This window comes from Nocardioides agariphilus (assembly GCF_015352445.1).
Taxonomy (GTDB): Bacteria; Actinomycetota; Actinomycetes; order Propionibacteriales; family Nocardioidaceae; genus Nocardioides; species Nocardioides agariphilus.
On the sequence record NZ_JADKPO010000009.1, the window covers coordinates 111,609 to 157,324 of the forward strand.

Sequence of the window (45,716 nt, forward strand, 5' to 3'; positions counted from 1 at the left end):
GAGGTCGGAGACGGTCTGAGGCTCGCTCCAGGTGCCGCCGGCCGGACGGTGGGCCGCTTCCAGCAGCCCGACACCGCTCGCGGAGCGCAGCCAGACGGCCGTGGCGTTGCCGAAGCGGTCGACAACCACCTTGGCCCCGAGTGTCGCCATGAAGTCGGGGCCAGACACGGTCTTGGCAGCAAGCCAGGTCGGCGAAGCCTGTGCCGGAGCCGAGGCCATCGAGCAGCTGATCGCAGCCGTCGCGACAACCAAGCCGAGCAGGGACTGGAACCGCGAACGTCTGGCCATCGGGACCCCCTCATGGGTGCCACGAACGGCTGGTCGGCACCCGGGGTCAGCAAACCCCGGCTTCCGGGCCGCCGCCACAACCCCGGGCGGCGGTCTAGTCGGGTCAGCGGAAGTCGATGAGCAGCATGTCGGTGTCGGTGCCGTCGGAGGGTCCGGACCCGTTGGCCTCCTGATCGGAGACATCGGAGTCACCCGTGGGCTCGTCCCGGGGGGCGACAGGGACGCGGAAGCAGCGGGTGACATAGGGCAGCTGCATGCCGTCCATGCCGCGCCCGAAGTCGTCGTAGAACGCAAGTACCTCGGCGAGCTTGGCGGCGCGCCCCTCCTCGTCGAGGACAGCCACGTTGGAGCGTGACAAGACGAGGTCCTGGATGCTCTTGCGATCGATCTGCTGCCAGTGGCTGAAGGTGGCCTGATCGACATCCCCGAACAGCGCGCTGTCGGCCAGCACGGCGGCCGGCTCGTCGAGCTGCTCCTGGGTACCGATGATCCGGCCGAGGCGCCGCACCCACGGGATCGACTCGTCGCGCGTGTTCCACACCAGGGCCAGATGACCGCCGGGCTTCAGCACGCGCGCGATCTCGGGAAGTGCGCGGTCGAGGTCGAACCAGTGGAAGGCCTGTGCCGCCACCACGACGTCGTAGGCCTGCGCTCCCACGGGCAGGTCCTCGGCAGACGCGACGATCGTCCGGACCTCCGGCAGGTTGCGGGTCAGCCGCTCCAACATCGTCTGGTCGGGGTCGGTGGCCAGGACGTCGTGGCCGAGCTCGGCCAGCAGTGCGGTGAGCTTGCCGGTGCCGGCACCGAGCTCGAGTACGGTCGCTGCCTGCTGCCCGACCAGCCACTCGACGGCCTCACGCGGGTACGTCGGGCGGGCCCGGTCGTAGGCATCGACCACGCCTCCGAAGGAGTGCGCCCAATCCGGCTGCTCCCCGGTACCCACCTCGGGACTCACCTCGTGACTCACCTCGTGACTCATCAGGGGCGACCTTACCGGCGGGCGCCCGGAGAACCGGGTCCTGAGGCACACGACCCAACAGGGAGACTGTGCGCGTGACGGATCCGCTGGCGCCGCTGATGCGGCTCGAGGGCGTGCCATCGGCGTTCACGGCTGCGCGCGACGGGATCGACGCGCTGCTGCGCGACCGGGGACTTCGGCGTACCTCCTCGGAGCAGACCGCCGAGTCGCTGCTGGTGGGTGCCCATGCCTCCGCGGTGCTGGAGGGGTCGACGTCGTCCCTGGACGACGTACGCATCGGTGCCGGTGACGAGGTCGCGGCCGACGCCGTGCGGGTGTCGGTGCACCTGCTCTCGTTGGTGCCCACGCTGCGTACGTCGCCCCTGCAGGCGCTGGCCCGGTTGCACGCCCTCGCGTCGGGGTCCGAGGACTCCGGGCGGCCACGCGATGCGGACTCGCTCGGGCGTGTGCAAGCCCTCGGGCGCCTGCTGTCCGGCGAGACCTCAGCTCCGGCTCTCCTCGTGGCCGCCGTCGTGCACGCGGACCTCGCCACCGTCGCGCCCTTCCCCTCCCACAACGGGATCGTGGCCCGGGCTGCCGAGCGCCTGGTCTGGGTCTCTCGCGGTGTCGACGAGCGTTCGGTGCTGGTGCCAGAGGCTGGGCACCTCGCACTTCGGGCGGCGTACGAGTCGAACCTGCGGGCCTACCGCGACGGGGGCCCCGCCGGCGTACACGCCTGGCTGAGGTACGCAGCCGAGGCCGCGGTCAAGGGCGCCGAGGCGAGCCCCTTGGTCGCGCGGTAGGCGCTGGCGCGCGTCCCTGCTCCTGCGCGACGAACGGAGCGAGCTCTGCGAGCGCAGTGAGGAGGAAGGAGCAGGGTCATAGCGCACCAGCAGGCGAGCTCCGCTCGCCCATCAGAAATGCAGCGGCACTCGTCCTCATCGAAGGCGAATGCCGCTGCTGACACGCGAAACCGATGGCTACCAGGCGTGCAACACCTCAACTGCTGCCTCGGGAGGATCCCGGTGGCTCGCGCCCTGTAGGAAGGGTAGTTCGCCGCGTGGGTACCCGGTTCGCGTGCGGGTCTATGGAGTTGGTGACTCCGTTCTACGCCGGTCCCACAGGGGCTTCAAGCCTTGACTTTCCCGGTGTTTGGTGGGGCACGGGGAACCCGCAGGTCACACGCTCGTCGGGCGGGGCAAGTCCGGGTCAGGCAGTGAGACGACGCCGCCGGAGGCTGGACCACAGCACCCAGCCCATGGCGCCGACACTTCCCAGGGCGAGCGCTGCCAGAGCCGAGCGCGCCGGTGGCAGACGGCTGCGGAGGGCTACCGGGCGGGTGAACACGAGGATCGGCCAGCCGCGGTCGGCAGCGATGCGGCGCAGCTCCTTGTCGGGGTTGACCGCATGCGGGTGGCCAACGGCCTCCAGCATCGGCACATCGGTGACCGAGTCGCTGTAGGCGAAGCTGCGCTCGAGGTCGTAGCCGCGCTCGTCGGCAAGGGCGCGGATCGCGCGGGCCTTCTCCTCGGCGTAGGCGTAGTACTCGATGGTTCCGGTGTACTTCCCGTCGACGATCTCGAGCTGGGTCGCGATGACGTCGTCGGCGCCGAGCATGGCCCCGATCGGGCCGACGACCTCCGCGCCGCTGGCCGAGACCACGATCACGTCGCGACCCAGCGCACGGTGCTCCTCCATCAGGGACACGGCCTCGTCGTACACGATCGGGTCGACGATGTGGTGCAGGGTCTCCGCCACGATCTCGCGGACGTTGGCCACGTCCCACCCGGCCACGAGCTGCGACATGAACTGACGCATCTTCTCCATCTGGTCGTGGTCGGCACCGCCGACGAGATAGACGAACTGCGAGTACGCCGATCGCAGCATCGCGCGCCGGGAGATGAGTCCCCCCGCTTGGAACGGCTTGCTGAACGCGTGCGAGCTCGACCTGGCGATGATGGTCTTGTCGAGGTCGAAGAAGGCTGCGGTAGGGCGGCCTCCTCCTCGCTCGGGCATGCCGTCATGGTAGGTCGCCGCCATCCTCGCCCCGGGGACCTCGGGGGCCCGCTTGTCGTCCACAGCTTCCATCCGGGACTGCGCTGTCCACAGCTGCGAGGTCGCGCGGGTGAACGGCCCCGTATCGCGCGGAAGTCTTCTGGTCATGGATGCCCCGCTCTTCGTGACCGACGACCCGACCCTGCTCGACGAGCTCCAGCGGCTGGCGGCCGCTGCGGGAGTGACGCCGGCCCTGGCGCGCGATGAGGCGTCGGCGCTCAGCGCCTGGGGGCTGGCCCCGCTCGTCTTCGTCGGCACCGACCTGGCCAAGCCCCTGAGCCGGGTCCGGCCACCTCGGCGCGGGGGTGTCCACGTCGTGGGCTGCGGGGGCGTGCCCGGCGACGTCTTCCGCACGGCGCTCGCCATCGGCGCCGAGAACGTCGCCGAGCTCCCGCAGTCCTCCGGCTGGGTGGCCGAGCTGATGGCCGACGTCAGCGACGGCGCGCCGCAGGGTTCGGTGACGGTCGGCGTGATCGGGGGTTCGGGCGGGTCAGGCGCCTCGACGTTCGCCGCGGCGCTGGGTCAGATGGCCGCCCGCTCGGGCAGTGCTGTCGTGATCGACGCCGACCCGCTCGGACCGGGGGCCGACCGGGTGCTGGGGCTCGATGACCACGAGGGCATCCGCTGGGACGCGCTGTGCCAGACAACGGGGCGGTTCAGCGGCCGGTCCCTGCGTGAAGCGCTGCCGAGTCGCGACGGACTCGGGGTCCTGACCTGGGTGCCGGGACCCCAAGGCACCCTCCAAGCCTTCGCCGTGCGCAACGCGGTCGCGGCGGCCCAGCGCGGCCACGACACCGTGGTGATCGACCTCCCGCGAACCGTCGACGCCGTGGTGGAGGAGCTGGTCGCGCGCTGCGACCGCGTGTTCGTGCTGACGGTGCCCACCGTGGCCGGCCTCGCTTCGGCCGCCCGGCTGTGCGCGCGCTTCCGCGACCCACGGCCCTTGCGGCTGGTGCTGCGGGGCGACGACGTCGACGCGCATGCGGTCACTCGGCTGACGGGCATCCCCGTGGCGGCGCGGATGCCCGACCAGCGTGGACTGGGGGAGGTGCTCGACCTCGGTCTGGGTCCCGTCCGTTCGGCTCGGGGACCGTTGGGGCGCACGGCTCTCGGGTTGCTGGCCGGGCTGGCGCCGGTCCGCCGGGCGGCATGAGCGAGCTCGGCGACGATGAGTCCGGCCTGGCCACCGCGGTCGCCGAAGTACGCGACCGACTGGCCGACCATCCCGGCGAGCTATCGGCACACCGGGTCGCCGAGGCGCTGCGCGCCTCCGGCCGACCCATCGGCGGCGAGATGGTGCTGGCTGTCCACGAGGAGCTGCGCCGCGATGTCCTCGGTGCCGGACCGCTCGAGCCGCTGCTCCGCCTGCCTGGTGTCACCGACGTCGTGGTCAACGGCGCCGACGGAGTCTTCGTCGACACCGGTGAGGGGCTCCGCCCAGCAGGTGTGGGTTTCCCCGACGAAGCCTCCGTACGCCGTCTCGCGCAGCGCCTGGCAGCCGTGGGTGGCAGGCGACTCGACGACGCCAGCCCGTTCGTCGATGTCCGCCTGGCAGACGGCACGCGTTGTCACGCGCTGCTGGCTCCGATCGCGCGCCCCGGGACCTTGATCTCGCTCCGGGTGCCGCGCGCGCGTGGCTTCTCGGTGTCCGAGCTCGTCCGAGCCGGGATGCTCACCCCTGCGGCCGAGCGTCTGGTGCGCGCACTCGTCGCACGACGTGCGGCGTTCGTGGTGAGCGGTGGCACCGGCTCTGGCAAGACCACTCTGCTGGGGGCGCTGCTGTCCCTGGCAGACCCCGCTGAGCGCATCGTGCTCGTCGAGGACTCCCACGAGCTGCGGCCCGACCACGCGCACTGTGTCTGGCTGGAGGCACGTCCGCCCAACCTCGAGGGTGCCGGCGAGATCACCGTTCGCACACTGGTACGGCAAGCGTTGCGGATGCGGCCCGACCGCCTGGTGGTCGGCGAGGTCCGCGGCGCCGAGGTCGTCGATCTGCTCGCCGCCCTCAACACCGGACACGAGGGCGGCTGCGGCACGATCCACGCCAACTCCGCGCTCGACGTCCCGGCTCGCATCGAGGCCCTGGCCCTGGCAGCGGGACTGGGCCGGGAGGCCGCACACAGCCAGTTCGCGGCGGCCGTCGACGTGGTGGTGCATCTCGGCATCGACCGCGGTGGTCGACGCCGCCTGCGCGAGGTCGCAGTCCCGGTCCGCGGCGGCGATGGTCTGGTGGCCATGTCACCCGCGGTGAGCTTCGACGAGGCCGGGGCCACCCGACAGGGTCCGGGCGCGGAGCGCCTCGCGCAGCTGCTGGACGACGGATGATCGCTCCCGTTCTCGCGGCCGCTGCTATGTGGGCAGCGATGCGGCCTCGCCCCGGGCCCCGGGCAGCCCCTCGAGGTCGGCGTTTCGCCGGGCTTGGCGCCTTGGCCGCATTGGTGGTGACGGTCGTCGTCCTCGCCGCGGGCGCACCGGTCCCGTCCGCCCTCGCTGTGGTGCTGGCCGCCACCTCGTGGGCCGGTCACCGGCTCTGGCAGATGCGGGCCCGCGCCCGGGAGGCGGCCCGATCGCGCGGCCGCGTGCTCGAGTGCTGTGAGCTGCTCGCCTCCGAGCTGGCAGCCGGCCAACCGCCGGTGTCGGCACTGGCAGCGGCAGCCGCCGACTGGACCGCTCTGGCTCCGGTAGCGCAGGTGGCCGCCTACGGAGGCGACGTACCCGCTGCCTTTCAGCGAGCCGCCGCCATGCCGGGCGCCTCGGACCTGCGGCTGGTGGCTGCCGCATGGCGGGTCTCGCACCGCACCGGGCTCGGTCTGGCCGATGCACTCGCGCGAGTGGCGGCCACCCTTCGTGACACTCTCGCCACCGAGCGGGTGGTGCGCGGCGAGCTGGCGTCGGCCCGCGCCACGGCACGGCTGGTCGCCGGCCTTCCGGTGGCGGCCTGGATGATCGGCTCGGGGTCGGGCGGCGACCCCGTCGGCTTCCTTCTGACCACCCTGCCCGGCGTCGCGTGCCTGGCTGCCGGGCTCGGCCTGGTCGTGGTGGGGCTGGCTTGGATCGAGCGGATCGCCGCTGGAGTGCACCAGTGACGTCCCTCGTCATCGCTGTAGCTGCGGGCATGGCGGCTTGGCTGGTGCTGCCCGTCGGGCCACGCCCCCTCCGGACCTCGCCCGCGTCTGCGCCCGCCGCCCGTACTCACGCTGGACGGCTCCATTGGCTCTGGGCGGCAATGGCAGGTGTCGGGGGCTGGGCATTCGTCGGCGGATGGGCTGGCCCACTGGCCGGCCTCGTCGCCGCCGGCGCGGTCTGGACGATCCTGCGCCGGGCCGAGCCGCCCGCGATGCGGCGGCGCAGGCTCCGGGTGCGCGCAGAGCTGCCACACCTGGTCGGGCTGCTCGCCTCCGCCGTACGCGGAGGGCTGCCACCTGCCACCGCTCTCCACCTGGTGTGCGTCGCGCTGCCCGGTCCGGCAGCCGATGCACTGGGCTCGCTCCCTGCCCGCATCGCCATCGGCGTCGACCCCGTGGAGGTCTGGCGAACCCTCGAGGCCGATCCCGCTCTTGCCCCCTTGGGCCGCACGCTTGCGCGTTCGGTCCGCACCGGCGAGCCGGTGGCCGAGGCCCTCGAGCGCCTGGGCCTCGAGCTGGCAGCACTTGCGCGGGCCGAGGTCGAGGACGCGGCGCGGCGAGTCGGTGTCCAGGCCGCGGTACCGCTGGGAGTGTGCCTGCTCCCGGCCTTCCTGCTGCTGGGCATCGTTCCTGTGGTCGCCGGCCTGGTGGGAGATCTCGTCCGGTGACCGGCTCGCGCCAGGTGACCGGGTGGGTTCGCGAGCCCGCTCGGCGTCCACATTCATCCGTCCCGACGCCTGCGTCCACAGCGCCGAACCATCTGCGTCGAGTCGTCCTCGGGCCGACCCATCCTTGACGGAGTCGAGGCGCATCGGGCGTCTCGAAGAGAGGAGTCATCCGCATGACGTTCAGCCGACGTGAGGTTCGCGGTGCCGCCCGCATCATCGGATCTGCCGACGAGCGCGGCATCACCACCGCCGAATACGCCGTGGGCACCGCGGCCGGCGCAGGCCTCGCCGGTGTGCTCTACAAGTTGCTGACGAGCGGCTTCGGCGAGAAGCTGCTCAAGATGTTCTTCGAGTTCGTCCTGTCGCTGCTGGGCATCGGATGACCGACTCCCTTCGGCGGCAGCGCGGGGCAGTGACTGCCGAGCTGGCGATGGCCCTGCCGTTGTTGCTCGTCATCACTCTCGGCCTGGTCTGGCTCCTGAGCCTGGGAGCCGCTCAGGTGCGCATGGTCGATGCCACCCGCGAGGTGGCCCGAGCCGTGGCGCGAGGTGACGATGCGGCTGCTGCAACGGCCCGCGGACAACAGATCGCGCCCCACGGGGCCGAGCTCGAGCTGACCACCGAAGGGCGGCACATCACCGTGGTGGGCACGGTTGAGGTTGATGGCGTGGGCGGTGTGTTGGAGGTGCTGCCGTCGGTTCGTCTGACTGCCTCGGCCGTGGCGGCCCAGGAGGACCCACCGTGAGCCGGAGAACAAGCGAGGAGCGCGGCGCTGCCGCGCTCCTCGCCCTGGTCATGACGGGCGTCTTGATGCTGGTGACCGGTGCCCTCGCGGTGATGGCAGGCATGTTCGTGGCCCACCGGCAGGCCCAGGCGGCGGCCGACCTCGCGGCTCTCGCCGGAGCCGCCGCCAGCGAGCGGGGCGAGGACGCCTGCCACCGGGCCGGGGCGGTGGCCGCGGCCAACGGCGCCACGCTGGACGAGTGCGCCGTCGAGGAGGCCACGGTGACGGTCACCGCCTCGGTCGAGGGGCCGTCGTGGCTAGGTCAGCGCGGCCGTCTCGTCGGCACTGCCCGTGCGGGTCCGGTCAGATCCGGTCGTCGTCGACCTCGCGCCGCTTGTCCTCGTCGACCTTGTCGAGCTTCTCCGAGAGCTCCTGCAGCTGCTTGCTCTCGCGACGGTGCTGGATCCCGCGCCGCACCCCGAACTTGGCGATGGAGTAGCCCCAGAGGATCGCCACGCCGCTGGCCAGGCCGACGATGAAGATCCAGAAGGCACTGAGGTCCATGCCGAGGAGCTCCGCGCTCCCGTCGCTGCCGAAGAGCGCGCCCAAGATGCCGAGAGCGCCCAAGAGAACCAGGAGGAGACCGGCGACGAACATGTCAGGACAGTACTGCGGATGGGCCAGGTTGCTGTAGCAGCGCGTCGAGCAGGGCGACCGCGCCGACCTTGTCGAGGGGGTGGTTCTGGTTGCCGCACTTGGGCGACTGGATGCACGAGGGGCAGCCTTGCTCGCACGAGCAGGACGCGATGCTGTCGCGAGTGGCGGTGAGCCACTCGCGGGCGGCGTGGTAGCCGCGCTCGGCGAACCCTGCACCGCCCGGATGACCGTCGTAGACGAAGACGGTCAGGCGGCCGGTGTCGGCGTGCATCACGGTCGAGACGCCGCCGATGTCCCATCGGTCGCAGGTCGCGAAGAGGGGGAGCAGCCCGATCGAGCAGTGCTCGGCCGCGTGGGCAGCACCAGCCAGGTCGGTGCCAGCGAGCCCTGCTTCGAGCAGCACGTGGTCGGGCACCGACCACCACACCGCGGTGGTGCGCAACGTGCGGACGGGAAGGTCGAGGGGCTCCTCGCCGATGACCTCTCCTCCGGGCTGGCGCCGCTTGAGGAAGGCGACCACCTGGCGGGAGACCTCGACGGTGCCGAGGCTGAGCCGGCACCCGCCCCAGTCATGTCCCTCGCGCTCGCCGACCAGTCGGATGTCGGTGAGCTCGCGAGCGGTCGTGGACCACTCGGGTGCGGGACGGCTGATGACGGCGACGTGGTCGTCGAGGTCGAGCGACTCGACCAGCCAGGTATCACCGCGGTGCATGTAGACAGCACCCGGATGTGCCGATGCGTGGGCGCTCGACCGGTCGACGTGGCCGATCACACGTCCGGTCTCGGCCTCCACCAGGGCCACGGCCTGGCCGCCCGAGGACCGGATGTCGGTGAGGTCGGCTGCTCGGTGGCGGTCGGTCCAGAACCACCCGAGCGGGCGGCGTCGGAGTCTGCCCTCCGTCACGAGCCTGCCGAGGAGATCGTGGGCGGTTGGTCCGAACAGCTCGAGGTCAGCCTCGGTCAGCGGGATCTCCTGGGCAGCGGCGCACAGGTGCGGAGCCAGCACGTGCTCGTTGGCCGGGTCGATCACGGTGGCCTCGACCGGCTTGCCGAACAGCGATTCCGGGTGCGTGACCAGGTAGGTGTCGAGGGGGTCGTCGCGCGCGACCAAGAGACCGAGCGCATCGCCGTGGCCGCGCCCGGCCCGGCCGATCTGCTGCCACATCGCCGCCCTCGTGCCGGGGAAGCCGGCCATCACCACGGCGTCGAGACCGCTGATGTCGATGCCGAGCTCGAGGGCGTTGGTCGCGGCGAGGCCGGTGAGCCGACCGGACCTGAGCGCTCGCTCGATGGCGCGCCGCTCCTCGGGGAGGTACCCGCCGCGGTAGGCCGCCACCTGCTCGGCGAGCAGCGGATCGACCTCGGCGAGCAGCTCGGCGGCGGTGATGGCGACCTGCTCGGCGCCACGGCGCGATCTGACGAAGGCGAGGGTGCGGACCCCCTCGGCGACGAGGTCGGCCAGCAGGTCGGCCGCCTCCGATGAGGCGGCGCGGCGCACGGGGGCGCCGTTCTCGCCGGACGCCGAGGTGAAGGGAGGCTCCCAGAGCGCGACGGCCACCTGGCCACGAGGGGACGCGTCATCGACGACCGACTCCACCTCGAGACCGGTCAGACGGTGGGCGTGGACCTCCGGCTCGGCAACGGTCGCGGAGGCGAGCACGAACGTCGGGTGCGCTCCGTAGGCCGCGCACACCCGTCGCAGCCGTCGCAGCACGTGGGCCACATGGGCGCCGAAGACCCCGCGGTAGTGGTGGCACTCGTCGACCACGACGTAGCTCAGCGACCCGAGGTACCTCGCCCAACGATGGTGGGCAGGCAGCAGGGAGCGGTGCAGCATGTCGGGGTTGGTCAGCACGTATTCGGCGTGCTCGCGGGTCCACTCGCGCTGGTCGCGGGGGCTGTCGCCGTCGTGGGTCGAGAAGCGTATGTCGAGCCCCAGCGACTCCAGTCCGGCGAGCTGGTCTTGGGCCAGCGCCTTGGTGGGACTGAGGTAGAGCGTCGTGGCTCCGCGTTGCTGGCGGGGGCCGCGGGTGGTCCGGATCGCGGAGAGGGTGGGGAGCTGGTAGCCGAGCGACTTGCCGGACGCGGTGCCGGTGGCCATCACCACATGCCGCCCTGAGTGAGCCGCCTCGGCGGCCTCGACCTGGTGCCGCCACGGGACCAGCAGCCCGCGGGCGACGAAGGCCTCGCGGACGTCGTCGGGCACCCAGATCGGCCACTGTGCGGTGACGGCCTCGCGAGCGGGCAGCACCTCGAGGTGGGTCAGCCGCTCCTCGCGTCCGGGTGCGGCGGCGAGTCGCTCGAGAACCTCGCGCATGGAGGCGGCGGAGAGGGTCTCGGTGGGCACGGTCCGATTGTCCCAACTGCCACGGACACCGACGAGGGGACGGCTCGCGGCTCCTGCCTACTATTGCCACGAAGAACGCTGTTGCATGGTTTGATGGAGACACGGGCGTGCTCAGGCGTGCCTGACCTGCTGGACCTGCAACCGTAGGGCACACACGAGGGCAGTGGAGACGACGTGGACCTGACTCTTTCGACCCGCGAGGCCGACGGCACCACCGTCGTCGCCGTCGGCGGTGAGATCGACGTCTACACAGCGCCCCGACTGCGCGACAAGTTCACCGAGCTCGTGGCCGCCGGCTCCTACGACATCATCGTCGACATGCAGAACGTCGAGTTCCTCGACTCCACCGGCCTCGGCGTCCTGGTCGGGGGGCTGAAGAAGGTTCGCGCCCACGAGGGCTCCCTCGACCTGGTGTGCAACCAGGACCGCCTGCTCAAGATCTTCCGCATCACCGGCCTGGCCAAGGTCTTCGTGATCCACGAGACCGCCGAGGCAGCGCTCGCGTCACGTTGAGCGCCCCATGAACGCCCGGGTGCCTCCTGAGCGCAGTGGCACTCGCCACACCTGAGTGCCAAGAAACGGTGCCAGCACCGTAGACTCCCGCGAGTTCAAGTCTTGAAACTCCCAGGAGGACATACATGACCGGGATTGCTCCGGCCGTCGTAGAGCTCTCCGGTGGCAATCTCACCCTGGTCGTCGTCGTCGCCCTGATCGCGCTTGCCGCGCTCGGGATGGCCGTGATGTTCAGGCGTGAGGTGCTGTCCGCCGGCGAGGGCACCGACAACATGAAGAACATCGCCCACGCGATCCAGGAGGGCGCCAACGCCTACCTCCAGCGGCAGTTCCGCACGCTGGCGGTCTTCGCCGCCATCGCCTTCTTCGTCCTGCTGGCGCTGCCGGCCGACGACTGGGGGGTCCGGATCGGCCGTTCCATCTTCTTCCTGGTGGGTGCCGGCTTCTCGGCCGCCGTCGGGTACTTCGGCATGTCGCTGGCGGTGAAGGCCAACCTCCGCGTCGCAGCGGCCGCCAACACCGAGGGCCGCGACCCCGCGATGAACGTCGGCTTCCGCACCGGCGCCACCGTCGGCATGCTCACCGTCGGCCTCGGCCTCCTGGGGGCCAGCGTCGTGGTGCTGCTGTTCAAGGACCAGGCGCCCCACGTGCTCGAGGGCTTCGGCTTCGGCGCGGCGCTGCTCGCGATGTTCATGCGAGTCGGCGGCGGCATCTTCACCAAGGCTGCCGACGTCGGCGCCGACCTGGTCGGCAAGGTCGAGCAAGGCATCCCCGAGGACGACCCGCGCAACGCCGCCACGATCGCCGACAACGTCGGCGACAACGTGGGCGACTGCGCCGGCATGGCCGCCGACCTCTTCGAGTCCTACGCCGTCACGCTGGTCGCCGCGCTGATCCTCGGCTCGCAGGCCTTCGGCGACAAGGGCCTGGTCTACCCCCTGCTGATCCCGGCGATCGGTGCGCTGACCGCCGTCGCGGGTGTCTACCTGATGCGACCGCGCGCCGGCGAGAACGGCCTGACCACGATCAACCGCGCGTTCTACCTCTCCGCGGCCATCGCCGCGGTGGCGAGCACGATCCTGTCGTTCATCTACCTGCCGTCGAGCTTCGCCGACTTCGTCAACGTCCAGGGCCTCGACATGGGTGGCGCAGATGGCGACCCCCGGGTGATCGCATCCGCTGCCGTGGTCATCGGCATCGTGATGGCGGCCGGCATCCTGGCGCTCACCGGCTACTACACCGGCACCGAGTTCAAGCCCGTCAAGGACGTCGGCAAGACCTCGCTGACCGGTCCCGCGACCGTCATCTTGTCCGGTCTCGCCGTCGGCTTCGAGTCGGCCGTCTACACGACTCTGGTCATCGGCGGCGCGGTCTTCATCGCCTTCCTGCTCGGCGGCGCGACCGTCACCGTGTCGCTGTTCGCGGTGGCGCTGGCCGGCTGTGGCCTGCTGACCACGGTCGGCGTGATCGTGGCCATGGACACCTTCGGCCCGGTCTCCGACAACGCCCAGGGCGTCGCGGAGATGTCCGGAGACGTGAGCCCCGAGGGTGCCCAGATCCTCACCGAGCTCGACGCCGTCGGCAACACCACCAAGGCCATCACCAAGGGCATCGCCATCGCGACCGCCGTGCTGGCAGCCACCGCGCTGTTCGGCTCCTACTCGACGTCGGTGGCCGAGGCCCTGGCTGACGCGCGGCCCTCGGACGAGGAGCTGTCCTCGCTCAGCTTCCTGGTGTTCAACCCGGGCGTCCTGGTCGGCATCCTGCTGGGTGCCTCGGTCGTGTTCCTGTTCTCAGGCCTGGCGATCAACGCAGTCGGCCGCGCGGCCGGAGCGGTGGTCTTCGAGGTGCGCCGCCAGTTCCGCGAGATCCCCGGGATCATGGAGGGCACCGGCCGTCCGGAGTACGGCAAGGTCGTCGACATCGTGACCAAGGACTCCCTTCGTGAGCTCGTCACGCCGGGCATCCTCGCGGTGCTCGCACCGGTGGCCGTCGGCTTCGGTCTCGGCGTCGCATCGCTGGCCGGCTTCTTGGCCGGTGCCATCGGCGCCGGCACGCTGATGGCGGTCTTCCTGGCCAACTCGGGCGGCGCGTGGGACAACGCCAAGAAGCTCGTCGAGGACGGCAACCACGGCGGCAAGGGCTCGCTGGCCCACGAGGCGACCATCATCGGCGACACGGTGGGCGACCCCTTCAAGGACACCGCCGGCCCGGCCATCAACCCGCTGATCAAGGTGATGAACCTGGTCTCGCTGCTGATCGCCAGCGCCGTGGTCTCCATGAGCGTCGGCCAGGACCAGAACGACGCCCTACGGATCGTCATCGCGCTTGCGGCCGTCGCCGTCATCGCGGCAGCGATCTACATCAGCAAGCAGCGCTCCACGGTGCTGACCGACGGCGGGAGCACTCCTGCCCCGCCGGCACCGGTGAGCGACCCGACGCCGACCGAGACGTTGCCGACGGCCTGATCGGCAACAGATCCGTGCGAGGGGGCAGGTCCGAGATGTCGGACCTGCCCCTTCGGCTTCGCGCGGCCCTGCAGGGGGCGGGCTTCACCCACGACGCCGTCGCCGGCCTCCTGGGCACCCACGCCCACGAGGCACTCGGCCGCAACGAGACGACGCCGGGCCTGCGCCGGACTCTCGACGGCTCGCCGCTGGCCACGCTGACCCGGCTGTTCCTCCTCCAGACCGCCGTCCCCGTCGAGCACGCCGACCGGGCGCTGCCCGGGCTCCGGGCCGAGCTGGAGCACGGCCACTTCCTGCGTACGTCGGGGGGCGAGGTCCGTGCACTGCTCGACGTCCGTCCCTACTCCGCCAGCGACCACCAGGGCGACCAGGACCTCTGGGTGGTCAGCGACCTGACGCCGGGGCTCGACGGGCCGATGACCCGCGTCGCCGACTACCACGTGCTCGGCATCAGCCCGGCCGCGACGTCGCTGGCGCAGCTGACCATCCGCGATCCGGTGGGCCGCAGCCTCGACCTCGGCACCGGGTGCGGGGTCCAGGCGCTGCACCTGGCCCGTCACAGCGACCACGTGGTCGCCACCGACATCAACGAGCGGGCCGTCTGGATGGCCGGCTTCAACGCCGCTCTCAACGAGCTGAGCACCATCGAGCCGCGCACCGGCTACTTCTTCGCGCCGGTGCGCGAGGAGACCTTCGACCTGATCGCGACGAATCCGCCGTTCGTCATCTCGCCCGCGAGCGGCCGGCGCCTGGTCTACCGCGACTCCGGTCTCCCCGGCGATGACGTCGTCTCCCACATCGTGCGCAACGGCCCGGGCCACCTCACCGACGGCGGCTGGCTGCAGGTACTCGCCAACTGGGCCATCCATCGCGACCTGCCGTGGGACGAGCGGATCGCGGCGTGGGTGCCCGATGGCTGCTCGGCGTTCGTCGTCCAGCGCGAGGTCGTCGACCCGGCGGCCTACGTCGAGCTGTGGCTCAAGGACGAAGGGCTGCACGGCGCACCCGACTACCTGGAGCGGTACGACGCGTGGCTCGGCTGGTTCGAGGACCAAGGCGTCCAGGGCATCGGCTTCGGCTGGATCAACGTCCACAAGGCCGTCCACGCCAGCGACTACCTGGACTGGCCCTACGCCGTCGAGCAACCCGTGGCTCCTGCCGTCCGTGACTGGGCGCATGCTGTCACCCGACTGGTCGGCGAGGGCGATCGCCTCCGGGTCCGCGTCGACGTGGTCCAGGAGACGACCGGCGAGCCCGGGTCCGAGGACCCCGAGACGATCGTGCTGCGGCAGCAGCGCGGCCTGTGCCGCGCCCGGCAGGTCGACACCGTCGAGGCGGCGCTGGTCGGTGCCTGCGACGGCGACCTGTCAGTGGGCCAGATCCTCGACGCGGTGGCGACGCTGACCGAGCAGGACCCCGGGCAGTTGCGTGCGACGTACCTCCCCGTCGTCGGCGGACTTGTCGTCGAGGGCTTCTTGACCGTCTGAGGTGTGGACGCCGGCCCATCCGGGGGAATGCCCTGGCCACCGGCGCTGCTGGGCTCGGTGATGAGAGCCACGGACCGACGCACCGACTACCGCCTGACCTTCGTGGTCCTGTGCGTGGGTGTCGGCTCCTTCTCGCTCCTCCAGTCCATGGTCACGCCGGTGCTGGCCACGATCGAGCGCGGGCTCGGCACCGACCAGGCCACGGTGACCTGGGTGCTGACGGCCTACCTGCTGTCGGCGTCGGTGTGCACGCCGATCGTGGGCCGGGTCGGCGACAAGATCGGCAAGGAGCGGATGCTGGTCTTCGCCCTCGGCTCGCTGGCGGTGGGCTCCTTCCTCGCCGCGATCGCCCCGAGCATCGGTGTGCTGATCGTGGCCCGCGCGATCCAGGGGATCGGCGGCGGCGTGCTGCCGCTGACCTTCGGGATCATCCGCGACGAGTTCCCGCGCGACAAGGTTCCCGGCGCGTTGGGCACCTCGGCCGCATTGCTGGCCGTGGGTGGCGGGATCGGGCTCGTCGTGGCCGGTCCGATCGTCGACGCGCTCAGCTACCACTGGCTGTTCTGGCTGCCGATGGTCCTCACGCTGCTGGCCGCGCTGGCCGCCCACTTCTTCGTGCCCGAGTCGCCCGAGCGCGCGCCGGGCCGCATCAACCTCGGCACCGCACTGCTGATGTCGACGTGGCTGGTCGCGCTGCTGCTCGCGGTCAGCCAGGGACACAGCTGGGGCTGGGCCTCTCCCGAGGTGGTCGGGCTGTTCGTGCTGGCGGCCGTGGTGCTGCCGGTCTGGGTGTGGGCCGAGGCCCGCAGCGACAGCCCGCTGATCGACATGACGATGATGCGAATCCCCACCGTCTGGACGGTGAACCTGGTGTCCCTGCTGTTCGGGATGGGGATGTACTCGATGTTCGCCTTCTTGCCGCAGTTCCTCCAGACGCCCGCCGACGTCACGGGCTACGGCTTCGGCGCGTCGGTGACCCAGTCCGGGCTGATGCTGCTGCCGCAGACCGTGGCGACCTTCGTGGCCGGCCTCGCCTCGGGTCGCTTGGCAGTGAGATACGGGTCGAAGGCGATGCTGGTCGCCGGCGCCGCCTTGACCTCCCTGGGGACGGTGGGGATCGTCGTGGCGCACGACCACGTGTGGCAGCTGCTGGTCGAGTCCACCGTGCTGGGGCTGGCGTTCGGGCTGGCCTTCGCCGCCATGTCCAACCTGATCGTCGATGCCGTCCCCCAGACCCAGACGGGAGTAGCCAGCGGTATGAACGCCAACATCCGCACGGTCGGTGGTGCGATCGGCGGTGCCGTGCTGGCCACCGTCATCACGGCCGGTCACCGACCCGACGGCTTCCCCGTGGAGTCGGGCTACACCCACGGCTTCTTCCTCCTGGTCGTGACCTCGGCACTGGCGGCCGTGGTCGCCGTCGCCGTGCCCGTGATGAGGGCGACCACGCACCTGGTGCCCGGACCGCAGACCGAGGCAGAGCTCGAGGCCCTGAAAGGCGGAACAGCGGCTCACGGCCGGGCCCGATAGCCCGACAGCAGCTCGGCGACGCGCTCCTCGTCACGGTCGGCCACCGGGAGCAGAACTCGGCGACGACGTCGGTCGGCTCACTCGACGTGACGAAAGAATGGAGATCGGCGTCGAATCTGCGGACTTCGGTCAGTCGGGGACGTAGGCCGCGGTGACGTCGGTGTGCCGGAAGTGGTCGCCCTTGAACAGCAGCGGCTCGCCGGTGGTGATGGCGAGCGCGTAGGAGAAGCAGTCGCCGTAGTTGAGGCGGGCGCGGTGCCGTGAGCCTGTGCCGTAGCGACGATGGGCCTCACGGGCCACGGCCAGCTGTCGTTCGTCGAACGCGATGATGTCGAGGCCCATCGCTGCCCGGTCGAGGAAGCGTTGCCCGGCGTCGTCGCGAAGCACCAAGGATGTCTCCATGAGCGTTGCCGTCGAGATCGATGCATAGTCTGAGCCCTGGAGCAGCGCTCTGAACGTTGGTGCCTCGGGTTCGTCCCTGGCGATGGCGACGAGCACGGAGGTGTCGACTACCACATCGGCAAGCCGTTCTCGTCGTACATCTCCTCGTCGGGAACCACCGTGCCACCTGCTGCTCGCCACTGCGCGGCCAACTCCATGACGCTGTCCATCCAGGCGGCCCGATCAGCGCGTGCCTTGGTGATCGCCTCGTCGAGGGCTTGCCGAACAGCGTCGGTCATGGACGTGTGCCGCCGCTCGGCCAGCTCAGCTGCTAGCCGGTAGACCTCGGGGTCCTTGATGTTGAGCGTGGGCACGAACGCGATTCTACCCGTCAAGGTAGAAGCTCTTGCGCGCTTCGCCGGACGACCTCGGGCATCATCCACAGGGCCCAGTGTTGGTAGCGGAACGCGCGGCAGGCGCTACCGTGTTCGGCCGGACGCCCCCGACAAGTGATCGGGAGGCGGGCAACCAGGAGAAAGAACAGCCAGTGGCACACAAGCTCGTCATCGTCGAGTCACCGAAGAAGGCCCAGATGCTGGGCGACTTCCTCGGCGACGACTACGTCGTCGAGTCCTCGATCGGCCACATCCGCGACCTCCCGCAAAGCGCTGCCGATACCCCGGCCAAGATCAAGGACAAGCCGTGGGGGCGGCTCGCGGTCGACGTCGAGAACGGCTTCGAGCCTTACTACGTCGTGCCGCGCGACAAGAAGGCGCACATCTCCAAGCTCAAGTCTCTGCTCAAGGACGCCGACGAGCTCTACCTCGCCACCGACGAGGACCGCGAGGGCGAGGCGATCGCCTGGCACCTGTTCGACGAGCTCAAGCCCAAGGGCATCCCGGTGCACCGGATGGTCTTCCACGAGATCACCCGCAAGGCGATCCTCGAAGCGGTCGCCAACCCACGCAACATCAACGAGGACCTTGTCGAGGCACAGGAGGCACGGCGCATCCTGGACCGCCTCTATGGCTACGAAGTCTCGCCGGTCCTCTGGAAGAAGGTCATGTCCGGCCTGTCGGCCGGCCGCGTGCAGTCGGTGGCCACGCGCCTGGTCGTCGACCGCGAGCGCGAGCGGATGCGCTTTCGCGTCGCGTCCTACTGGGACCTCGAGGGCACCTTCGACGCGGGCTCCGGCAAGGAGCCCCGGATGTTCCCGGCGCGACTGCATTCCATCGACGAGGCGCGCGTCGCCAGTGGCTCGGACTTCGGCCCCGACGGCGAGCTGAAGAGCAAGCGCGGGGACCGGGTCCACCTCGACCGCGCGGGCGCCGAACGCCTGGTCGAGGTTCTGCACGACACGTCCTACTCCGTCCGGTCGGTCGAGGCGAAGCCCTACCGCCGCTCGCCCTACCCGCCGTTTCGCACCACCACCCTTCAGCAGGAGGCCAGCCGCAAGCTCGGCATGAGCGCATCGGTGACGATGTCGGTGGCGCAGCGTCTCTACGAGGGCGGCCACATCACCTACATGCGCACGGACTCCACCACCTTGTCCGAGACCGCGATCACCGCGGCCCGCAACCAGGTCAGCCAGCTCTACGGGCCGGAGTACCTCCCCGACGCCCCGCGCACCTATGCCTCCAAGGTCAAGAACGCCCAGGAGGCACACGAGGCGATCCGCCCGTCGGGCGACGCGTTCCGCACTCCTGGCCAGACCGGGCTGACAGGCGACCAGTTCCGCCTCTACGAGCTGATCTGGCAGCGCACGGTCGCCTCGCAGATGAAGGACGCGACGGGACAGTCGGTCTCCGTGCGGATCGGTGGCGCTGCGAGCGACGGTCGTGACGTCGTGTTCGCCGCGTCCGGCCGCGTGATCACCTTCCACGGGTTCCTCAAGGCGTACGTCGAGGGCACCGAGGGCGGCAAACGCAGCGACGACGACCAGGTGCCGCTGCCCGATCTTGCCGAGGGCGAGGCGGTCAACGCCGCGTCGCTGACCGCGCAGGGCCACGAGACCAAGCCGCCGGCCCGCTACACCGAGGCCACCTTGATCAAGGAGCTCGAGGAGCGCGAGATCGGTCGCCCGTCGACGTACGCCTCGATCATCGGCACGATCATCAACCGCGGCTACGTCTACAAGAAGGGCACGGCGCTGGTGCCGGCCTGGATCGCGTTCTCCGTGGTGCGGCTGCTGGAGGAGCACTTCGCACGGCAGATCGACTACGAGTTCACCGCCCGCATGGAGGACGTCCTCGACGAGATCGCGGCAGGAGAGAGCGACCGCAACTCCGAACTGGCCGAGTTCTACTACGGCAATGACGAGATCGTCGGTCTCCACACGCTGGTCACCGAGCTCGGCGAGATCGACGCCAAGGAGCTGGCGACCTTCCCGGTCGGCGGTCCTGACAGCGGGATCGTGCTGCGCGTGGGTCGTTACGGCCCTTATCTCGAGGGCCCCGATGACGAGGGCAACCCGACGGGTCGGCGCGCCAACGTGCCCGACGACCTTCCTCCCGACGAGCTGACGCTGGAGAAGGCGCGCGAGCTGTTCGCGACCCCCGCCGGCGAGGAGACGGTGCTGGGACAGCACCCGACGTCCGGCCGCACTGTCGTGGCCAAGAACGGCCGCTATGGGCCCTACGTCACCGAGGTGCTGCCCGACGACGCCAAGAAGTCCGACAAGCCGCGCACCGGCTCGCTGTTCAAGTCGATGTCGATCGACACGATCACCCTCGACGACGCGGTCAAGCTGCTCTCGCTGCCGCGCGTGGTCGGCCATGACGCCGAGGGCGTCGAGATCACCGCCCAGAACGGCCGCTACGGGCCCTATCTCAAGAAGGGCACCGACTCGCGCACCATCGCCTCCGAGGAGCAGCTGCTCACCATCACCGAGGACGAGGCGCTGGCGATCTACGCCCAGCCCAAGCAGCGTGGTCGCGGCGCTGCGACAGCTCCCCTCAAGGAGCTCGGCAACGACCCGGTGTCCAAGCAGCCGGTGGTGGTGAAGTCCGGTCGCTTCGGCGAGTACGTCACCGATGGCGAATACAACGCCACCCTCCGCAAGGACGACACCGTCGAGTCGATCACCCTCGAGCGGGCCGCCGAGCTCCTCGCCGAGCGCCGCGAGCGCGGCCCCGCCAAGAAGACGGCGAAGAAGGCCACGCGCAAGGCGCCCGCCAAGAAGACCGCGAAGAAGAGGGCGACCAAGAAGGCCTAGTCCCCGCCGGTTGAGGCGGTTGCGCCTTCGTTGGTTGAGGAGGTTGCGCCTTCGTTGGTTGAGGAGGTTGCGCCTTCGTTGGTTGAGGAGGTTGCGCTAGCAACCGTCTCGAAACCATCGTCTCAGGCCTGCTTCCCTCTCACCGGGCTTCGAGACGCGTCGCTCGTTCCTCGCAAGCTCGGGCAAGGGGCTACCCCCACCAGAAGGCGGTGGCGATGATGGCGTACAGCGCCACCAGCGTCGCACCCTCCAGCCACGTCGACTCGCCGTCGAGTGCGATCATCGCGGCCAGCAAGACCGACACCACGAGCACGACGACCAGCAGCGGCGAGAAGACGAGGGTCAACGACGCCAGCCCGAAGACCTGACTGATCAACACCAGCAGGGGAGCCAGCACCAGCGCGATCTGGATCGGGCTGTTCAGCACGACCGAGAAGGCGTACTCCGACTGGCCCTTGGCCGCGAGCTGGATGCCGACCACGTTCTCGATCGCGTTGCCCGCGATGGCCACGATCACCAGTCCGGCGAAAGCCTCCGAGATGCCGGCAGACTCCATCGACGGCTCGAGCGCCGCGACGAACCAGTCCGACACGAACGCGGCTGCCGCGCCGGCGACGGCGAGCATCCCGATCGCCAGGAACAGCGGCCAGCGCGGCGCCTCCTTCTCCGGTGCCACCGACTCGGACGTACCGGACGTGTCGCGCCGCAGGGAGAATGGCAAGGACAACGCGAACAGCCCCAGCAGGATGATCGAGACGATCACCGAGAACGTCGCCTCGTGCTGCTCGGCCGGCGTGTGCAGATGGTGCGTCAAGGACGGGATCGTCATCGCGATCACCGAGAGCGTCATCAGGACCACGATGGTGCGGGCGCGTTCGGAGCCGAGCTGCTGGGTGCCGTGGCGCAGGCCGCCGACGAGGAACGCGAGCCCGAGCACGAGCAGGAGGTTGGCCAGGATCGAGCCGATCAGAGCCGCGCGTACGACGTCGACGAGCCCGGCCCTCAACGCGAAGATGCAGATGAACAGCTCGGGCAGGTTCCCCAGCGCCGACTGCAGGACGCCAGTGGCTCCGGGTCCGAACCGATCGCCGAGCTGCTCGACGCACAAGCCCACGAACGCCGCGAGCACGCTCATCGCCGCCGCGGCCAGCACGAACGCAAGCCCACTGGCCCATCCGGCGTAGTGCGCCAGACCGGAGGCGACGATCAGCACCGCGCCGCCGCCCAGCATCAGCTTGTCGGACCTGATCAGAACGGGGTGGGCCGTCGCGGTCGTCACCCGACGCACGGTAGTACGCCGGGCCGATCGGTTCGGAGGATCCCGGCCACCAGGTGGCTGCGATCCTCCGGCGTGATAGACACGTCGGGATATTCGGACCATTCGGGAGGGGAGACCCATGTCCACACCACCGCAACCCACTCGCCGCGCGGTCGTCGCCGGCGCCGCCGGAGTCGCCGCCACGGCAGCCACCACGGCCACCGCTTCTCCCGCGACGGCCGCAGGCAGCCCCGGAAGCAGCAGCCGCACCATCAAGCTGTCGGTGCTCGGCACCACCGACCTCCACGGCAACGTCTTCAACTGGGACTACTACAAGGACACCGAGTTCGACGACTCCGCCCACAACGACATCGGCGTCGCCAAGGTCAAGACCGTCATCGACCGCGAGCGCGCTGCACGTGACCACCCGGTCCTCGTGCTCGACGCAGGCGACACGATCCAGGGCACGCCACTGGCCTACTACTACGCCAAGGTGCAGCCGATCGGGGGGAACGTGATCCACCCGATGGCGCGGGCGATGAACCTCATCGGCTACGACGCTGCGGCTCTCGGCAACCACGAGTTCAACTACGGCATCCCGCTGCTGCGCACCTTCGAGTCGCAGCTGAACTTCCCGCTGCTGGGTGCCAACGCGGTCGACCCGGTGACCAAGCGGCCCGTGTTCGCGCCGTACATCATCAAGCGCATCAAGGTCGACCGCGCCCCCGACCTGGTCGTCGGCATCCTCGGCCTCACCAACCCTGGCATCGCCATCTGGGACCACGCCAACGTCGAGGGGAAGATGGAGTTCCCCGGGCTGGTCGAGCAGGCCAAGAAGTTCGTGCCCGAGCTCAAGGCCAAGGGCTGTGACGTCGTGATCGTCAGCGCCCACTCCGGCCCCAACACGTCCTCGTCGTACGGCGACGCGCTGCCCTACCCCGAGAACGCCGCCACCCTCGTCGCGCAGGAGGTGGCCGGCGTCGACGCGATCCTGGTCGGGCACGCCCACCTCGACGTCCCGACGCGGGTGGTCGACAGCTTGGTGACCGAGGGCAAGCAGGTCGTGCTCTGCGAGCCGCTCTTCTGGGGCAAGAAGGTCGCCGTGTTCGACATGGAGCTCGAACGCCACGGCAGGCGCTGGTCCCTCGTCGGACCGATCACCTCGACGACGCTGCCGACCAACACCGCTGAGCCCGATCCGGATGTCTCCGCTGCGGTGCAGGAGCAGCACGACACGGTCATCGACTACGTCAACTCCGTGGTGGGCACCTCCACGGTCGCGATGTCGGCCGACCGGGCGGTCGTCGAGGACACGCCGATCATCGACTTCGTCAACTACGTGCAGGCGCTCACGGTCAGGGCGGCCCTGACGGGGGCCGACGCGGCCTTGCCGATGCTGTCGATCGCGGCGCCGTTCAACCGTGGGGCGTCGTTCCCCCAGGGAGACGTGACGATCCGCGACGTGGCAGGGCTCTACATCTTCGACAACACGTTGCTGGGCAGCCGGGTGACCGGCGCCCAGGTGAAGGACTACCTGGAGTTCTCGGCCAACTACTTCAAGGCGGTGGACAACGCGGGGCCGGTCGCGATCGACGACGTGATCCGAGCCGTCACGCCGAGCGCGCCCACGGGCACGCCTGACTACAACTACGACATCGTCGCGGGGCTCGAGGACCGCCTGACCTACGACATCGACCTTGCCCAGCCGGTCGGCTCGCGGATCACGAACCTGCAGTACGCCGGAGCCGCACTCGACCCGGCCCAGGAGTTCGTGATGGCGGTCAACAACTACCGCCAAGGTGGCGGTGGCAACTTCCCGCACATCAAGGACGCCCCGGTGGTCTACAACGCGCAGGTCGAGATCCGGCAGCTGCTCATCGACTGGGTGGTCGCCAACGGCGAGATCGACCCGGCGCAGTTCGCGTCGATGGACTGGCGACTGGTGTACGACCAGACGCCCATGACCATCACCTGAGGATCTCCGCGGCGGGCCGTCGGCGCGGCCGGGTAGCGTCTGGCGCACCATGGCTCTGTACTCCGCGCTCGGCGTCTTCGTCTGCTTCGAAGGTGGCGACGGCTCGGGCAAGTCCACGCAGTCCAAGGCGCTGGCTGCGTGGCTGGAGGCCGAGGGCTATGCCGTCTGCCTGACCTTCGAGCCGGGTGACACCCAGGTCGGGCGCACGCTGCGCGACATCGTGCTCAGCCCGTCGACCGGCGAGTTGTCCGACCGCACCGAGTCGCTGCTCTACGCCGCCGACAAGGCCGAGCACATCCGCCAGGTCGTGCAACCAGCCCTCGACCGCGGCGAGGTGGTGATCACCGACCGCTACGTCGACTCGATGATCGCCTACCAAGGGGTGGGCCGCCCGCTCGACCGCGACGAGGTCGAGCACGTCGCGCGCTGGGCCACCCACGACCTGAGGCCGCACCTGACCGTCGTCCTCGACCTGGCGCCCGATCACGGGCTCGGGAGGTTCGCCGAGCGCGACCGGATCGAGGGTGAGTCGGTCGAGTTCCACGAGCGGGTGCGGCAGGCGTTCCTCGACCTGGCAGGTCGCGATCCCGACCACTACCTCGTCCTCGACGCCCGGCTCCCGGTCGACGTCGTCGCGGCAGCGGTGGCCGAGCGGGTCCGACCACTTCTCGAGCAGGCCACGAAGTCATGACGGTGTGGGACGACCTGGTCGGTCAGCCGCACGCCATCGAGGCGATGCGCGAGGCCGCTTCGGGCCACGGCATGAGCCACGCGTGGTTGTTCACCGGACCGCCGGGCTCGGGCCGGTCCAACGCGGCGATCGCGCTGGCGGCCGCACTGCAGTGCGAGCAGGCTGGCTGCGGGCAGTGCCACTCCTGCCACACCGTGCTGGCCGGCACCCACGCCGACATCACCATCGTCCGCACCGAGAAGCTCTCCATCGGGGTCGACGAGGTGCGCGACCTGGTGCGCCGGTCGGCGCTGGCCCCGGTCGGGCGCCGGTGGCAGGTGATGATCGTCGAGGACGCCGACCGGCTGACCGAACACGCCTGCAACGCGCTGCTCAAGGCCATCGAGGAACCCACCGAGCGCACGGTCTGGATGCTGTGCGCCCCCACCGTCGAAGACGTCTTGCCGACCATCCGCTCGCGTTGTCGCCTGCTGACCCTGGCCACGCCGACGGCCGCGGACGTGGCGGCGTTCCTGGTGCGCCGCGACGGCGTCGCCGAGGGACTCGCGGCCTACGCCGCGCGCGCCAGCCAGGGCCACATCGGGCGAGCCAGGGCTCTGGCGAGGGACGAGGCGACCCGCAACCGCCGCCGCGAGGTCGTGACCATCCCCGCCAAGCTGACCTCGCTCGGTGCCTGCATGATCGCCGCCGCCAACCTCGCCGAGGTGACCAAGGAAGAGGCCGACCTCATCACCTCGCGGCTCGACGAGCGTGAGAAGGCCGACCTCGACACCACCTACGGCGTCGTCGAGCGCGGCCGTCGCCCCCGTGACTACGCGCCAGCCGTGGCTGCGCTCGAGCGGGCTCAGAAGACCCGGGCCAAGCGCCGTCACCTCGATGTGGTCGACCGTGGCCTGATGGATCTTGTGTCGGTCTATCGCGACGCCATCTCCGAGGCGACCGGCTCGACGGGCGCACTGGTCAACGAGGAGATCCGAGGCGACATCGTCGAGGTGGTGCGCAGCTCGACGCCCGAGCTCAACCTGCGCCGGATCCGTTGGATCTTCGATGCGCGCGAGCAGATGCTCGAGTTCAACGTCCCCGTCCCACTCGCCCTCGAGAGCATGATGCTCGCCTTGAAGGTGCCCGAGGGCAGCCGGTGAGACGTGCGGTCGCGCTGCTGCTCGTCATCGTGCTTGCGCTCTCCGGCGTCGGCGTCGCGGCGTTCTTCATCGCCCGCAGCGTTGGACCTTCCTATGACCCCGTTCCGATCGCCGTACCCGCCGACGCGCCGCCAGCCCAGCAAGCCCCCGTGGCGTCAATGAGGTCGTACTACGAGCAGCGGGTGGTCTGGCGGCCGTGCGGCGCCGACCAGTGCGCGACCATGGATGTCCCGCTCGACTACGCCCACCCGCAGCAGGAGTCGATCTCCCTCAACCTCGTGCGTCGGCCGGCCGACGACGCCGACCACAAGATCGGCTCGATGCTGGTCAACCCGGGAGGTCCGGGGGCTGCTGGGTCAGGCGTGGCCGCCAACGCGGGCAGCTACTTCGGCAGGGCGTTGCTGCGCGGGTTCGACATCGTCGGCTTCGACCCACGGGGCACCGGGCGCAGCGATCCGGTCGATTGCCTGACCGACGCGGGGCTCGACGACTACTTGTCTGCCGACTCCGAGCCCTCGTCGCCGACCCAGGTCGAGCACTACGCCGAGGAGGTCCGTGGCTTCGGCCGGGGCTGCACGCAGCTGTCCGGCCGGCTGGCCTCCCACATCTCGACCGAGGAGACCGCGCGCGACATGGACGTCCTCCGGGCCGTGCTGGGCGAGCGGGTGATCAGCTACTTCGGCTTCTCCTACGGCACCGAGCTCGGCGCGACCTATGCCGAGCTGTTCCCCGAGAGGGTCGGGCGGTTCGTGCTCGACGGTGGCGTCGACCCGACGTTGAGCGTGCGTGACGCCACCCTGACCCAGGCCAAGGGGTTCGAGACCGCGCTGCGCGCCTACGTCGCCAACTGCCTCGACGTCACCGACTCCTGTTTCCTCGGCGACTCGGTCGACGGGGGCCTGCAACGGATCCGCGACTTCCTCGACGACCTCGACACCCGACCGCTCGACACCGGCACCGACCGGCCGTTGACCCAAGCACTGGCGATCACCGGGATCATCACCCCGCTCTACTCGCGCGAGGCCTGGATCGTGCTCAGCCAAGCCCTGAGGGCAGCGTTCGACGGCAACGGCTCGGCCCTGTTGCTACTGGCCGACCAGTACTCCGGCCGTCAGTCCGACGGCACCTTCGACTCCAACATCATGGAGGCGTTCCCGGCGATCAGCTGCCTCGATGACCCCTCCGGCATCAAGCCGTCCGAGGTGCCCGCCGAGTACCCCGCCTTCGAGAAGGCCTCGCCAACGTTCGGGCGAGCCTTCGCGTGGTCGCTGATCACCTGCCGCGACTGGCCACCGGCTCGCGGCGTCAAGCGTCAACCGCTCGTCATCGACGGCGCCGGAGCGCCCCCCATCGTCGTCGTCGGCACCACGCGCGACCCCGCCACGCCGTTGGAGGAGTCGGTCGCCCTCGCCTCCCAGCTCGAGTCCGGCGTGCTCGTCACCCGTGACGGCGACGGCCACACCGGCTACAACTCCGGCAACGACTGCGTCGACCGCGCCGTCGAGTCCTACCTGGTCGAAGGCACGGTGCCCCGCGACGGGCTCTCCTGCTGATCGCAGCGTCAGAGCGGCTCAGCCACGTCGCGGATCCGCTGCACGGCGAGCTCGATCATCAGCTGGGCGGCGGGGGAGAGCGTGGCGTTGACGCGGTGCACGATCGCGAAGGTCTCGTACTGGCGGGGCCGCAGGCTGGTCCACGAGGCGCCCGGCGCGAGGCGAGGCACCAGCTCCTTGGCCGCGCCCTGGTGCACGACGGTGTCGGCCAGGCCGCGGCCGACCAGCTCGATCGCGGTCTCCACGTCCTCCACCTCGATCCGGGTCTGCGGGTTGTGGCCGGCCTCGTGGAGCATCTTGCGCAGAGCGGTGCGCATCGAGTCGGTCGCCCGGTAGCTGGTGTCGGCCAGCACCAGCCGTGCCTCGGCCAGGCGGCGGGCGGTGACCGGGGTCGCCGTACGACTCGCGTCCATCGAGACGTAGACCATCTCGTCGCGCGCGACGGGCAGCACCTCGAGACCTTCGCTGGTGGGCGGCGCGGCGATCAGTGCGGCCTCGATCTGTCCCCGTCGCAGGTCGTCCATCACCTCGGAGGAGTTCAGGCCGATGATCTCGACGCGCACCCCTGGATAGCGCTCCAGCACGTCGGTGACCAGTCCGGCGCTGACGTAGAGCCGGGCGCTGCCGAACATCCCGAACCTGATCGTGCCGGTCTCGAAGGCCTTCACGCGCTGGACCGCTCGCCGCGCCTCCTCGGCAGCCGCGATGGTGGCCTCGGCATGCGGTCGCAAGGTGTCGGCGACCGTGGTCGGTACGACGCCTCGGCCGACGCGCCTGAACAGCTGAACCCCGAGCGACTTCTCCAGGGATCTGACCTGCTCGGAGATCGATGGCTGCGCGTAGCCGAGCTCGTCGGCTGCTGCCGTCAGCGAGCCCAGCTCGTAGACCGTCAGGAAGCAGCGCAACTGATGCAGTGAAAGCATAGGAACTCCCTTGAGGATCTCTTGGAAAGAGAGGCTACCCCTATGGAGCGAGGTCGGTGAGACTGGTGATCACGGCATCGTCGATGACCTGAAGGAGGTCACCCCATGTTCGACCGTCACTGCGCGACCTGCGACCGCACGCAGCTCATCTTCCCGAGCCAGATCACGGGTGTGACCAACACCGACCACGGCATCCTCGTCAGCTACGTCTGCTGGTGTGGCTCCGAGCAGACCTGGCTCACCGGTGCTGCCGGCCACGTCGACGAGACCCCTCTCGTCGCTGCCTGAGCGCCCCTGGCTGGTCGACGAGGTCGCGTAGCGACCGTCTCGAGACCTCCGCCCGTTGGTCGAGGAGGTCGCGCAGCGACCGTCTCGAGACCCGGCGAGCGTTGGGGCCACCGTGATTCGGCGGGCCACATCCAGGTCCGTTATCCTCGGCGGGTTGCCCGGACCCAGGTCCGGGCAGCACGCCGCCTTAGCTCAGTCGGTAGAGCGATTCACTCGTAATGAATAGGTCGTCGGTTCGATTCCGACAGGCGGCTCAGCTCCAAGCCCCAGGCCAGAGGCCCTGCACCTCTCCTGGGGCTTCCGCATTCCCCGGCACCGACTGGCTGTGGTGCTCCTGTGGTGCAGCCGACCGTCTCTGTTGCTGCCCAGAATTGTGGCCGGAGAGGTGCCCGTAGAGGGTCCATCGTCATCGCGGCGGACGCGTGTCCCAAGATCCGGTGCCCGACCTTGGGGTCCACGCCGGCACCGAGCCACAGCGAGGCACAGGTGTGCCTCAGGTCGTGCACTCGAAACGTCGGTCGGTCGATCGCCGGCACGCTGCCGTCCACCCGACCGAGCGCATCCGGTTCGACTCGCTGCCAGGCACGCCGGCTCGGTTCCTGCTTGACAGGGTTCGGCCAGGTGCTTGACGGTGGCTCATGCCCAGCACCGAGGAGCTCCAGGCCCAGATCGAAGCCCTGCGCAGCGAGGTCGCCACTCTACGAGGCCAGCTCGGAGGGCAACGTCCGGCGCACCCCGAGACGCGGGCGGTCTCACACGATATCGACGCCAAGCGCAGTCGCCGCAATGTCCTCAAGCTCACCGTCGCCGGTCTCGGTGGAGCGGGGCTCGCGCAGATGGCGGTCTCGCCGGCCTCAGCCGCCAACGGTGACGCTCTCCTCATCGGCAACGCCGGGGGCCAAACCGCAACCCTGCCGACGGGTGTCGCCGTGACCGGCAGCAGTGCGGGCTACGGGCTGGCCTTCACCGACAACGGCCTCAACAGCGTGCCGCTTCCGTCCGCGGTCGTGGGCCACGCGCGCGGGCTGGGCATCGGCAACTGGACCACCGGCGTCCTCGGGGTCGCTGTGCAGGACTCGTTCTACGGAGTCGTCGGCGACTCGGTCCGCTGCGGCCTCTACGGCATCGCCCGCGGCCCGGCCGACAACGGTTGGCCCGCGGTGCTCGGCGAGGGCAACGGCGACGGCATGCAAGGCAGAGGCAAGGTCGGGCTGCGCGGCCGTGCCAAGGACGCCGACGGTGCCGGCGTCATCGGAGAAACCGACGACACGGACGCTCCGGCACTCTGGGCGTCGGGAGACTCCGGGCTCCTTGCGCTGAACGGCGTCCAGGCGGCCCCACCGTCCACGGGCACGTTCCGGCGCGGGGACGTGCTCAACGACGCCAACGGCAGCGGCGTCTGGATCTGCGTCGAGCCGGGATCGCCGGGAGTGTGGCGCAAGGTGGCCGGCGCCAAGAGTGCTGGTTCCTTCCACGTGGTCGACGGCTTCCGCGCCTTCGACTCCCGCAAGACCGGCGGCAAGCTCGCCGCCGGCCAGACGCGGACGGTCACCATCTCTGGCTCGACCATCCCCTCGAAGGCGACGGCGGTGCACCACGTGCTCACCGCACTCTCGACGTCCGGCAAGGGCAGCCTCGTGGCCTTCCCTGCGACGCGGCGGAGGCCGGCGATCTCCTCGCTGGTCTGGTACGGCGCCAACCAGAAGCACGCCGTCGGCCTGACCACGGGACTCAGCGCGACGCGTCAGCTGAAGATCTATGCCACCGGAGGGTCCACGCACTTCCTCGTCGACGTACTCGGCTACTACCTCTGAGCGGAAGGACGAGCTGGCGGGCTAATCCGGCCGACGCGCCGACTAGGGTGCGCGCATGTCTCTCGGTCGCCGACAGATCGTCGTCCTCATCGCTCTCGCGCTGCTGCTCGCCGCCGGTGGCTACTACCTCGGGGTCAGGGGCGCCGAGCGGGCCAACTGGCACACGGCCACGGTGAACCTGTCGGGAGTCGCGGCCGATGAGACCGGTCCGCACCGGCTGCTCAGCTTCCGGGTCGACGGATGGACCTATGCCGTCGAAGACAGCGTCCGCTGGGTCGACCCGCAGGGTACGACGCACGAGAGCGGTTGGCCGGAGTGCCTCGAGCCGGCGCATCCCGGGTTCTCCTCCCGCAACGACGAGGAGGTGACCTTCCGCTTCGCTGAACTGACCGCGGACACGGGCTACCTCGGATGGCGTCCGGTGCTGATGGTCGAGTGCCCCGGAGCCTGAGCTGACGTGACGAACGAGGTCGCACCCGGCGCAGTAGTCGAGGTCAACCAGCCACGACCAGTGCGAAGGTCGGTGATCTTCGAGAGCGTGGCCTGCCTCCTCGCCGCTGCGGCCCTGGGCATCCTGGGCGACGAGGGGCTGCGGTGGGGGTCGTTCGGCGTCTGCCTGTTCACCGCGGCCACGCTGTGGCTCGCGCTGTCGTTCGGTGCCGGCCGGCTCGGCGGCCGGTGGTGGCTGTCGGCAGTGCTGGGCTCGGGCGCCCTGGTCGCCAGCCTGGCGTCCTACTACCTGTGGCTCGGGGTCGTGCACGACGTGCCGTGGTCGACCCTCATGGACGGCGGCTACCGCGGCCGGACCTTCCTGGCCGCCGGCGCCGCGATCGGAGCCATCTCCGGGATCCTGGGCGGCGTCTCCGGAGGATCATCGCGGCTGGCCGCCGACATGGCATGGTGCGGACTGGTCGCCGTGCCCGTGGTCGACGGCCTCCTCCAGTACCGCTACAGCGGACGCGACGACGAGCTGGTCGTCGTGGCCGTCTTCGTCGCACTCGTCGCGGTCGCGGTCGCGTGGGCGCTGCGCTCGGGTGCGCGGGCGTGGGCGTTGCTGCTCGGGGTCCCCGTCGCGAGCGCCGTGCTGTACGCCGGGGAGCTCGTCGTGCTCCGTGAGGTGTTCGGCCGCTTCACCTGGCTGTAGGGGCAGTGGGCAGACTGTCGGTCGTGAACGACGACTTCGTGATCCCACCCGGCACCTTCGTGGAGTACCTCGGTCTCGACCTCACCGAGGTGAGCGGGCAGCGGGTGGAGGCGCACTGGACTGCGGGTGCCAAGCACCACCAGCCGTACGGCATCGTCCACGGCGGCGTGCACTGCAGCGTCGTCGAGACGCTCGGCAGTCTCGGTGGCGCGCACTGGGCGCTGGCTCGCGACCCCGGGGCGAAGGTCGTCGGGGTCAACAACAACACCGACTTCTTCCGGGCTGTGAGCGAGGGGGAGCTCACGTCGGTCGGCGTGCCGCTGCACCAGGGGCGCCTCCAGCAGCTCTGGCTCGTCGAGACCCGCTCCGACTCCGACGGCCGGCTGGTCTCCCGCGGGCAGGTGCGGCTGCAGAACCTCTACCCCGAAAGTCGTTAGCCGCTCCGGAGCACCCGGCGTACCGTCCGCGCCATGGCCGAGACGAGCTTGCGGAAGAACCTGGCGATCCTGGTCCACGACGACGTCGAGGTGCTCGACTTCTGCGGACCCTTCGAGGCGTTCGGGGTCACAGGCGAGGCGGGGGAGGCGTACTTCAACGTCTTCACGGTCGCCGAGCAGGCGCGGCCGGTCCGCGCCAACACCGGCATGATCGTGCAGCCCAACTACTCCTTCGACGACTGCCCGCCCCTGTTCATGCTGCTCGTCCCAGGTGGGCGCACCAGCGTGCTCACTGACAACCCGAAGGCGATGGCCTGGGTCGCCGAGCAGGACCAGCAGGTCGAGCACCTGGTCTCGGTGTGCACCGGCGCCTACGTGCTGGCCCAGCTCGGACTGCTCGACGGACTCGAGGCGACCACGCACTACTCGGGCTACGACAGGCTCCAGGAGATGGCGCCGGGTGCGACCGTACGCCGCGACGTCCGCGTCGCGGACAACGGCCACATCGTCACCGGCGCGGGTGTGTCAGCCGGCATCGACCTGGCCCTGCACATGATCGCCCGCTTGCACGGGCTTCAAGAGGCCGACGACGTGGCGGAGTACATGATGTACCGCTGGGCCGAGGAGGACCGGGCTCGAGCCGCTGCTCTTGTCACGGTCTGACCTGACGCACAGCCGTGTCGCGGCGCGCACCGGCATCGTGATCGGAGCCGACGGCCTGATCGTCACCAACCATCACGTGGTGAGTACCGGTGCGACGGACCAGGCCGAGGTGCGGTGCTGGCCGGCGACGCGTTGGGCACGGTCACCCTCGGCCGCGCTCCGGTCGCCGGAAACGGGATAGTCCGGTACGAACCGAACCCTCGTACGCGCTTGCCAGGGTTCGGTTCGTACCGGACTATCCCCACGTCAGGCCGCAGGAGGCAGCACGACGCCAAACCCGGCGACGGCGAGGCGGAGGAGTACCTGGCCGGGGGCGAGGAGATCGGCGACCTTGGCTGCGCTGAGGAGCTCGAGCTCACCGAGACGGACGTCGTACGGCGCGGGGCCGGCGAGGCGTGCCACCTGGAGCTCGTGGGTGTTGTGCCAGACCTTCTGGCGGGCCTCGCGCAGGAAGCGCTTGGACGAGACCCGGTTGAGGGGCTGGAGGACGCGGTCGACCAGGGACTTGCCGCCGGTTGCGGTCAGCTCGTCGTCCTCGGCCGCGACCCGCGAGGCGAGGACCCCGTCGATGGCCTCATGGTCGCGCTTGCGCTTGCCCAGCAGCACGGGATCGGCGAAGTCGGCGTCGGAGATCACGCCAAGCAGTGCCTGTGGCAGGTCGTAGTTGACGTGGGCGTTGATGCCCAGGAGTACCTTCCGCAGCGAGGGCAGGTCGGCCGGCGCATCGAACGCGATCCGCCATGGTCGCGGCACGTGACCGCCGTCGATGTGGGCGTCGTACGCACGTACGTAGAGCTGGGCGAACACCACGTCCCACTCCTCGACCCACTCGCCGTCGGCGAACACCCCGTCGGTGATCGCCTGACCGACCGCGGTCGTGGTGCGCTGGTAGGTGCTCAGGAAGTCGCGCAGCGGAGAGTCGCCCGGCATCGCGTCGAGTCGGTCCTGCATCTCTCGGACGACGGCGGCGACACCGGCGGGTACGGCCATGGCAGGAGTCTGGCCGGGACGTCGCTCCATGGCCACCGGGACTTTCGGCTCCCCCCGACGAGGTGCGCTGCGCGATGCCCGCGCGTGCCTTCTAGTCGTCGCTGACCGGTCGGTGCAGCACCACGCGAGCGGACGTGCACACCTGGTCGTCCACGACACCGTCGACGTCGACGACGGTGAGCGACCGGCCCGCGTGACGCATGTTCGGACGCCACAGCACCGACGAGCCGATCGGGATGACGCGCGTGTAGACGATGTGGATCGACGCGGTGACCAGCTCGGGCGCCAGGGCGCCGGCGACCAGGTCGGAGGCGAACATCGCCACCCCGCCGTGGAGGTTGTCGGCCTCGTTGGCCAGCACGTCGGTAGTCGGCATGGGTACGTCGGCGCGCACCGCCAGCAACCTCTCCAGGTCGCCCGGACGTGGGGGACCGCCCCACGCGCCCTCCTCCACCAGGCCCTCCGGCGCACGGATGTAGCGACCGCGCTGCGAGCAGACGGCGAGCAGCCGACCGGACTCGTCCTTGACGCTGCCCGAGGCGAACCCACCCTGGTCGTCGGAGTCGACCAGGTGGACCTTGACGAAGACGCGCCCTGATGTGGGCAGCGGACGCAGCACGTCGATCGAGATCTCGGTGCTGACCGACCAGCGTCCGCTCGGCAGACCCTCGGTGATCGCGTAGGCGAGGAGGTCGTCGACGAGTACGGCGAGCGCACCGGCTGGTGTGCGTCTGCGGACCGCGAGCCACGGCCCGAGCGGCATCGCGCCGCGGTAGACCCCGTCCTCGAGGGTCAGCTCACCCATCCGCAGCAACGCCTCGGGGCCGGTGCCGACGACCGGCAGGACCACGCTCCGCGCCGCTGCGCTCACGGCCGCGCCGTGTGGTCGGGGTTGCCGCGGGTGCGCCGGGCTTCCTTCATCTCCGCCTCGAACAGGTGTCGCCGGCCGAGCACGAGCTGGTCGCGGGCCTTGGCCTCCAGCTCCTTGAACAGCCGGTAGTAGCCGTCGTCGTACTCCTCGACGACCTGGAAGGTCCAGCGCCCCTCGATCACGTTGCGTCCGACGAGGCGCGACTGGAGCTCGCCGGCGAGCGAGTCATGGCCGGCCTCGCGCAGCAGGTCGACCGCCTCTCCGAGCGCGAGGTCGCCCATGCCGGTGAGGCGGTGGAAGGCGTAGAGGTAGCCGCGCGCGTTCTCGATGACTTCGAGAGCCTCGGACAGCTTGCCCAGGGCCTCGACGGTCACGTCATCGACGCCCTCGGGGCGGCGGTGTTCGGGTGCGGGCTGGTCGACGTCGCTCACCTCGTCACGTCACGTCGGCTCGGGGAACACGCAGAACTCGTTGCCCTCGGGGTCGGCGAGCACCGTCCACCGCGGTCGGTCCCACAGATGGGTGGCGCCGCGGTCGAGGAACTCCTCGACGGTGCCGACGACGTCCCAGTGGATGCGGTTCTTGACGGTCTTGGGCTCGGGGACGGGCACGAAGTCCATGGTCAGCACGGGATCCTCGGTGGCACCGAGGACCGTCGACCAGCCGCCGCCGTGCTCCTCGTTGTCGGAGACCCGGGCGTCAAGGGCCTCGGCCCACCAGCGGGCGATCGAGGCCGGGTCGGCGCTGTCGACGACGATGCCGTGGATGCGGTAGGCAGGCAGCTCGGGACGCAGGAACGCGCAGAACTCATTGCCCTCGGGATCGCGCATCACCGTCCAGCTGAAGCCGCTCTCCTCGGCCGGCTGCTCGACCTCCGCCCCGAGGGCCGTGAGGTCGTCGATGGAGCTGGCGTAGATGTCGAGGTGGACGCGGTTCTTGACGGTCTTGGGCTCCGGCACCGGACAGATGGAGATGCCGTGCTGCTCGTGGTCGCCGACCACGTCAGCGGGCCCGCGGGACGTCGGCGGCGTCGTACGTCCTCCGGACACGGCTGCCCAGAAGATCGCGATGTCGCTGGCCGGGTTGGCGGTATCGAGGCAGAGCTCGAGGAATCGGGCCATGCGGCCGACGTTAACCCAGGCCTCGGGCAGGCTGCTGGGGACTATCGCGACTCGGCGCGCCTGAGCAGCAACCTACGTTCGGCGTCGTTGTGGGTCAGGGAGGCGGCGGTGCGGAACTCGGCGGCGGCTTCGGGGAGGCGGCCGGCGCGGGAGAGCAGGTCGGCGCGGACGGCGTGCCACTGGTGGGCCGTCTGGTCAAGGGGCGCGACGGCGTCGAGTACGGCGAGCCCTGCGGCTGGTCCGAAGGCCCGGCCGTGCGCGACCGCGCGGTTGACCTCTACAGCGGGGTTGTCACCCGCCCTGGACAGCACGTCGTAGAGCGCGGCGATGCGCACCCAGTCGGTGTCGGCCGCACGTCGGGCCCGGGCATGACAGGCGGCGATGGCGGCTTGCACCGTGTAGACGCCCACCGGGCCATCCGCGGACTCGGCCCGCGACAGGGCCGCGAGGCCGCGGCGGATCAGCAGGTGGTCCCAGCGGGCGCGGTCCTGGTCCTCGAGCAGGACCGGCTCTCCGGACGGCGAGATCCGCGCGTGGAGACGGGAGGCCTGCAGCTCCAGCAGAGCCTGGAGGCCGTGCACATCGGGCTCGGCGGGGGCCAGGGCCGCGAGCATCCTGGAGAGGCGGAGCGCCTCGAGGCACAGGTCGGTCCGCATCCAGGAGGATCCGGACGTCGCGGCGTACCCCTCGTTGAAGACCAGGTAGACCACGGCCATCACGTCGTCGAGCCGTTCGACGCGCTCGGCGCCCGAGGGCATCTCGAGCGTGGCGCCGGCCTCGGCCAGCGTGCGCTTGGCCCGGGAGATGCGTTGGCCGATAGCGGTCTCCTTGACCATGAACCCACGCGCGATCTCCTCCACGCTCAGCCCGCCGACGAGCCGCAACGTCAGCACCGTCCGCGACTCCGGGGTCAGCGCCGGGTGGCAGGTCAAGAACATGAGTCGCAGCACGTCGTCCTCGACGTAGTCGACCTGGTCGACGAGCTCTGCCATGTCCTCCTCCGTCAGTTCGTGGCCGAGCCGCGCGACCTCCGCACGGTGCCGATCCGCTCTGCGGAACGTGTCGATCGCCCGGCGCTTGGCAACGGTCATCAGCCAGGCACCGGGGTTGGCCGGGATGCCGTCGCGCGGCCAGGTCTCCAGCGCGGAGACGAGCGCATCCTGCGCGAGGTCCTCGGCGAGCTCGAGATCGCGCGTCATCCGCACAAGGCCCGCCACGATCCGGGGCGACTCCAGCTGCCAGACCGCGACGACGGTCTCGTGTGTCGGTTCGTGCGTGGTCGTCACGTGGGCGGTGGACCCTCCTCGGGGCCGGCGATCCGGCGTACGTCGGCGGCGCCCTCCCAGCCGGGCCAATGTTCCAGGTGCACCTGCATCATGCGGCGCGCTGCCTCGACGGCCTCCTCGTGCGAACGCACGTCGAGCACGGCGTACCCGCCGACAACCTCCTTCGCCTCGGCGTACGGTCCGTCGGTGCGTGACAGCGCGCCCGAGCGCAGCGTGAAGGTCGTCTGCTGGTCGTCCATCAGCCCGCCCGCGTCGATCATCAGACCACTGCCGAAGGCCTCGCTCATCGCCGTGCCCATCGCCGACACCAGCCCAGGTGGGGGCGGTCCCACGTCGGACCTCATCGAGAGCATCACCATGTAGCGCATCAGTGCTCCTCCGTTTCGCTGGTCGAGCTTGTCGAGACCTGACGATGCGTCGAGCGCGATCAGCAGCTTTCGACATCCTGCCCCGACGTGATCCTGGAAGCCCCGTGGACCCGCTCCCGAGGACGAGCTGTTGCTCGCGGGGTACGGTGGGGATGACCCCGATGCGCTGGACCGGGCCGCTCGGATCACGTTGGTCCCGTTGACCGCATGGACCTATCGGCTGGCACAGCAGAGACCGGAGTTTGCCGGGGCCGTGCGCAAGCGGCTCGATCGGGCGCTGGCGGGTCTGCGATCACGCCCGACAGGGTGAATCGTCGGTCGGCAGCCCGTGACACAGTCGAGGGCCCGACCGGCCGGAGGGAGCTGATCAGGTCGTGTCCATCGACACCGTCGTTCTCGACGTGGACGGCACTCTCGTCGACAGCGTCTACGCCCGCACCCTCGCGTGGAAGGCAGCCTTCCGCGAGGTGGGGATCGAGGTCCCGAGCCACCGCATCCACCGCGCCATCGGCATGGGTGGCGACCGGGTCGTCGCGCACCTGGCGGGAGACGCCGTTGCGCACGGCGTTGGCGACGAGGTGCGTCGCCGGCACCGCGAGTACTTCGAGCGGCTGCTACCCGACATCACCGCCACCGACGGTGCAGCCGAGCTGCTGGAGCACCTGCGCCAGTACCAGTTCCAGGTCGTCGTCGCCAGCTCGGGTGAGCCCGACCTGACCTCGCGCCTGCTCGAGCTGGTCGACGGTGGACCCGCTCTGGTGCAGCGCATCGTGTGGAGTTCGCCCTCGATCGCCACCAAGCCCGCGCCCGATCTGTTCCAGGCTGCTCTCCAGCAGGTCGGTGGCACCGAGGCGATCGTGATCGGCGACAGCGTCTGGGACACCCAGGCCGCGCGCGCCGCAGGTCTGGCGTGCCTGGCCGTGCGCACGGGCGGCTTCGACGACGCCGAGCTGCTCGCCAACGGCGCGACGGCGGTCTACGAGGACCCGCGCGAGCTGCTCAAGGCGCCAGAGCTTTCCGTCTGACACTCACACGACCCGAGAGCTCCGCGACTACGACAGGAACCGCAACGTCTGTCGCATGGCCACGCGCGCCTCGCGGAGGAACGGCAGCACCGGGTAGGCGTGGATCAGGCCTTGCTGCTCGACGTACGTCAGTGACCAGCCGGCCTCGGACGCCCGCCGTGCAAGCAGCCTGCAGCCGGGCAGCAGCAGGTCGCGAGTGCCGCAGAACATCAGCCCTGGCGGGAGACCGGCGAGGTCGGCGAGTGCGGGGCTGACCTCAGGACGACCGAGGTCCGCGGATCCGCCGGCCCACCACAGCGCGTAGGCCCGGAGCTTGCCGACGAACAGCCACGGGTCGACCTCGTCGTAGGCCTCCGTCTCGGGTGTGCTCGTGGTCAGGTCCACCCACGGTGCGTGCAGCACGACGTGCGTGGCCTGGGCGTGGCCCCGGTCGCGCAGGCTGATGGCGATCGCGAGCGCGTAGCCGCCGCCCGACGAGTCACCGACGAGCGCGATGCCGCCGGGCTCCCGGGAGTAGCGCGCGGCCAGCTCGACGATCGCGTCGTGGCTGTCGCGCCAGGTGTGCTCCGGCGCCAGCGGGTAGTCGGGCATCACCACCCGCACCCCGCCCGACGAGCTCCCGAGCGCTGTTGCCAACCGGGTGATGTAGCGGACCTGGAACGGGTCGATCGGCGCCATGTACCCGCCGCCGTGGAGGTAGAACAGCGTGCGGGTCGGGGCTGCGTGGCGAGGCGTGACGACGTAGGCCGGGAACGTCACGCCGCCTTGCGTCAACTCCTCGCGCACGACACGGAACTTGCGGTGGAAGCCCGGCACCGCCCGCGTGGGAAAGCTGCGGTCCAGGGTGAGGTGCCACCGCACCACCCGGTCGCGCTCCTCCGGCTCCGGGCCGCCCATCTCCTCGGCCTTGCGCACCCTCGGTACGACGCGTGCGTACACCTGGTGCAGGCGGGAGGGCATGTGGGAACGCTATTGCCTCGGCGGTCGAGCTTGTCGAGAGCACCTGGTCGGTCGGCCCCCTGCGCGCAGGTTGAGTCCGCCGTCCGGTGGATGTGAGGGGCAGGCCTAGGATGGCTGGAGTTCCTACCCAAGACAGGGGAGCACGTCGTCTCCGGACCACCGGAGGCCGCGGGCTGAGAGTGCGGACAGCCGCAGACCCTCGAACCTGCTCCGGTTAGCACCGGCGAAGGGAGTCAGATCGATGACCCGTGCATGTCGGCTGTACAGCTCGGCCCTCCTCACCGCTGCCCTGCTTGCGTTGACAGCCTGCTCGCTTGTCGGCGGGGGCGACAGCTCTGCCGGCGAGCCCGATGCCGAAGGGCAGCCGACCAAGGTCGTGCTCGTCACCCACGAGTCGTTCGCGCTGCCGGACAAGCTGGTCAAGCAGTTCGAGCAGGACACCGGGCTCGACCTGGTGATCCGGGCGAGCGGCGATGCCGGCACCTTGACCAACAAGCTGGTGCTGAGCGCCGGGAACCCGCAAGGCGATGTCGCGTTCGGCGTCGACAACACCTTCGCCTCGCGAGCCCTGGACAACGACGTGTTCGCGCCCTACGCGGCAGCGATGCCTGCAGGCGCCGATGCCTACGCACTCCCGGGCGACGACGATCACCGGCTCGCGCCGGTCGACAACGCCAGCGTGTGCGTGAACGTCGACACGACGTGGTTCGACAAGCAAGGACTCGCGCCGCCCAAGAGTCTCGACGACCTGACGGACCCGGCGTACCAGGATCTCTTCGTCCTCCCCGGCGCCGCCACCAGCTCGACGGGCATGGCCTTCCTGCTCGCGACGATCGCTGAGTACGGCGATGCGTGGCCCGACTACTGGACCCGCCTGATGGACAACGGCGCCAAGCTGACCGCCGGCTGGTCCGACGCCTACGAGGTCGACTTCACCCAGGGCGGCGGCAAGGGCGACCGTCCGATCGTGCTGTCCTACGACTCCTCGCCGGCGTTCACCATCGGCGGTGACACCAGCACCACCCGGGCACTGCTCGACACCTGCTTCCGGCAGGTCGAGTACGCCGGCGTGCTCGCCGGTGCCGACAACCCGGACGGCGCGCAGCAGGTCATCGACTGGCTGCTCTCGCCCGAAGTGCAGCAGCAGCTGCCGACGAGCATGTACGTCTTCCCGGTCGACTCCTCGGTCACCTTGCCCGCCGAGTGGGCCAAGTACGCCGTGCCGCCCGCTGACCCGTTGACGGTCGACCCGGCCGAGATCGCGAAGAACCGCGACGAGTGGCTGACGACCTGGAGCGATGTCACCAGCCGTTAGCCGGATCGCGCGGCTGCTCGGCGTGGCTGCGATCCCGCTGGCGATCCTCGGCGTCTTCTTCGCGCTGCCTGTGGTCGGGATGGTCTCCCGCGGCTTCTGGGCTGATGGCACCTTCGACCCGGGTGCTGTCCTCGGCGTGCTGGGGCGGCCACGCGTGCACCGCGTCCTGTGGTTCACGCTCTGGAGCGCGAGCCTGGGCACCTTGCTGTCCCTGGCTCTCGGGCTGCCGGCGGCACATGTGCTCTACCGGCGCCGGTTTCCCGGGGTGAGCGTGCTGCGCGCCGCGCTGCTGGCGCCGTTCGTGCTGCCGACCGTGGTGGTCGGCGTCGCGTTCCGGCAGCTGGTGGGGGAGAGCGGGCCGCTGGGATTCCTCGGCATCGACGGCAGCCCGATCGCGATCATCGCCGGGCTGGTGTTCTTCAACGCGTCCGTCGTGATCCGCATCGTGGGCGGAGCCTGGGAGTCGCTGGACCCGCGCGCGGGTGAGGCGGCGGCGGCGCTGGGGGCAGGTCCCTGGCAGGTGCTGCGCACCGTCACATTGCCGGCGCTGAGGCCCTCGCTCGTGTCTGCGGCCAGCGTCGTGTTCCTGTTCTGCGCGACCGCCTTCGGTGTCGTCCTGACCCTCGGCGGGCTGGCCTACAGCTCGGTCGAGACGGAGATCTACCTGCTGACCGCCAACCTCCTCGACCTGCAGGCGGCGGCTGCGTTGTCGGTGCTCCAGCTCGTGGTGGTGACCGGTCTCCTGCTCGCAGCCGCCCGTGCACGTCGTACGCCGGACCCTGCGCTCTCCAGGATCCTGGCGCGACCGCGTCGCCTCTCCAGTGGCGACCTCCCGGCGCTGGGCGGTACGGCGCTGCTGGGCCTGCTCGTCGCCGGGCCGATCCTGGCGCTGGTCGCCGGCTCGCTGCGACACGACGACGCCTGGACCCTGGCCAACTACCGCGCCTTGGCGACGACCGGCGAGCAGCAGGCGCTGATCGCCCCGGTGACCGATGCCCTGGTGACGTCGCTGCGCACGGCGTTCGACGCCACCTGGATGTCGCTGCTGCTCGGGCTCACCGTGGCCGTCGTGGTCACCCGTCGGTCCCGATCGGTGTCCGAGCGCCGGGTGCGATCGGTGCTCGACGGCGTCTTCATGCTCCCGCTGGGAGTGTCAGCGGTGACGCTCGGCTTCGGGTTCCTGATCACTCTCGACCGGCCACCGCTGGACCTGCGGGACTCGCCGCTGCTGGTGCCGATCGCCCAAGCGCTGGTAGCGCTGCCGCTCGTCGTACGCACCTTAGTCCCGGTCCTCGCCGGCGTCGACGACCGGCTGCGCCAAGCCGCCGCCACCCTGGGCGCCGCGCCGTGGCGAGCCTCGCTCACGGTGGACCTGCCGGTGGTCGCTCGGCCTCTGCTCGCCGCTGCCGGCTTCGCCTTCGCCGTCTCTCTCGGGGAGTTCGGTGCGACGTCGTTCCTCGCCCGCGACGAGCACCCGACGCTGCCCGTGGTCATCTTCGGGCTGATCGGACACCCTGGCCCGATGAACTACGGCATGGCCCTGGCCGCCTCGGTCGTGCTCGCCTCCACGACGGCCGCGGTGATGCTGGCCGTCGAGCGGCTGCACGTGCCCGTCGGGTCGTTCTGATGCTGTCGCTGCGCGACGTCTCGGTGTCCTACGACGGGGTCCCTGCGGTCGTCGACGTCGACCTCGAGCTGCCCGACGGGGAGGTGCTGGCCGTGCTCGGGCCGTCCGGATGCGGCAAGTCGACCCTGCTGCGAGCCGTGGCCGGGCTCGAGCCGCTCACGTCGGGATCGGTCAGCTGGGACGGCGCCGACCTACGCGGGGTACCGACCCACAGGCGCGGGTTCGCGCTGCTCTTCCAAGACGGTCAGCTCTTCGGTCACCTCACCGTCGCGCGCAACGTCGGGTACGCGCTGCGGCTGCGTCGCGCACCGAACGTGCGCGAACGCGTGGCCGAGCTGCTCGAGCTGGTCGGCCTGGCGGGGTACGGCGACCGGCTCCCGGCGACCCTGTCCGGCGGCGAGCGGCAACGGGTGGCGCTGGCCAGAGCACTCGCGGCCGAGCCCCGGCTGCTGCTCCTCGACGAGCCGTTGTCGGCGCTCGACGCGGGTCTGCGCGAGCGGCTGGCCGCGGACCTGCGCACGATCCTGCGCGGCGCCGGCACCACGGCGCTGATGGTGACCCACGACCACGAGGAGGCCTTCACCGTCGCCGACCGCTTGGCGGTGATGCGGGCCGGCGGGGTCGTCCAGGACGGCCCGATCGCCGAGGTGTGGCGCGAGCCCGTGGATCCCGAGACCGCGCTGTTCCTCGGCTACGCGCGGGTCTTCCGCGACGATGCGGCCGCGGCCATCCTCGCCGCGGCAGGTCGACCGCCGGCGCCGGCCGTCGCCGTACGCCGATCCGCGCTGACCGTGGACGCCCACGGGCAGCTGACCGGCGTGGTGCTCTCCTCACGAGCGACGCCGGAGCAGATCCGGCTCGTGGTCGATGTGCCCGGTGTCGGGGAGGCCGACGCCGTGGCGCCGCTCGACTCGCACCCAGCCGTCGGGCAGCCGGCGCGGCTGGCCGTCGACAGCGGGCGTCTTGCCGTCTGGGTGACGGCACCGGCACCTCTCTAGACTGACGGCCGTGTACCGCCGCGCCTACGCCTTGCTCGTAGGCCTCGCCGTCGTCATGGGCGGCCTGGCGGTCACGGCGGCGGTCGCGCTCGGCAAGGGACTGATCGACCCCGAGGGCTTCCTCGGACCCTCGTGGTTGCGGCTGCCGCTGCTGGTCGGCAGTGCGCTGCTGCTCGACCTGCTGCCGCGCACGCTGTGGCAGTCGAGGTTCAAGCCGGGCGCGATGCTCGCCATCGCCAAGAACCGGCTGCGCACCCACTGGACCCGCGAGCGCTGGACCCTTGTGGTGACCGGTCTTGTGTGCTTCTACGTCACCTACGTGTCCTACCGCAACCTCAAGTCGTTCCTGCCGCTGGTCATGGGCACCGACAAGTACGACCGCTCGCTCCACCTGGTCGACCGGATGCTGATGTTCGGCCACGAGCCCGCCGTGCTGCTGCACGACGTGCTGGGCACCGGCATCTCCGCCTACGTGCTGTCCTACGTCTACCTGTGGTTCCTGCCGCTGGTGCCGCTGGCCCTGACGGCGTGGCTGATCTGGTCGAGGAACATCACCTACGGCTACTGGTTCGCGACCTCGCAGAGCATCGCCTGGAGTCTGGGCACGCTCTCCTACTACATGCTCCCGACCGTCGGCCCCGGCCTGCAGTACGTGCAGATCTACACCGACCTGCCCGACACCCCGACCAAGGACCTGATGGACGCGCTGTGGAACCAGCGCCAAGACGTCATCACCGAGGGTCTCGAGGGCGCCGTCCAGTCGGTCGCCGGCTTCGCCAGCCTCCACTGCGCCATCACCCTGCTCGTCGCCCTGATGGTGCAGTTCACGCTCCGGAACCGGATCGTGAAGATCGCCTTCTGGGTCAACTTCGGACTCACGATCCTGGCCACCATCTACTTCGGGTGGCACTACATCGCCGACGACATCGCCGGCATCGCGATCGCCCTGATCGCCTTCTACGTCGGTGGGGTCGCCAGCGGCCAGAAGTTCGAACGCCACGGCCTGGCCTCCCACCCCACCGCCGACTCGGCGAAGGTCCCGGTTCTCGAGGACTGAGCCGTTTGGCTCGCTCCGCTCGCATGTCTGCTCGCTATGACCCTCGGTCTTCCTCCTCCTCACATCGCTGCGCTCGTTCGTCGTCGTGCAGACCGAGGGACGCTCGCAGACGTCCTGGTGGCCTTACGAACAGAACTGGGGAAATTACATTCGTGTAGTTCGTCAAGGCGACACGCCGGGGACTGGTGAGAAAATTGAGGAAAATGTTCCCTCTGTGACGAAATCGCACTAGCGTGCACGAAGTGCCTCGGGCGATGGGGAAGTCGCCCGAGGTGCTTCCACGAGTGGGTCCACCGGGGCTTGCGGGGACGTGAGGAGTACACGGAAGTGCGCAGGCCCGCTGTCGCAGCCGTTATCAGCGTGACCCTGCTCGCCGGGCTGGCCACGGCCCCGGGTTGGGTCGCGGTCGCCGACGAGGACGGACCGCCGAGCCAGGCCGACGTACGCGCCGCCCGCCAGGCCGCCGACGACAAGGCCAGCGACGTGGCCGCCGTACAGACCCGGCTCATCAACGCCCAGGCCCGGCTCCAGGACTCGATGGTCGAGGTGGCCCAGGCCGAGGAGGCCTTCAACCAGGCCCGCTGGCTGTTCCGGGAGGCGCGCCGCAAGCAGCACGAGGCCGAGCAGGTCGAGGAAACCTCGCAGGGACAGCTCAGCTCTCTTCGCGAGCAGTACGCCGACGTCGTGGTCTCCTCCTACGAGATGTCGCCGTCGCTCAACGCCGTATCGGCGATCCTGCGCGCCGACGGTATCGGCGAGGTCGTGGACACCACGACCACGATGCAGAACGCGCAGGCCGCGATGGACCAGGCCTACGACGACTACGACGCCGCCGCACTCCTCGCCGGCGTCGCGACCGACCAGGCGACCAAGGCTCGCGCAGCGGCCGACCAGCTGCGTGAGCAGACCGAGCGCGCGCGTGACAAGGCGCGCGCCACCCAGCAGTCCGCGGCAGCAGAGGCCGACGCCATCGCCGCCGAGCGGGTCGACCTGATCGCCGACCTGGCTCGCCTCCAGGGCATCAGTGTCGCGCTGGCCGAGGAGCGCCAGGAGTGGCTCGAGGAGCAGGCCAAGCCCGACCCCGTCCCGGTCCCCGACCCGACCGACGGCCCGACGCCGCACCCGACTCCCGGCCCCACCGACGGGCCGACTGACGAGCCGACTGACGAGCCCACGGACGGGCCGACCGGCGGGCCGACCGGCGGGCCGACTGACGGGCCGACTGACGGGCCGACCTCGGGCGAGCCGGATCCCACGCAGGAGCCGACGCCCACCGATACTCCGACCACACCGCCGCCCGCACCTGCCGGTGGAGCCTCAGCAGCCATCGCCTTCGCCCAGGCCCAGATCGGCGACCCCTACCAGTGGGGCGCCGCCGGCCCCGACCGCTGGGACTGCTCGGGCCTGACCATGAAGGCCTGGCAGGCCGGTGGCGTCTCGCTGCCGCACTACTCCGTCGGCCAGTACACCGCCAGCACGCCGATCTCGCGGGCCGACCTGCGTCCCGGTGACTTGCTGTTCTGGGGTTCGAGCAGCAGTCCGTCGTCGATCTACCACGTCGCGCTGTACGTCGGCGGCGGCATGATGATCCACGCCCCTCGCACCGGCCAGGACGTCAAGAAGGCGTCGATCGACTACTGGATCGCGCCGAACTTCTTCGCCAGACCCTGAGCACGCCGGTTGAGGAAGGCGCGCCAGCGCCTGTCTCGAGACCCGGTGAGGTGCCTGCGATCGTGGCCATGGTTTCGAGACGCTTGCTGCGCAAGCTCCTCAACCAACGACCACCCACGGTGGT

45 protein-coding genes, 1 tRNA gene and 1 pseudogene (1 of these 47 only partly in view) are annotated in these 45,716 nt (G+C 70.3%); 30 read left to right on the forward strand and 17 right to left on the reverse strand.

Annotated elements, in window-relative coordinates; genetic code table 11:
- Positions 1-288, reverse strand: the beginning of a protein-coding gene (locus tag ISU10_RS08705) for a PKD domain-containing protein (protein ID WP_194695988.1). It extends 1,290 nt beyond the left edge of the window; 288 of the gene's 1,578 nt are visible here — the first part of the coding sequence; it begins with the start codon at positions 286-288; the stop codon falls past the left edge of the window.
- A 103-nt stretch (positions 289-391) separates the two neighbouring features.
- Positions 392-1,267 carry a class I SAM-dependent methyltransferase gene (locus ISU10_RS08710; RefSeq protein ID WP_194695989.1) on the reverse strand — a complete coding sequence of 292 codons (876 nt, stop codon included), beginning with the start codon at positions 1,265-1,267 and terminating at the stop codon, positions 392-394.
- A 74-nt stretch (positions 1,268-1,341) separates the two neighbouring features.
- Between ISU10_RS08710 and ISU10_RS08715 the strand changes: the two genes are divergently transcribed.
- Entirely contained in the window at positions 1,342-2,049 is a 708-nt protein-coding gene (locus tag ISU10_RS08715; RefSeq protein ID WP_194695990.1) for a Fic family protein, read from the forward strand.
- A gap of 406 nt (positions 2,050-2,455) precedes the next feature.
- Here ISU10_RS08715 and ISU10_RS08720 read toward each other — a convergent pair whose 3' ends face one another.
- Positions 2,456-3,262 (reverse strand): HAD family hydrolase, encoded by an 807-nt coding sequence (locus ISU10_RS08720; protein ID WP_194695991.1) that lies wholly within the window; start codon positions 3,260-3,262, stop codon positions 2,456-2,458.
- A 145-nt stretch (positions 3,263-3,407) separates the two neighbouring features.
- On the opposite strand from ISU10_RS08720, the gene ssd reads away from it, so the two are divergent.
- The 7 genes and pseudogenes from ssd to ISU10_RS22990 form a co-directional block, all read left to right on the forward strand.
- Positions 3,408-4,454: a septum site-determining protein Ssd gene (gene ssd, locus ISU10_RS08725; RefSeq protein ID WP_194695992.1), complete on the forward strand. Its 1,047-nt coding sequence runs from the start codon at positions 3,408-3,410 to the stop codon at positions 4,452-4,454.
- On the forward strand, positions 4,451-5,626 hold the full coding sequence (locus ISU10_RS08730) for a TadA family conjugal transfer-associated ATPase (protein WP_194695993.1): 1,176 nt from the start codon (positions 4,451-4,453) through the stop codon (positions 5,624-5,626). The genes ssd and ISU10_RS08730 overlap by 4 nt, the downstream gene beginning before the upstream one ends.
- Positions 5,627-5,727: 101 nt before the next feature.
- Positions 5,728-6,387: a type II secretion system F family protein gene (locus ISU10_RS08735; protein WP_194695994.1), complete on the forward strand. Its 660-nt coding sequence runs from the start codon at positions 5,728-5,730 to the stop codon at positions 6,385-6,387.
- A 140-nt stretch (positions 6,388-6,527) separates the two neighbouring features.
- Positions 6,528-7,094 (forward strand): type II secretion system F family protein, encoded by a 567-nt coding sequence (locus ISU10_RS08740; protein ID WP_228500183.1) that lies wholly within the window; start codon positions 6,528-6,530, stop codon positions 7,092-7,094.
- A 173-nt stretch (positions 7,095-7,267) separates the two neighbouring features.
- Positions 7,268-7,477: a DUF4244 domain-containing protein gene (locus ISU10_RS08745; RefSeq protein WP_194695995.1), complete on the forward strand. Its 210-nt coding sequence runs from the start codon at positions 7,268-7,270 to the stop codon at positions 7,475-7,477.
- On the forward strand, positions 7,474-7,839 hold the full coding sequence (locus tag ISU10_RS08750; RefSeq protein ID WP_194695996.1) for a TadE family protein: 366 nt from the start codon (positions 7,474-7,476) through the stop codon (positions 7,837-7,839). Before ISU10_RS08745 ends, ISU10_RS08750 begins: the two co-directional genes overlap by 4 nt.
- Positions 7,836-8,168: pseudogene (locus ISU10_RS22990) on the forward strand (Rv3654c family TadE-like protein); the annotation flags it as partial. The gene ISU10_RS08750 and the pseudogene ISU10_RS22990, both read left to right, overlap by 4 nt.
- A gap of 13 nt (positions 8,169-8,181) precedes the next feature.
- On the opposite strand, the gene ISU10_RS22995 reads toward ISU10_RS22990, so the two are convergent.
- Together ISU10_RS22995 and ISU10_RS08760 are read right to left on the reverse strand one after the other, a co-directional pair.
- On the reverse strand, positions 8,182-8,475 hold the full coding sequence (locus tag ISU10_RS22995) for a hypothetical protein (protein ID WP_228500277.1): 294 nt from the start codon (positions 8,473-8,475) through the stop codon (positions 8,182-8,184).
- Between the two features lies 1 nt (position 8,476).
- Positions 8,477-10,792: a DEAD/DEAH box helicase gene (locus tag ISU10_RS08760; RefSeq protein ID WP_194696039.1), complete on the reverse strand. Its 2,316-nt coding sequence runs from the start codon at positions 10,790-10,792 to the stop codon at positions 8,477-8,479.
- Between the two features lie 204 nt (positions 10,793-10,996).
- On the opposite strand from ISU10_RS08760, the gene ISU10_RS08765 reads away from it, so the two are divergent.
- The 4 genes from ISU10_RS08765 (at position 10,997) to ISU10_RS08780 (ending at position 16,820) form a co-directional block, all read left to right on the forward strand.
- Entirely contained in the window at positions 10,997-11,335 is a 339-nt protein-coding gene (locus ISU10_RS08765; protein WP_194695997.1) for an STAS domain-containing protein, read from the forward strand.
- A 125-nt stretch (positions 11,336-11,460) separates the two neighbouring features.
- Positions 11,461-13,803 (forward strand): sodium-translocating pyrophosphatase, encoded by a 2,343-nt coding sequence (locus ISU10_RS08770; RefSeq protein ID WP_194695998.1) that lies wholly within the window; start codon positions 11,461-11,463, stop codon positions 13,801-13,803.
- Between the two features lie 35 nt (positions 13,804-13,838).
- Positions 13,839-15,290 carry a DUF7059 domain-containing protein gene (locus tag ISU10_RS08775; protein WP_194695999.1) on the forward strand — a complete coding sequence of 484 codons (1,452 nt, stop codon included), beginning with the start codon at positions 13,839-13,841 and terminating at the stop codon, positions 15,288-15,290.
- Positions 15,291-15,293: 3 nt separating this feature from the next.
- Positions 15,294-16,820: an MFS transporter gene (locus ISU10_RS08780; RefSeq protein ID WP_370865013.1), complete on the forward strand. Its 1,527-nt coding sequence runs from the start codon at positions 15,294-15,296 to the stop codon at positions 16,818-16,820.
- On the opposite strand, the gene ISU10_RS24080 is transcribed toward ISU10_RS08780, so the two are convergent.
- The 3 genes from ISU10_RS24080 to ISU10_RS08790 all read right to left on the reverse strand — a co-directional run bounded on the left by ISU10_RS24080 (position 16,802) and on the right by ISU10_RS08790 (position 17,575).
- Complete coding sequence (locus ISU10_RS24080) at positions 16,802-16,864, reverse strand: hypothetical protein (RefSeq protein WP_370865021.1); 63 nt, start codon at positions 16,862-16,864, stop codon at positions 16,802-16,804. The genes ISU10_RS08780 and ISU10_RS24080 overlap by 19 nt on opposite strands.
- A gap of 85 nt (positions 16,865-16,949) precedes the next feature.
- Entirely contained in the window at positions 16,950-17,402 is a 453-nt protein-coding gene (locus tag ISU10_RS08785; RefSeq protein WP_370865014.1) for a type II toxin-antitoxin system VapC family toxin, read from the reverse strand.
- Positions 17,330-17,575: a type II toxin-antitoxin system VapB family antitoxin gene (locus tag ISU10_RS08790; RefSeq protein ID WP_194696001.1), complete on the reverse strand. Its 246-nt coding sequence runs from the start codon at positions 17,573-17,575 to the stop codon at positions 17,330-17,332. Before ISU10_RS08790 ends, ISU10_RS08785 begins: the two co-directional genes overlap by 73 nt.
- Before the next feature lie 173 nt (positions 17,576-17,748).
- On the opposite strand from ISU10_RS08790, the gene topA reads away from it, so the two are divergent.
- Positions 17,749-20,415, forward strand: coding sequence for a type I DNA topoisomerase (gene topA / locus ISU10_RS08795; protein WP_194696002.1), 2,667 nt, complete (start codon positions 17,749-17,751; stop codon positions 20,413-20,415).
- Between the two features lie 190 nt (positions 20,416-20,605).
- Here topA and cax read toward each other — a convergent pair whose 3' ends face one another.
- Complete coding sequence (cax, locus tag ISU10_RS08800) at positions 20,606-21,694, reverse strand: calcium/proton exchanger (RefSeq protein ID WP_370865015.1); 1,089 nt, start codon at positions 21,692-21,694, stop codon at positions 20,606-20,608.
- Between the two features lie 118 nt (positions 21,695-21,812).
- Between cax and ISU10_RS08805 the strand changes: the two genes are divergently transcribed.
- From ISU10_RS08805 to ISU10_RS08820, 4 genes are read left to right on the forward strand one after another with little or no spacing between them, the layout of a single operon-like run.
- Positions 21,813-23,648, forward strand: a complete 1,836-nt coding sequence (locus ISU10_RS08805) for a bifunctional metallophosphatase/5'-nucleotidase (RefSeq protein WP_194696003.1) — start codon at positions 21,813-21,815, stop codon at positions 23,646-23,648.
- A gap of 49 nt (positions 23,649-23,697) precedes the next feature.
- On the forward strand, positions 23,698-24,339 hold the full coding sequence (gene tmk / locus ISU10_RS08810; RefSeq protein ID WP_194696004.1) for a dTMP kinase: 642 nt from the start codon (positions 23,698-23,700) through the stop codon (positions 24,337-24,339).
- A complete protein-coding gene (locus tag ISU10_RS08815) occupies positions 24,336-25,481 on the forward strand; it encodes a DNA polymerase III subunit delta' (protein ID WP_194696005.1) in 1,146 nt (381 codons plus the stop codon). The genes tmk and ISU10_RS08815 overlap by 4 nt, the downstream gene beginning before the upstream one ends.
- Complete coding sequence (locus tag ISU10_RS08820) at positions 25,478-27,034, forward strand: alpha/beta hydrolase (protein ID WP_194696006.1); 1,557 nt, start codon at positions 25,478-25,480, stop codon at positions 27,032-27,034. The genes ISU10_RS08815 and ISU10_RS08820 overlap by 4 nt, the downstream gene beginning before the upstream one ends.
- Positions 27,035-27,042: 8 nt before the next feature.
- Here ISU10_RS08820 and ISU10_RS08825 read toward each other — a convergent pair whose 3' ends face one another.
- Positions 27,043-27,957 carry a LysR family transcriptional regulator gene (locus tag ISU10_RS08825; RefSeq protein WP_194696007.1) on the reverse strand — a complete coding sequence of 305 codons (915 nt, stop codon included), beginning with the start codon at positions 27,955-27,957 and terminating at the stop codon, positions 27,043-27,045.
- A gap of 105 nt (positions 27,958-28,062) precedes the next feature.
- Here ISU10_RS08825 and ISU10_RS08830 point away from each other — a divergent pair, with 105 nt between their 5' ends.
- From ISU10_RS08830 to ISU10_RS08865, 7 genes are all read left to right on the forward strand, one after another.
- Positions 28,063-28,245 (forward strand): hypothetical protein, encoded by a 183-nt coding sequence (locus tag ISU10_RS08830; RefSeq protein WP_194696008.1) that lies wholly within the window; start codon positions 28,063-28,065, stop codon positions 28,243-28,245.
- Positions 28,246-28,426: 181 nt separating this feature from the next.
- Positions 28,427-28,499, forward strand: a tRNA-Thr gene (locus tag ISU10_RS08835).
- Positions 28,500-28,883: 384 nt separating this feature from the next.
- Positions 28,884-30,059, forward strand: a complete 1,176-nt coding sequence (locus ISU10_RS08845) for a hypothetical protein (RefSeq protein ID WP_194696009.1) — start codon at positions 28,884-28,886, stop codon at positions 30,057-30,059.
- A gap of 55 nt (positions 30,060-30,114) precedes the next feature.
- Positions 30,115-30,510 carry a hypothetical protein gene (locus tag ISU10_RS08850; protein ID WP_194696010.1) on the forward strand — a complete coding sequence of 132 codons (396 nt, stop codon included), beginning with the start codon at positions 30,115-30,117 and terminating at the stop codon, positions 30,508-30,510.
- Positions 30,511-30,516: 6 nt separating this feature from the next.
- On the forward strand, positions 30,517-31,203 hold the full coding sequence (locus tag ISU10_RS08855) for a hypothetical protein (protein ID WP_194696011.1): 687 nt from the start codon (positions 30,517-30,519) through the stop codon (positions 31,201-31,203).
- Between the two features lie 23 nt (positions 31,204-31,226).
- Entirely contained in the window at positions 31,227-31,640 is a 414-nt protein-coding gene (locus ISU10_RS08860) for a PaaI family thioesterase (RefSeq protein WP_370865016.1), read from the forward strand.
- A 33-nt stretch (positions 31,641-31,673) separates the two neighbouring features.
- Positions 31,674-32,303, forward strand: coding sequence for a DJ-1/PfpI family protein (locus tag ISU10_RS08865; RefSeq protein ID WP_194696012.1), 630 nt, complete (start codon positions 31,674-31,676; stop codon positions 32,301-32,303).
- 246 nt (positions 32,304-32,549) lie between these two features.
- Here ISU10_RS08865 and ISU10_RS08870 read toward each other — a convergent pair whose 3' ends face one another.
- The 6 genes from ISU10_RS08870 to ISU10_RS23000 form a co-directional block, all read right to left on the reverse strand.
- Entirely contained in the window at positions 32,550-33,293 is a 744-nt protein-coding gene (locus ISU10_RS08870; RefSeq protein WP_194696013.1) for a DUF5995 family protein, read from the reverse strand.
- A 91-nt stretch (positions 33,294-33,384) separates the two neighbouring features.
- Complete coding sequence (locus tag ISU10_RS08875; RefSeq protein WP_194696014.1) at positions 33,385-34,164, reverse strand: PaaI family thioesterase; 780 nt, start codon at positions 34,162-34,164, stop codon at positions 33,385-33,387.
- Entirely contained in the window at positions 34,161-34,595 is a 435-nt protein-coding gene (locus tag ISU10_RS08880; protein WP_194696015.1) for a hypothetical protein, read from the reverse strand. The genes ISU10_RS08875 and ISU10_RS08880 overlap by 4 nt, the downstream gene beginning before the upstream one ends.
- 9 nt (positions 34,596-34,604) lie before the next feature.
- A complete protein-coding gene (locus ISU10_RS08885; RefSeq protein WP_194696016.1) occupies positions 34,605-35,285 on the reverse strand; it encodes a VOC family protein in 681 nt (226 codons plus the stop codon).
- Between the two features lie 41 nt (positions 35,286-35,326).
- A complete protein-coding gene (locus tag ISU10_RS08890) occupies positions 35,327-36,571 on the reverse strand; it encodes an RNA polymerase sigma factor (protein ID WP_370865017.1) in 1,245 nt (414 codons plus the stop codon).
- Positions 36,568-36,939: a YciI family protein gene (locus ISU10_RS23000; RefSeq protein ID WP_228500187.1), complete on the reverse strand. Its 372-nt coding sequence runs from the start codon at positions 36,937-36,939 to the stop codon at positions 36,568-36,570. Before ISU10_RS23000 ends, ISU10_RS08890 begins: the two co-directional genes overlap by 4 nt.
- A 374-nt stretch (positions 36,940-37,313) precedes the next feature.
- Between ISU10_RS23000 and ISU10_RS08895 the strand changes: the two genes are divergently transcribed.
- Positions 37,314-37,964: an HAD family hydrolase gene (locus ISU10_RS08895; RefSeq protein WP_370865018.1), complete on the forward strand. Its 651-nt coding sequence runs from the start codon at positions 37,314-37,316 to the stop codon at positions 37,962-37,964.
- 27 nt (positions 37,965-37,991) lie between these two features.
- On the opposite strand, the gene ISU10_RS08900 is transcribed toward ISU10_RS08895, so the two are convergent.
- The gene (locus ISU10_RS08900; protein ID WP_194696018.1) at positions 37,992-38,924 is read right to left on the reverse strand and encodes an alpha/beta hydrolase; all 933 of its coding nucleotides are present in this window, start codon (positions 38,922-38,924) and stop codon (positions 37,992-37,994) included.
- Positions 38,925-39,165: 241 nt separating this feature from the next.
- Between ISU10_RS08900 and ISU10_RS08905 the strand changes: the two genes are divergently transcribed.
- The 5 genes from ISU10_RS08905 to ISU10_RS24085 all read left to right on the forward strand — a co-directional run bounded on the left by ISU10_RS08905 (position 39,166) and on the right by ISU10_RS24085 (position 45,592).
- Positions 39,166-40,239 (forward strand): thiamine ABC transporter substrate-binding protein, encoded by a 1,074-nt coding sequence (locus ISU10_RS08905; protein ID WP_194696019.1) that lies wholly within the window; start codon positions 39,166-39,168, stop codon positions 40,237-40,239.
- Positions 40,223-41,866 (forward strand): ABC transporter permease, encoded by a 1,644-nt coding sequence (locus tag ISU10_RS08910; protein WP_194696020.1) that lies wholly within the window; start codon positions 40,223-40,225, stop codon positions 41,864-41,866. Before ISU10_RS08905 ends, ISU10_RS08910 begins: the two co-directional genes overlap by 17 nt.
- Positions 41,866-42,864, forward strand: coding sequence for an ABC transporter ATP-binding protein (locus ISU10_RS08915; RefSeq protein WP_194696021.1), 999 nt, complete (start codon positions 41,866-41,868; stop codon positions 42,862-42,864). Before ISU10_RS08910 ends, ISU10_RS08915 begins: the two co-directional genes overlap by 1 nt.
- A 10-nt stretch (positions 42,865-42,874) precedes the next feature.
- Entirely contained in the window at positions 42,875-43,921 is a 1,047-nt protein-coding gene (locus tag ISU10_RS08920; RefSeq protein WP_194696022.1) for a phosphatase PAP2 family protein, read from the forward strand.
- Between the two features lie 327 nt (positions 43,922-44,248).
- Entirely contained in the window at positions 44,249-45,592 is a 1,344-nt protein-coding gene (locus tag ISU10_RS24085; RefSeq protein ID WP_194696023.1) for a C40 family peptidase, read from the forward strand.
- Positions 45,593-45,716 lie beyond the last annotated feature (124 nt).

What these genes read in the sequence shown, in the direction of transcription:
- ISU10_RS08710 (WP_194695989.1), bottom strand. Translation starts at nt 1,267, where the DNA reads ATGAGTCACGAGGTGAGTCACGAGGTGAGTCCCGAGGTGGGTACCGGG.
- ISU10_RS08720 (WP_194695991.1), bottom strand. Translation starts at nt 3,262, where the DNA reads ATGCCCGAGCGAGGAGGAGGCCGCCCTACCGCAGCCTTCTTCGACCTC.
- ssd (WP_194695992.1), top strand. Translation starts at nt 3,408, where the DNA reads ATGGATGCCCCGCTCTTCGTGACCGACGACCCGACCCTGCTCGACGAG.
- ISU10_RS08730 (WP_194695993.1), top strand. Translation starts at nt 4,451, where the DNA reads ATGAGCGAGCTCGGCGACGATGAGTCCGGCCTGGCCACCGCGGTCGCC.
- ISU10_RS08740 (WP_228500183.1), top strand. Translation starts at nt 6,528, where the DNA reads ATGGCAGGTGTCGGGGGCTGGGCATTCGTCGGCGGATGGGCTGGCCCA.
- ISU10_RS08745 (WP_194695995.1), top strand. Translation starts at nt 7,268, where the DNA reads ATGACGTTCAGCCGACGTGAGGTTCGCGGTGCCGCCCGCATCATCGGA.
- ISU10_RS08750 (WP_194695996.1), top strand. Translation starts at nt 7,474, where the DNA reads ATGACCGACTCCCTTCGGCGGCAGCGCGGGGCAGTGACTGCCGAGCTG.
- ISU10_RS22995 (WP_228500277.1), bottom strand. Translation starts at nt 8,475, where the DNA reads ATGTTCGTCGCCGGTCTCCTCCTGGTTCTCTTGGGCGCTCTCGGCATC.
- ISU10_RS08760 (WP_194696039.1), bottom strand. Translation starts at nt 10,792, where the DNA reads ATGCGCGAGGTTCTCGAGCGACTCGCCGCCGCACCCGGACGCGAGGAG.
- ISU10_RS08770 (WP_194695998.1), top strand. Translation starts at nt 11,461, where the DNA reads ATGACCGGGATTGCTCCGGCCGTCGTAGAGCTCTCCGGTGGCAATCTC.
- ISU10_RS08775 (WP_194695999.1), top strand. Translation starts at nt 13,839, where the DNA reads ATGTCGGACCTGCCCCTTCGGCTTCGCGCGGCCCTGCAGGGGGCGGGC.
- ISU10_RS08805 (WP_194696003.1), top strand. Translation starts at nt 21,813, where the DNA reads ATGTCCACACCACCGCAACCCACTCGCCGCGCGGTCGTCGCCGGCGCC.
- tmk (WP_194696004.1), top strand. Translation starts at nt 23,698, where the DNA reads ATGGCTCTGTACTCCGCGCTCGGCGTCTTCGTCTGCTTCGAAGGTGGC.
- ISU10_RS08815 (WP_194696005.1), top strand. Translation starts at nt 24,336, where the DNA reads ATGACGGTGTGGGACGACCTGGTCGGTCAGCCGCACGCCATCGAGGCG.
- ISU10_RS08825 (WP_194696007.1), bottom strand. Translation starts at nt 27,957, where the DNA reads ATGCTTTCACTGCATCAGTTGCGCTGCTTCCTGACGGTCTACGAGCTG.
- ISU10_RS08830 (WP_194696008.1), top strand. Translation starts at nt 28,063, where the DNA reads ATGTTCGACCGTCACTGCGCGACCTGCGACCGCACGCAGCTCATCTTC.
- ISU10_RS08845 (WP_194696009.1), top strand. Translation starts at nt 28,884, where the DNA reads ATGCCCAGCACCGAGGAGCTCCAGGCCCAGATCGAAGCCCTGCGCAGC.
- ISU10_RS08850 (WP_194696010.1), top strand. Translation starts at nt 30,115, where the DNA reads ATGTCTCTCGGTCGCCGACAGATCGTCGTCCTCATCGCTCTCGCGCTG.
- ISU10_RS08865 (WP_194696012.1), top strand. Translation starts at nt 31,674, where the DNA reads ATGGCCGAGACGAGCTTGCGGAAGAACCTGGCGATCCTGGTCCACGAC.
- ISU10_RS08870 (WP_194696013.1), bottom strand. Translation starts at nt 33,293, where the DNA reads ATGGCCGTACCCGCCGGTGTCGCCGCCGTCGTCCGAGAGATGCAGGAC.
- ISU10_RS08885 (WP_194696016.1), bottom strand. Translation starts at nt 35,285, where the DNA reads ATGGCCCGATTCCTCGAGCTCTGCCTCGATACCGCCAACCCGGCCAGC.
- ISU10_RS23000 (WP_228500187.1), bottom strand. Translation starts at nt 36,939, where the DNA reads ATGCGCTACATGGTGATGCTCTCGATGAGGTCCGACGTGGGACCGCCC.
- ISU10_RS08900 (WP_194696018.1), bottom strand. Translation starts at nt 38,924, where the DNA reads ATGCCCTCCCGCCTGCACCAGGTGTACGCACGCGTCGTACCGAGGGTG.
- ISU10_RS08905 (WP_194696019.1), top strand. Translation starts at nt 39,166, where the DNA reads ATGACCCGTGCATGTCGGCTGTACAGCTCGGCCCTCCTCACCGCTGCC.
- ISU10_RS08910 (WP_194696020.1), top strand. Translation starts at nt 40,223, where the DNA reads ATGTCACCAGCCGTTAGCCGGATCGCGCGGCTGCTCGGCGTGGCTGCG.
- ISU10_RS08915 (WP_194696021.1), top strand. Translation starts at nt 41,866, where the DNA reads ATGCTGTCGCTGCGCGACGTCTCGGTGTCCTACGACGGGGTCCCTGCG.